Raw genomic sequence first — 57,671 nt, forward strand, 5'->3', positions numbered from 1 at the left:
CGCCAGCTTTTAATTCTTAAACACCCTCAACTAAAATGTTGGGGGTGTTTTTTTATGTGAAATGGAAATACATCTATCCTATTTATAAGCTTTCTATTAAAATTATTAAGAATAATTATTACAAATTAAGGGAAATCATATGGGATATTCTATTCATATTGAGCAGATTGATTCTGAACCACAAAATAAAATTACATTAGATAAATGGCTAGAATATATAGAAAATGATCCTGAAATGGATCGTAACGACCAAATTGAAATTATTGGTCCTGAAAATGAGGTTTTAAGTTTTAAAATTGAAGGATTATGTATATGGAAGGGCTATTCTAAATATCCAGAGGGGGTAAATGTTTATTTTTCTCCGTCTAAAAATAGTATTAGCGTGAAAAATCCAGATCGTGAAATTCTAATAAAAATGTATAAAATTGCACAGTATTTTAAAGCAAGTGTTCGTGGTGATGGCGATGAGATATATAATGAAAAGGGCGAAGAAATTCAAAATACAGCACCACAAATACATCAAAATTTAAACACACAAAAGTGGTGGAAATTTTGGTAATCCTTTCAGAATAATTTAAATTTGATGTTGTCATTTAAAATTTTGCGGGTAATAATTCAGTCAAATAGGATCTTTTTATGAAACTTAACTCATTCTCTCCCATTCCTAATGATGATGAAGAACTTTATCTTCCTGAACTGGTGTATGCTGCTTCACTTGGCGATATTGAACAAGTCGAACAGCTTTTATCACAAGGGATTGATGCCAATCAAATGGATGAAGAAGGTTATAGTGCATTACAAGCCGCAGCCGAAAATAATCATTTAGACATTTTGAAGTTATTAGTGAGTCAGGGTGCTGATGTCCACTATAAAGCACAATTTACAGCCTTGGAACTGGCAGAAATGGCGAATAATAAAGAAATAGTCGAATATTTAAAGAAACTATAAATCAAAAAAATGGTATGGCTATAAAAAGAAAACCCCATCATCCTGATGGGGTTTTCTTCATATTGGTGAGTTAGATCTGACTCCTGTCGAATCTCACGTTCCTGATGCTCAGACACTTGGTTATTGTTGTTTTGTCTGGGAAACTTCCTGTTCCCGATAACAATAGAATATAAAATTGATCACTAATCGTATAGATGACAATCGCTGTGATTGTTGTAAGTAATTTCCTACAACAATCAAATTTCCATTAATTGACCTCAATATTATTTGCCATGAGACCTTTACCTTGTGCTTCTGCAATTAAGCGTTCAGCAGATTCACGGTTTTTACGTAGTCCAGGCATTCGGAATTCAGTATGGCCATAGTCATGAATTCTTGTCCAGCGACCACCCCAGGTTAAACCTACAGATTCAGCGACAACACCATATAGTTGATAACCTTTCCAAGCCCATGGATCGCGTTCAGAAATCACTACCTTACCATCACGTTTAAAGGCTACATCAGCAGCTAATCCAAATTGATGATAGCTTTGATAAGCCTTGGCTAAAGTGGTTGCCGTATTTCCTGATAGACGTGTTTGACGTTCAGGGCTACGATAACCTTCTAAAAGAACCATTTCATAACCGTGACGTTCTTTCATGATTTTAAAGACCATCAGCAAACGTTGCTTATAACTTGGATGCATTTTGTCCCATTTACGGTCAACCATTGCCGTATCAAAACTGCTTCTCTGGTCCCCAACTCCTTCGTTATCAATCGCTGATGGATTCACACTTGGGAATTGATGATTTGGAAGTGGATTTTCTCTCTCTAGGATTTGAGCTTGCACAATTGCGGCATCAATTAAGCTGTCATCAACAGCAGGCGGAGGGCTTAAGACCTCACCATTAAGCAATGCATAGATTTGTGGATCTGTCTGTCTTAAGTATTCTGCTTCTACTTTTGTCGGGTCAATGGGGCGAGTAAAGGCAAAAACTAAAATACTGGAAAGCAGAAAAAAACCTGCGATCAAAATCCACCATTGTTGTAAATGCCAATGGGTCTGAGTTTGATGTGCAGAAGCTGCTTGGTTCATTTGCTCTGCGAAATGTTTTGCAGAGGCTAGTTTTTTCTTACCCTGTGGTAGCAGTGCTTTTAAATAGTCTAAAGTTTTGTTTCTGATCTCATAAGACATTAAAAAAGTAAGACCAATCACCAAAAAGAGAAAACAAATAACAACAAACAAAATCATGGTTTGTTTTCTATCTCTTTTCTTTCTATGGTCATTTTGACAGTCGCTTCAGGAGAGATCTCTTGAACTTCTTCCTTTTTCGCTGGAGCTTCTTTTTCAGCTGCTTTTGCCTCAACTTTCGGTTTGGCTGTTGCAGCGGCTACAGGTTTTGCAGGTACAACTGGTGGTTTAGATGCTACTGCAGGAGCAGGCTTCACTTCTGGTTTGAGCATTTGTTCAAATGGTGAGCCGCTCTTTGGAACTGGTTGAGGTGCAGGCTTATTTTCATGTTTGAAAATTTGATTAAAGTCTTTCTCATTAATATGTTGTTTATAAGCACCAGCGCTTTCATCATGTTGATTGTTTGTAGCTTCTTCAGTATGCGCTTGTACATCTTGTTCTTGTACAGCGGATGTTGTTTCAACTGAGTCAGTTACAGTTTCAGGCTGGTTAAAATTGATAAAAATAAAGAAAAAGATCGCTGAAAGGATGATCCCGGTTAATAAGCCAAGTAAAAAGATTGATGATTTTCCCCAAGTTTTTTTAACAGGCTTACTTTGTAATATACGAATAGATGTTTGCTTTTCTTGTGTCATAATTTTACCGTCAAGGCAATAGAATCGTGATATGCGCTTGTTCTGCTGGCGCTGCAATTACATTATTAAATTTTGCAAGCGAAGCATCTTCATTCTTATTCAACATAATTTTTAATCCTGCAAAAGCAAGCACTGCAAATAACAACAGGAAAATTAGAATCCAAACAAAAGGTAATTCTCGATGAATAATATTTTTGATCTGATCAGGTAGCGCAGCAAAAGGTGAAAAAGCAGCTTTTTTACCTTTTAAGTAATCAATTTCATCACCGACTCGTGCGACTAAGTGATTTAAACTCTCAATAGATTCAATACGATACTTACCTTGAAAACCGAGCAATAAGCAATAATGATAAACTTCGAGTGACGCGAGTCTTTCTTTACCGCGGGCACGAATCAGCTCTAAAAACTCAAAAAAACGATAACCCGCCAGTTGTGAACCGAACAGGGTCAACTGTAAGGGGCTGATTAACCAATGATTTTGTAGATTGAAAAAAGAAGGATCTTGTTGGGTAACAATCGTTTCATCAAGTAAAGCGCAATAGGCATACTTTGCGTCTTGAATATCTTCTGCTGAAAACTGTAGTTTCTTGGCTTGATGTTCGAAGCGATTGAGTAAATCTAAAATCTTCTCTTTAAAGCGATCAGCATTTTCAGGAACGTACTGATTTCTTAATAAAAAGACGATATAAAAACCGTCGTGCAAAAGATCAACCAAATTGGTTGCTTGTGCATTTTTAGTCGGTTGAGGTAAAGAACCTGCCCCAATTTGTCCATCATCAAACAGTGAAGGGGCGATATTATTGTTCTGACTCATTTGCTCATCCTCTTAACCGTTCATCACTGCGATCAGCTCAATACTGATATCTTGGAAACCTGCTGGTACATAAATACAAATGGTTTCAGAATCAAGCATACGCTGATACATCTCGTGGTGTGGCTCAATTTCAAAATAGCTCACCCCTGATCGTACTGGAATGGCCGTTGGAATTTGTACCAAATGATGAATTGGAATTGCAGGAAGTGCTGCAACAACACGTTGTTCTACATCTACCGTATTACCAACTTTGAAACGTAAAGGTACGATTTGAATCAATTCGTGTGTCTGCATCATACCACTTGAGACTGCGATATAAAGTCTTGATTCTTTAGTAATTTTATCGGTTTCTAAGCTACCGACCCAATACGAAGGACGAATTTCTTTCAATGCGATACTGATATAACGACTTGAAATAATCGTATCTAACAGTTCACGTAAGATTTTATCTAATTGAGTAAAACTATCTTGCAAGTTGTGATGTTGATATTGTGGTAAATGCTCAACTTCATATGCGGTAGAGAAGGTGAGTAATGAACCTGTTAAACGTAACAACTCAAAGAACAATTTCTCAGGATGAATCTGAGGATTTTGCAAAAGATGGTTTAATGTTGCATGAGCAGTATTGAGCGCATTCACCAACCAGAAAGACACAATATCTCCCGATCTAAATTCGATCAGTTTCTGTTCGTTTTCACGGTTATTGGTTTGAATCATTTTGATTTTGGCACGAACAACATTTAAAGTTCGTTTCAAATTCGCCAACAGGGTTTCATTCGACTGAATATGTAAAATTGGCGGAATATATTTTGAATCAATTTCAAAATTACCTGAACTATGACGTTTGATTTTTCCAATCGCTAAATACAAAAAACCATCTAAATCCTGATTCGGATCAGCTTGAATATCAAAAAGTTTGAATTCAGTACGACGTCTCAGAAAAGTAATTTCAGCAGGTGTTGCATCTGTAAACAGATCATGTGTTTCATTCAAATAAGAATGATAGCGCGCAGGTTGCTTATCCTGATCATCTGAAATGTTTTTCTTATTGGGTTGTAAGATCGGCAATGCTAAATAAATGAGCATTTCACCACGCAAATTCAATTCATCCAATAAGATCGGTTGTGGCAAAAGATCTTTAGCAGGTGCTTGATAAATCTCGCCATCCTGCCAAATCATATCAATGTGTTCTAAAGCCAGTACATGTGTACCCAATTGAGTTTCGTCAAAACGAAGATTTTTAATCCCATAAGGATAGGGAATAGTAGAACGAACGGTATGATTTAAACGTTGTTCTTGATAGGTATCTTGTAGTTGGAAATGCTGTGGTCTTAAAAATAAACCTTCACCCCAAAGAACTTTTTCAGCTTTAAACATATTGGATTACCACTCAGAAGATTCATTATTTTGGTTGACGCCCAGTAATTCTTGAATAGAATCAAGGGGATTATCATTTTTAATGACTTGAGTTAACCATTCGTGTAAAGGCATTTGACTCCATTTAATGGTTTTTTGCAGCATATAACTTACAGGGCTATGTGGTTCATTGGTTTGAAAATAATCAGCAATATCTTGTAAAACACGCATTGCCTGTTCACGGTTCTGTAAGTGACTTTGTGGTTGTGGCTGAAAACTTTGTGTTTGAACCACTGGAGCTGCATAGGACTCTGTAGCTGTTGCAATGGGTGTTTGAACTTGAGTATCTGTATTTTCCATAGGCGCTGTATTGGTGTTGCTGCCAAAAGATTCTGCTTTATAGATTTTCTTTAGATTCATTTGAATATTTTCAAGTTGAGAATCTACATTGGCAAAACTTGGCGCTTCCAACTCCATCAAAGAATCGAGCACTTGTTTAATGATATTCCAATGCTGCAAAATTTCCTGAAATTGCTGATAATTTTGATATTGAAATGTCCGAGATGTATTGAATAAAGCTTGGTTGAATTGGTCTAATTCTAGTGATGCTTCCACACTATCAGAATCTTCAGCTTGCTTACGACGCACATTTTGTAAATGTAAAAATTTTTCGTATTGGGCAAGTGAGTAGAATGGTTGAATGTTGATGAGTGGAACATTCTTGATCAAGCTGGGTAATTGTGTTGTGAAGCCTTGTAGCAACCCGAGACGTTGATCTAAATCATCATCTTCAATTTCAGGATGGAGCTTTAACCAGAATTGCTCTAAGACGCGATGGCTCAGCTCTAGTCCTTTAATTAAACCTTCAAAACCATATAGATTTGTCCAAGCTTCGGTCAGCCAAGTCAGTAAACGGATATCCTTAGTTTTATCTGTTAATAATTGAACAGACTTTTCAGCAACAAATGACCAATCCGCTTGCTTAGGTTCAGAGATCCAATCCCCCTGATCTAATAGTGGATCATCATGTGTTCGTGCTTTTTTTATTTCATGAAACTCATTGGAAAAAGATAAATCTTCTCCACATGGATGATCATCTGAAATAGGTTTTAGTAAGGTATCTAAATTAATATCCATTCTCTATACTCGTGAATTTAAGCTTCCACAACCTTTGGCTTCTTACTCGATTTCTTCTTTGCAGATTTGGCTTGTGGATCTAAAAGGTAAATAATTTCATCATCTTTGGTGTCGATATGAATCAATTTAGGAATTTTTTGTTCTGCTAGCGCAACCAGCATTTCTGTTGCTAATGCAGGTAAGACAGAAGCATTTAAAATATTGTCAACATTACGCGCACCACTATCCACCTCTGTGCAACGACTGAGAATTAACTCGATCAAATCGTCGCTATATGTCACTTTGGTTTCGTATTGTTTTTCGAGTCGTGCAGTAATTTTGCCAATTTTATGTTCAATAATTCTGACCAGAAGATCATCATGTAATGGGAAATACGGCACAATCCGCATACGACCCAAAAATGCAGGTTTAAATTGTTTATATAAACTTGGCTTAAGTTGCTCGGTCAGCTCTTCAGCGCTTGGCCACTCTTCTAAAGGCTGATTTAAACATGCCTGCATAATGGCGTTTGAACCTGTATTTGAAGTCAACAAAATCGTGGTATTTTTAAAATCAATAACTCGACCTTCACCGTCTTCAAGTGTTCCTTTGTCGAAAACTTGGTAGAACAATTCTTGAACATCGCTATGCGCTTTTTCAATCTCGTCCAGTAAAACAACACTATAAGGATTACGTCTAACAGCTTCGGTTAATACACCACCTTGACCATAACCTACATACCCTGGAGGTGCACCTTTGAGAGAGGAAACAGTATGTGCTTCTTGGTATTCAGACATATTGATGGTGATTAAATGCGATTCACCACCATAGAGCTCATTTGCAAGTGCTAAGGCGGTTTCCGTTTTACCGACACCACTTGGACCGACTAGCATGAAGACACCTTGTGGTTTATTCGGATCTTCTAAGCGAGCTTTCGATGTTTTAATCCCTTGAACCAGCTGATGTAATGCATAATCTTGTCCCATTACACGTTGTTCCAGTTTTTCTTCCAAGCTGAGAATTTGTTTAATTTCATCATTGACCATTTTCCCAACAGGAATACCGGTCCAATCTGAAATAATTTCATTGATGATTTGTGCATTTACACGTTCAAAAACCAGAGGTTCTTGACCTTGCAGTTCAGCTAAGTTGTTACGAAGTTTTAGGATTTCATCTTTATGTGATGCTTGTTCCGTATCGGTACCGCTTTCTAATACTTTGATTTGCTGAATTAAATCCAATTCGGCTTGCCATTGTTGTTCTGTTTCTTGAATTTCTTGCTCAAGTGTATCTAAAGATTGTTTAAGTTGTGCTAAGCGTTCTTCATGAATTGACTCATGCTTATGCTCATTTTCAATGATATTGAATTCTAAATTTAAATTATGTTGTTGAGCTTTGAGTTGATCCAATTTCACAGGTTGGGCATTTTGTGTGAGTGCAACACGTGCAGCCGCTGTATCTAATACACTAATGGCTTTATCTGGGAGTTGGCGCCCACTGATATAACGGTGTGATGAATGTACAGCCGTAACAATGGCTTCATCATCAATACGTAAGTTAAAGTGATTTGCCATCACAGGAATCATGGCACGTAACATATCAATAGCCACTTCTTCGGTTGGTTCTTCAACTTTAACCACTTGGAAGCGACGACTCAAAGCGGCATCTTTTTCAAAATACTGCTTATATTCCGCCCATGTTGTTGCTGCAATTGTTCTTAATTCACCACGCGCCAATGCAGGTTTTAACAAGTTTGCTGCATCATTTTGACCTGCTTGACCACCAGCACCAATCATGGTGTGAGCTTCATCAATAAACAGGATAATAGGGTGAGCTGATTGTTGCACTTCTTGGATGACTTGTTTTAATCGGTTTTCAAACTCACCTTTGACGCTTGCACCAGCTTGTAACAAGCCCATATCTAAAGAATGCAGTTGAACATTTTTAAGCGCATCGGGAACTTGGTTTTGTGAAATTTTAAGTGCTAGACCTTCAACTACAGCAGTTTTACCGACACCAGGCTCACCTGTTAAGATGGGATTGTTTTGACGACGACGCATCAAAATATCCAGCATCAAACGGATTTCGTATTCACGACCAATAACAGGGTCTATTCCACCTTTTTGAGCCTTTTCAGTGAGGTTAATAGTGAACTGATCCAGTGCTGGCGTTTTTTTAAGTGAGGCTGAATGATCACCTGAATCTACTTCAGATTTGGCTTCTTTTTCTGTGGTATTCACGGGAACATTTTCGTTACTGTTCACGCAAATTTCCAAGAATTTATGCTTCATCATATCAATCGGGAAAAGATCAAATAAGCTTGAAGCTCGAATTGCAATTTGATAGAGGTCCGAGGCAGTAAGTAACGCAACAAGTAAGTGTCCACTGCGAATCACTGAATCTTGTTCAGCTGAAGCAAGCAACCATGCTTGTTCCAGAAGTCGAACAATTGATTTTGAAAATATTGGCGTTCGGGTATTGCCTTTCGGAAGCTGAGAAATGCATTCTAACAAATCACTTAACAATGCATCTTTTGAAATTTTGCATTTGTTTAGTAATATTTCAAGATCATTGCCATGCTGTTCAAGTAATTTGACAAAAAAATGTTCAATTTCAATTTCAAAATTTTGATGATTTACACATAGATTGGCGGATTGTTCTAAAGCTGTACGTGAAGATGCAGATAACTTTTTAATCAAAACTTTTAAATCGGTCATTTTTGTCTCTCTCAAAAACTTTACTTTGGCACAAAGTCAGTTTTTAATTTTCTAGCCTATCAATTTGGCATTTAAATTAGTATATTAAAATCAAATGTTTAATATTTTTTTAAAAATCTCAAGAAATATTTTACAGAAAAAAAAACTTTTGTGAAGATAAGATATTATTGATATTATCCAAACGCTTTAAAAAACTTTTTTTATCAATCGTTTAAAATGTTGATACGAAATTTCACTTGACTAAAAGTGTTTTTTTTAGTTTTATTTCTAAGATTTTAAACGAAGTTGCTTTAATTATATATATTTATAAAACATCAAAAGTAAATCTATTGAATAACTGAATCAAGTGAATTGAGGTTAGATTTTGAAGAATTATATCCCGTACATTTTAGTTCTTGGAGCATCATTTGCGAGCACATTTGTTAGCGCAAACGATGAGATCAAACTAAAAAGATCATGTATCAAAGACTATCCAATGGTTGAAGGCGAGACGAATCCTGAGCTTCTGGGGATTTATGCGCAATTGTGTGATAAGAAGAACAAAGACTATAAAAACAAACTGTTGGTCTCAGCTGCGGAGAAATTCCAACAGCTTGGGAAAAATGAAAAAGCGCTTCAAATTGTCAGTTATTTAGAAACATTGAATATTCAAAGCAATGAGTTGACTGATGTTAAGTTCCTTGCTGGTCTTGGTTTGGCTTCCGATGCGCTAACCAAGATGCGTACCAGTGAAATGCGTTACTTGACAGAAGCCAAAACTTATCCAGTTGCGAAAAGTTTTACAGATGCTGTTCGACAAGCAATGCCTGCAGCAGTTTTGGTTGAAAAAAATCAGGAAACTGCACCGAGCGTAGAGCGTAGTTCTCGCCCTCAGAAAGTGAGCCGTCCTCAGAAAGTGAACCGTACTTCGCCGACACGTTCTGCACCTTCTTCATCTAAGCCTGCATCATCTAAACCCGCTGCTACTCCAGCAAAACCGAAGCCGACACCAGCAGCTAGACCGAATTTCCCAACATAATTTATTTGCTCAAATTAATGGATAAAAAAAATGTCAAAACGTGAAAGTGTACAGAAAAAATTACAGCGAATCAGACCACCACGTGTTCAGCTGACTTATGATGTTGAAGTGGGTGATGGCAAGGAAGTTAAAGAATTACCATTTGTTGTTGGTGTGCTCGGCGATTTCTCTGCTGCTTCTGAGTTAGAAAGAACCAAGTTAAAAGACAAGAAATTTATCAATGTTGACTTAGAAAACATTGATGAAGTGATGGAATCATTATCTCCACGTGCAGCCTTCCAAGTTGAAAATACTTTGACTGAAGAAGGTGGTCGCATGTCAGTTGATTTAACATTTAAGTCAATGGAAGATTTTCGCCCTGAACAAGTTGTACAGCAAGTTGAACCACTTAAAAAGTTGGTTGAAGCGCGTGAGCGTTTAACAGACTTGAGAAATAAGATTTCTAATAGTGAGCGTTTGGAAGACTTGCTTGATGAGGTTTTACAAAATACGGATCAGATTCGTAAATTAAGTGCTGAGGCGGGTCCAGAAAATGAGTAATTTACAAACCAATACTGTACAAGATACAGCTGTAGAAGAAGTAAGTTTACTTGATTCTATTGTGGAGCGTAGCCGAATTGCACGTAATGATGAAGAACATGATCGTGCGAAAAGCTTAATTAGCGAATTGGCGAAAGAAGTCATGGCAGGAACAATTACTGTTTCTGAAAACATGTCTTTGTCTATTGATAAGCGTATTGCTGAAATTGATGCACTTATTTCGACACAACTTAGCAAAATCATGCACAACGAGCAGTTTCAAAAAATTGAATCGACTTGGCGTGGTTTGTACTATTTTTGCCAAGAGTCACCGTCTAATCCGTTGATCAAAATTCGTATGTTAAACACGACGAAAAAAGAGTTGATCAAAGACTTCCAAGGTGCAACAGATTTCGATCAAAGTACATTGTTTAAAAAAGTGTATGAAGAAGAATATGGTTCATTTGGTGGCGCTCCTTATGCTACTTTGATTGGTGACTTTGAGTTCGATCGTACACCATCAGATATGTATCTGTTAGAACAAATTTCACATGTTGCAGCAGCATCACATGCACCATTCATTTCTGCTGCAAGCAGCAATATGTTAGGTCTTGAATCATTCACTGATATTGATCGTCCGCGTGATGTTTCAAAAGTGTTTGAAACAGCTGAATATGTGCAATGGCGTTCGTTCCGTGAAAGCGATGATGCGCGTTATGTTGCATTGACCATGCCACGTGTTTTAGGACGCTTGCCTTATGATCCTAAAGAGGGATGGGCAACTGAAGGCTTTAACTTCGTTGAAGAAGTTTCAGGTCAAAATCACGATGAATATTTATGGATGAATGCAGCTTATGCGTTCGGTACACGTTTGACCAATGCCTTTGACTTGCATGGTTGGTGTGCGGCTATTCGTGGTGTAGAAGGTGGTGGTATGGTCGAAGGCTTACCAGTGCATACCTTTAAAACCAATGATGGTGAAGTGGTATTTAAATGCCCAACAGAAATTGCTATCACTGATCGTCGTGAAAAAGAATTAAGTGATTTGGGCTTTATTCCACTGGTGCATTGTAAGAATACAGACTATGCAGCATTCTTTGGTGCACAGTCTACGCAGAAGCCGAAAAAATATGACAGTGATACTGCGAATGCAAACTCATCACTTTCTAGCCAAATCCAATACATCATGGCAGTTTCTCGAATTGCACATTATCTAAAAGCAATGATGCGAGATAAAGTCGGAAGTTTTGCATCGGCTGGAAACGTAGAAGCATTTTTAAATGAATGGCTATCACAATATGTATTGCTTGATGATGGCGCGTCTCAAGAAGCAAAAGCACAGTATCCACTGCGTGAAGCTTCTGTAAAAGTTGTAGAGAATCCTGCAGAGCCAGGGCACTACAAGTCTGTGGTCTTTTTAAGACCGCATTTCCAGCTAGATGAGTTGTCAGTTTCTCTGCGACTTGTCACTGAGTTACCTCAGTCCTCGAATTAAAATAGAGCGTGGCTAAATAATAACTTTAAAAAATAAGGGTAAATCCAATGAAAGACATATACGTTCAATTTCAAGGCAAGTACAAAGTTGATGGTGAGTCACGTGATTCTGAGCACAAGAACTGGCTAGAAGTTAATTCTTGGTCTCACAACATCCGTCAACCAAAATCTGCTACTTCTTCAAGCGTTGGTGGTCATACTGCTGAACGTGTAGAACATTCAGACATGCTTTTCGTTAAAGATTTGGATGCGACTAGTCCAAAACTTTGGGAAGCTTGTTCTGCTGGTTATACTTTTGACGAAGTTCAAATTGATTTTTACCGTGCAAACGGTGACAAACGTATCAAGTACCTCCAAATCAAATTGAAGCATGTTCTTGTTTCAAGTGTAACACCTACTGTAAATGAAGAAGGTGTTCCAACTGAAGCATTTGGTTTGAAATATGCTGCAGTTGAGTGGACTTATAATCAACAAGATATTAACGGTTCTGCTAAAGGTGCCGTTACTAAGAAATGGTCTCTTTCTAACAATACAGCATCTTACGCTGCTTAATTGTTGGTCGAGACAGATAGGGACTGCACAGTCCCTATCTGTTTCATATCATTAGAATATCAGTTATGAACTTAGATCAACTTTATCCCTATGGGTTTCGGTCTACACTCTTTGATCGTTTGATTGTTGAAGATGATTATGTAAAAGGGCTTTCCATACATGAGCTAAGAGAGTCTGTTGCTCATGATTTGGAAGATTTGTTAAATACCCGAATCGCTAAACTAGATGTGGATATTGATGATTATGCTTTAGCCAAAAAATCGATTGTACAGTTTGGAATTATTGATTTTGTCGGGCTTTCAACTGCAAATCCCACAGATCGAGATGTTATTTGCCAGTCCATTGAGCAGTCGATCGCTGCACATGAACCACGACTAAAACAGATTAAAGTAGAAATGCAGCTAGATGATCAGAATGTTGGTTCTTTATGCTTAAGCATTCAAGCCTATTTAAATATTCATCCGCTTTATGAACCAGTAATTTTTGATGCCTTACTCAAGCCAACAACACAGCAATATGTAATCTCTGCCAGATCTTAAAAATGTAGGTATGTCGTGATAGAAGAACTTTTACCGTATTATGAAAAGCAACTACAAGAATTTGGTCAGCAGTCACGTGCATTTGCAGATAAATATCCTAAAATTGCGCAAAGATTATCTTTAAACCAAGAACAAATTGATGATCCTCATATTGAGCGCCTGATTCAGGCTTTTTCTTTAATTGCAGCACGTATTGATAAAAAATTAGCAGATAGCTATGACATATTTACCCGCTCATTATTTGAAGTGATGTTTCCGCAGTATTTGCGACATTTTCCTGCCTGTTCTGTGGTGAGCTTTGAAGATTTAAATAAACAAAAACAATTAACAGATGTTCATATTATTCCTAAAGGAACAACTTTAAAATCAAGAAGTTTTAAAGGAGTCCAATGCGAATTTAATACCAGCACTGAAGTGAAATTACTTCCCATCCAGCTGGAAAGTTTAAGTTTTCAAACCACGCCAAGTGCGCATATTCATTTGAATCAAAATGCGACACTTAGTTTAAAATTTGAGCTATTAAATCCATGTAAAAATTGGTTGAAAAATGAAAAGCTTCCTATTTATTTAGATGCGATTTCTAACTTTCCATTGCAAGTTTTAGATCATATTTTTCATCAGGATACCAGCTTTAGTCTGCGTATCAATAAAAAAGTTACAGCAATAAATAATCCTTTTGAAGTGATGGGATTCCGTGAAGATGAAAGTCTATTACCTATAGATCAACATACTCATCATGCCTATCGTTTGTTGATTGAATACTTTTGTTTTCCAGAAAAATTTAGTTATCTGAATTTAAATTTAGATTTCTTAAAATTATTAAAAGATGAAAATTTAACTTTTGAAATTCAAATTCATTTGAAGCTGAATTTAAACGATCAAGCCATTATTCGAAATTATTCAGAATTGAATGTGGCGAATTTTAAATTATTTACCAGCCCAGTGGTCAACCTATTTGAAAAACAGGCTGAACCGCAAAAAATCAATCATAAAAACTTAGAATACCCACTCATCACAGATGCACACCATCCTGAATTTTATCAAGTGTATTCAATACTTGAAATGAATTTGATTCGTGAAAAAAGTAATCAGGATCAAGTGGTCTATCCAATTTTACCTTTCTTCGCAATGAGTCATTATCATGGTGAAGATATTCAGTTTTTTTATGCCTTAAATCCGACTGTTTTACAAAATCAATATGTGGAAACAGGCTATTCAATTATTTCAAAACAACTTGAGCCTCAGAGCATTAAGTCGGATTTTGTCAGTTGCAGATTACTTTGTTCAAACCGTGAATTGCCGTATGAAGCTTTAGGTCAATCGAATAATGTTTTGAATTTGAATGACAGTACAGTTGCTCGCCGTGCTTTGATATTAAAAAGACCAACTGAGCCTTATCAATTTGAAATGAATAAAAATGAACAATGGCGGATTATTTCACATCTTTCTTTAAATACGCTGGCGTTAATGAAAGGAGATGCGGTCAGTCATATCAAAGAGTTACTTGAACTTTATAACTTGCCAAAATCGAAAGAAAATCATTTGATTATTGATGCGATTAAACAGATCGAATTTGAAATTACCCATAAACTTGTTGAAGCAAAACCTTTCCCGATGTTTGTACGTGGCGTTAAAGTATTGATGGATGTGGATGTTCAAGTTTTCCGTGGACATAGTCTCTATATTTTCAGTGAATTGATTAGCCATATTTTCAATTTAAAAGTACAAATGAACAGCTTTGTTGATGTTTTTGTGAGAGATTTAAATACAAAACAGGAGTTATACCAATGCGTACAGAACGTTGGTGGCAAGAAGCTTCTGTAGTTGACGAGCTTTTCAAAACCCCTACAGCTTTTGAATTTGTGCAGTCAACCCGATTATTTAGACATGCACCCACCATCACCACTTTAAAAAGTTGGTCAGATGATTTTCTTTTTGAAAGTTCACTAAATCTAAATTTCCCCAAACATGAGATTGAATCCTTAGAACAAGTTGAGGATAAGATCCATATGACCAATTTGGTGGTAGGTTTAACGGGTATGCAGGGTGCAATGCCTTATACCTATACCAATAAAGTCAAGCAAGCACCTCGTAAACAACGTGTCGAGGTACAAAAGTTCTTAGGGCTATTTAACCATAAACTTACAGCCCAATTTGTCGATGCAAGTCTGAGTTATAACCTGCCTGTACGTTATGAAATTGAAAAAGAAAATAATTACTTAGAAATTTTACATGCGTTAAATGGATATATTCGAACACAGCATCAGCAAGATGATTTAGACGATTATTTTGCTGAGTTTTCAGGATTGATGCAGGGACAAAACAATACTGCACATGCGTTGAAAACGATGTTGACCTGTGTCTTTAATCATCCTGTTGAAGTCAAAGAATATATTACTGAGAAGTTTAAGCTAGGCGATGAGCAGAGAACCAAATTAGGGGGCAAACAACCCTTTCTTTTGGGGGTAAATACTTTTTGTGGGGAAACTATTCGACAAATAGATGGAAAAATAGAAATTCAAATTGGTCCATTAACTCATGCTCAATATTTAGAGTTTTTACCGAAGAAAAAGTTAAGTAAAAAATTAAAAAAAATACTTCAGAGTTGGTGTAGTCCAACCTTATTGGTTGATTTGCGGTTGGTGCTTGCTAAAGAAGAAGTTCAGCCTTTGCAGTTGAGTTCAACAGCACAAGTCGGTTTGGCACAAGGTGCTTTTGTGATGCCGAAGATGCAAAGTGATAATGATGAAACCTGTTATGCGCTGATTGGAGCTTCATAAATGATTAAAATAATTTTAGCAACATTGATCAGTGTCATTTTACTGGTCTCAGCAATTGTCGTATTTTATTGGCGTGATATTAAATACAATCCAAGTGGACAGGATTTTGTCATTTTCTTTGGACTAATCCCTGCTGCAATTACATTGTTGCTTGTGACACCGATGTTGTTGAAGAAGTTCTATCAAAGTCGTCAAGACAAGAAAGAGCAGCAAAAACTTGAACAAGAGCAACGCTCAGAACAGCAAAATATCGTTGAAACGCCAGATGCAGAAATTGAATGGGTAAATTTAAAGGTCTATTCAACAACCAGTTTAAGTGCAATGGGCGAAAATGAAGTTCATATTGAGCAGCTGCAAGATGTGGTCAGCCCCCAACTTGATCAAGCACTCATCAATAGTTATGGTTTACCCATCTTGTCATTGCGTATACAAACACTTGAAGAACAAGAAGAAGATTCATCAAGTTTATCAGGTCGTCAGAAACGGATCACAGCCTTAATTCAGCAACAGCTTGAACAGAATACCGACATGCTTCACCAAATTGCGGAGCATTTAAAGAATTCAGCACTGTTCTATGATGCTAAACTTGCACATGAATATCGTATGCATCCTGCATGGATTAACCCGCATCAAGAATATGAAGATGAACCTGTAGAACAACAGGTTGCAGAAGCTGTACCACAATTGAATCGCCTCAATATTCATCTTATTTTGCCTGAAAATTTATTTCACACATGGGATGAAAACTCAGGTGCAGAATTGATTCAACAGTATTTTACAGAGCTTGGTATCATTGATCAGCAGTTTCATACTGAATATCATTACTGGGGGGAAACAACGGCATATCATGATTGGATGAAATTGCTGAAAAGAACACAATCATTAGATGCAGAAGTTTCGTTATTTATTGTGGTTGATTCTGAAATTGATCAAGAAACCATTGATGATCGAACATGGATGACAGAAAAATATATTCCTTCTGAATATATCAGTACCTGTTGTATGACCAATGAAAAGGTTGAATTGCAAAATTTACAGCCAACAAAGTATATTCGAATTGCACTAAATTCTGATCAGGCATCTAGGTCCTTAAAAGAGTTGAATTTGGCTCAAGTAGAACAATTTGAACAAGAGCAACCTTTTGTTTTGGTTTTAGATGATCCTAAAGAGGTCAAACTGTTAAAAAGATTAGAACAGAATTTTGCAGAAACACCGATTGAAGCACATCACTATCTTTATTGTAAAAGTACTTTAGGTCATACCCAATCATTAGCCAAAGTTTTTGGTTTTATGTTGAGTCTGCACCTTAAAGATGAGTTGTATGGCTATGTTTATAGTGCTGAACATCAGCAAACCCAAGTAATTGTTGGGACTGAGTTTGCATAGAGATTACAGACAAATTTAGAAAGAAATCGAGAAAATGATACAAACAATTTTAAGCTATGCATGGCAATACATCACAAATCCAAAGCTTGTGATTGCGCTTTCAATCCTTGTTGCGATAATTTCTTCGTACAGTGTGGTACCACGTCAGTATTTCTTTATGATGCTCGCTGCCTATATCCTTGGGTTGGTGATTTACGGAATTTACTGGCTGATTCAACGCCGTAAGCATGCTGAACAAGGTGAAGCTTTGGCTGAAGCCATTGAGCAAGACAACACAGCTGAATACGGAAAACAAAAAGACAAAGAAGAATTAAACCTGATCAACCAACAGATGAAAGAATCGATCCAATTGATTCGTAAATCTAAATTGGGTGACAAAAGCGGAAACGCTGCTCTTTATGAATTACCGTGGTATATGGTGATTGGTAACCCTGCCGCGGGGAAAAGTTCAGCAATTTATCATTCTGGTTTGAAATTCCCATTCGAAGAAACCCATCAAAAAGTGGTGTCTTCAGGACTCAGTGGTACGCGAAACTGTGATTGGTTCTTCTCTACAGAAGGAGTGTTGCTCGATACCGCAGGGCGCTATTCTGTATATTCAGAAGATCATTCAGAATGGTTAGGTTTTTTAAATATTCTGAAAAAGAATCGCTCAAAAGCACCGATCAATGGATTGATTGTGATTGTAAGTGTGGCTGAATTGGTCAGTCAAAGCCCTGAAAAATCAATTAAATTAGCGAAAAGTTTAAGAGCGCGTATCCAAGACTTAACTGAACGCTTAGAGATCTTTGCGCCAGTGTATCTGGTTTTCTCTAAAATGGATTTGATCGCAGGTTTCACTGAGTTCTTTGAATGCTATGAGGCAGCAGAATTTGATCAAGTTTGGGGTGCAACTTTACCTTATGATCCAGAATCATCACAAAATGCAGCTGAACACTTCGAGAAACATTACAACATTTTATATGATGGCTTAAAAGGCGTAAGTACAACCCATTTAAGTCGCCGTCATGCACAAAATATTTCTCCAAGTGTGATGACTTTCCCGCTTGAATTTAAGACGTTAAAACCTGTATTAAAAACTTTTATCGGGACATTGTTTGAAGAAAATCCATACCAGTTTAAACCTGTATTCCGTGGTTTCTATTTCACCAGTGCTTTACAAGAAGGTGTGATTGAAAGTCCAATGACAGAACAAATCGTTGATGATTTTCAACTGGCTAAGATCCCCAACAGTGAACATGGTATTCCACAAAATTCAATCTCTCAGAATCATGGTTATTTCTTAAAGGGCTTATTCTCAGAAGTTATTCTGAAAGATAAGAATTTAGTTAAACAACATATTAATCCAAACACAAAACGTAAGCGCTACTTGGCATTTATCGCATCATTATTGGGTGTGTCGATTATTTTAGGCTTATGGGTTTGGTCTTATCGTAATAACCAGCAATTAATTGCAGATGTACAAGCAGATCTCAATAAAGTTGTTCAAATGGAACAAACCACAGGTCAAGAGCTTTCAACCCAAATTGATGCTTTACTGATCTTGCAACAACGGTTAGAGCAGCTAGATGACTTTGATCAGCATCGCCCTTTAAAGTTCTCGTTTGGTTTATATCAAGGCAATGAGTTAAAAGAAAAATTAAAAGCGGAGTATTTAAAAGGGGTGAGACAGATTGTCTTAGCGCCGAGTCAGCAAAACATTGCGCAGTATTTGCAACGTGTTAAAGGCAATGAGCAAACACTCAAGCAAAATCATGTTAATGTGGAAATTAAACAAACCTCTTCTACACAGATTGCATCAGAGCCTTCAGACACAAATCCGCAAGATGCTTATAATGCATTGAAAGCTTATCTTATGATGAGTAATCCACAATATATGGATGCAAGTCATTTAAGTGATCAAGTTACCCGTTTCTGGCGTTCATGGTTAGATGCCAACCGTGGACAAATGCCGCGTGGAGAAATGATTCAAAAAGCTGAAAAAATCTTGAGCTATTCAATGACATTAGCCAATGATAAAAAGTTCCCAGTTTTAGAGTCAGATGCTCAGCTCGTCGATCAAACTCGTCAAGTATTGCTCTCAGTGGTTCGAGGAATGCCAGCACGTGATCGTGTTTATAACGAAATCAAAATGCGTGCAGCCGTACGTTACCCTGCTGTCACTGTGGCACAAATTGTGGGTGAAACCAATCGTAACGTGATGTTGGGTGGTTATGCTTTACCAGGAATATTCACCCAGAAAGCTTGGGATGAATATGTTGACAAAGCCATTGAAGAAGCTGCAAACAAACCAACAGATACCAAAGATTGGGTATTGAATAGTACGCAGTCTGACGATTTAACATTTAGTGGTAGTCCAGATCAAATTCGTAAACAGCTGACGCAACTGTATAAACAAGAATATATTGCAGAATGGAAAAAGTTTATTAACGCTACCCATTATGCAAAAGGTCCTGATTTTGTTCAGCAAGCGAAGATCATGGATGTGTTGGGTGAACCACAAAACTCTCCAATCCGAACTTATATTGATCGTGTTGCGAAAGAAACCAGCTGGGATAACCCTGTGGTTCAAGCAGAGCTTACCGCACCACAAACAGGTTTTGTTGCTTGGTTCAAACGTAAAGTACTCGGTCAGGGTAAATCGGATGAAATCCAACGCGCGTCTAACCAGACACAAGGACAAATTTCTCAACAGTTCCAAGTGTTCTATCAATTGGTACGTAAGCGTGATGATTTACAAGACAAATCATTGCTCGACGACTATTTACAGAACATGGCTCAAGTGAGAAGTAAATTGAATGACCTTCGTAGCGCGGGTGATTTTGGTCCAAGTGCTTTGGCTTTAGCAAAACAAACAATCAATGATCAAAGTTCAGTCTTTAATGCGACCCAAAAAGTTGTCGATGAAAAACTCACAGTAGGCTTGGGCGAGCTAGATCAGCAAATGGTTCAAAAGCTTTTGGTTAGCCCATTGACGCAATCGTTCGATAGCTTATTGACCCCAGCACAAGATGAGATCAACAAACTTTGGACCTTACAAGCGTACCAACCATTTAGTCAAACACTTTCGCAAAAAGTTCCGTTTAATTCATCAGGAACAATTCAGGCGACCAGTAATGAAATTAGTCAAATTTTTGGTGATAACGGAAGCATTTCCAAGTTTGTTAAAGAGACGCTAGACCCATTCGTGATTCGTCGTGGTTATACCTTATCTTCAAAAACTTGGAAGAATATGGGTGTGGGGCTGAACCCAGAATTTGTGATGAATTTTGAGCAATATACTACACCGATCAATGGTGCATCAGCTGGTGCGGCAGGCGGTGGTGCCCCAGCAGCCAACCAATCAAACTTCCAGTTCTATCCAATTCCAAATAACAAATTGTTGTCTTATAGCATTGATATTGATGGACAGCGTTTAGTTTATGAAAATGGTATTCAACAATGGGTGAACTTTATGTGGCCAAATCCTGGAGCAATTCCGGGTGCGCGCATCACAGCAATTGATTTAGATGGTCAAACTCATACGATCTTTGAGGAACCAGGCGAGTATGGTATCAACAAATTAATTGATAGTGCACAACGTAAGCCACTCAATGGTAGTTTTGAAATGACATGGACCAGCAAACAAAACAGTGATTTGTTTGTGAAACTTCAGTTCCGTTTGATTAGTGGTAATGCTTCTAACCCAATTGGTTCAAATCGTGGTTATGTGGGCTTAAAACTGGTAGATCGAGTCACTAGCCCTAAAGCGGCATTGGTGGTTGCAGCACAGCAAGCACCTGCAACAGCATCTAATCCACAAGCTTCATCGCCATTTGGTGGCGCAGCATCATCGGCAGCAGCGCCTAAACCGCAGGCGCCTGCAGCAAATGCAGCACCGCAGCCTGCAACAAATGGGGGAGCTCAATGATCTTAGGGAACGATTTAGTGCGAGGGATGAAAGTATGCAAACATTAAAGTCTACACCATTGTATTATGGAAAATGCCCTGCGCGCGGTGACTTTTTAAAAACCAAAGGGCAATATGCATTGATCCAAGTGATTGATCAATGGATTACTGAAGCACTAGAAATGGCGATGCGGGAAGAAAATTTTAATGAAGCCTATCAATCTTTAGCACCATTAGATTTCTTTATTGCCAATCCGAAAGAAAAAATGTTTCTTGCCGCCAATATGGTGACCAGTGAAGACAGTTCAGGGCGCCAGTTTCCAATGGTTTTGAGCCAATTATTGGAAATTGAAAATCCTTTTCAAAACTTATTGTATGCGCCGTTTAAATATAAACCTGTACTGATTGATCTTTTTCAAAAGAATCGCATGTTTAGAACCATAACTGATCCTGAGTTATTGGTGAATAAACTTGGTTTGATTGATCGCGAGGTTCAGGTACTGTCTGAGCTAAAAACACAAGACTTCTTCGAACATCATACAATGCATTCATTTGCGCAAATGATGAAGATCACGCCTTATGAATTGGCGCAAAGTATGCTGGGCTTGGGTTTATTGCTGCAACCTGTACTGAAACATGGCACCAGTAAATTATCAAAAGTATTAATTTTACCCATCAATAACCAAAGTTATTGTTATGAAATTGCTGCATTTTGGGTCAATTTAATTGGACGTTTCTTGGAAAAAAACAATACAGAGATTTTGATCGGTATTTTGCACCAAGAGTCACCGATTTTATTGTTTGGATTCCAAGGTGCTGACATTACTGCATTAAGTAATATTTTTACTCAAAATATGCAAAATGATCATTGGGTGTCTTTGGTACAACCATTATGGATTGATGCTTATCTTGAACAGAATGCAGGTCTTGCAGCGCTTGAGCAATCGCTCTGCCAGCGTCAATTAAGTTTAACGCAAGGTATGAAAATTTTTCGGCAAACCTTTATAGATGAATAATGATATGAAGAATCAAAAAGTAAAAATATTGAAAAAATTTGCGATTATTTCGAGCTTATTTTATTCACTACAGGTATTTGCTGCACCGATCGTAGTTGAGGGTGTTGTACCCAATGATATGACCAAACAAGCGATTTTAGCCAAGTTAAAAGCGGTATATGGTAATGATCAGGTGGTTGATAAAATTCAAATCCGTCCTGTATCCGCGCCGAATGGCTGGAGCGATTCAGTGACCCGAGTCATCACGCCGGATCTAAAAAAAATTAGCCAAGGTAAGCTTTCGGTACGAGGTACGCAAGTTGAACTGATGGGGAAAATGGGTGTTCAAACTGATATTCAACCTACCACCACATTATTTCAGTCATTGGTTCAACCGCCTTACCGACTCAATGCACAAATTACCGTGAATGCTGCGGAGCAATCGGTTATTGATAATGCATTAAAAAATCGAATTATTGAATTTGAATCTGGTAAAGCAGTTTTGACTCCAGCAGGTACACAAATCTTAGACGAGATGGTGGTTGCATTAAATAAGGTTCAGGGTAAGAATGTTAAGATTGTTGGGCATACTGATAGTCAGGGTGATCCACAAAAAAACCAAACATTAAGCTTGCAACGTGCTGAAGCTGTAAAACAATATTTAACCACTAAAGGTATTGCACCAACTCGCCTAAGTACTGCAGGATTAGGTTCGACTAAACCTGTTGCTGACAATGCAACGGATGAGGGGCGTAGAAAGAACCGCCGTATTGAGTTTGATGTTTTATAATATGCTTTCTGAATAACAAAACAATAAAAGGTAAAAATTATGGCACTTCCATATATTACATTAGGATCTCCAACCACAGGTGGTGGAAAAATCATTTCTGCCCAATCATCTTTTTTGATTGATGGAAAGGCAATTGCCTGTGTCGGAGACAAAGCAACATGCCCTAAGCATAAGTGTGTAGCTACGATTGTGGCAGGTGATAATCATATGTTGGTGATGGGCAAGGCTGCGGCACAACATAATTCACCTTTATCATGTGGTTGTAAATGTATTGGCGATCAATCATTAACAGTTGGGCAGAATTAACGATTCATCAGGGATAAAAAAAGCCCCATCATCCTGACGGGGCTTTTTCGTATTGGTTCGTTAGGTAAACTCCTGTTCTACCTCACTTCCTGATGCTCAGACCGATTATTGTTGTTTTGTGTCTGGGAAACTTCCTGTTCCCTATGACTATAGAATAGATAAATTCTTTAGATCGTCCAAGTCGTAAAATCAAACAATCATTGTAAGCTAAAGCGTACATTAATCACTTTAAACATTGGCATATTGAATCAATTTATTGACTACAGATTTTACAGCTTTCTGATCAAATTCATTACCTTCAAAAATATCAGCTTTACCACGTTGACCAATATCACGAATTTCGATGACAGCATTGGAGTCGACCATACCAATAAAGGCACATACCTGTTTAATTTGATCAATAGAACGAGAGCCGTTGGTTCCACCATAACTCACAAACGCTGCAGGTTTGCTTTGCCATTCCTTATATACATAGTCAATTGCATTTTTCAGTACAGGGCTGTATCCATGATTATATTCTGGGGTAATGAAAATGAAGGCATCTCCCGAAGCGACTTTTTTTGCCCATTCCTGCTGCTTAGGTTGGTCATAAATACCAGATGCAGGTGAGTTTTTCCCTGCAAAGAAAGGCAAATCCCATTCTTTTAAATCTACGATTTCAACATTTAAAGTACTAAATTCAAGTTTGTTAATTTCTTTGAGTAGCCATTCTGCAACTTTGATTGCAACACGACCTTCTCGAATACTGCCCACAATGATTTGGATATTCATTTATTTTCATCTCTATTTATGTATTTCATCATTATGAACAATCAAAATGTAGAGTATCGTAGTGATTTGTATATGATTTTAAATTAAATGTGGTGGGCAGATTGTTTTAAAAAAGAATTAAATTGATCTAGAATAAAATTTCAATTTTAATAAGTAAAATTTTAATTTTGATCAGTGATGAAAGATAATTTAGCATTAATCATGGCTTTACCCAATGAATCTAAAGGTTTGTTTGAACAAGCAGGAATTCCCATTCACTATAGTGGAATTGGCAAAATCAATGCAGCATTCACAGCTTATGATGTAATTCAAAAAACAGGTTGCAAAACCATATTGAACCTCGGAAGTGCAGGAAGCTCAACTTTTAATGCCCATGAATTGATCGAAGTAAAAACCTTTGTACAGCGAGATATGGATGTTTCTCCACTCGGCTTTGAAGTGGGTGTGACGCCAATGGATCAGCATTTTCCTCAAGAAATTCATTTAGACTGTTATTTTCCTCATTTATCAAAAGGCATTTGTGGTACAGGGGATAGTTTTGAAACAGGGCAGCCAAAGGTCAATTGTAATTTAGTTGATATGGAAGGTTATGCATTGGCGAAAGTATGTAAAAAGCTCAACGTGCAATTAATTTCCGTGAAGTATATTACCGATGGTGCCAACGATACTGCGCATTTAGATTGGGAAGAAAATTTATTATTAGGCGCACAGAAATTATTAAAACTTTATCAGTCTTTAGATTAGAAAAACAACAAATTGTATATCTTTAGAATTTCAATTTAAGTTCAGGCGACCATAGGGAACTATGGTCGTTTGCCAAAATAACCAATATTGTTATATTGGATGATTAATTACGCGGTAAAACACCATATAAAGTCATGTGAATCGTATGTTCGATTGCACGTAGACACATACTTTTATTGCGTAAAGTTTTACCTGTAACCATTTCGATTTGAGTACTGAAATCAGCATAGTTTTGAGTCAATGCCCAAATATTGATAATCAGTAATTCAGCATCAATCTGATCTGAGATTTTACCTTGAGTTTGCCAATTCAAAATGACCTTCGCTTTGCGTTTAAATAACTTTTTAAGCGGACCTTTGAGGATGGATAAAATATGTGGCGCACCTTGAATTACTTCTAAGGCAAAAAGCTTAGAGGCTTTGGGCTGAGTTCTTGAGATTTCGATCTTTGTCATAATGTAATGTGACAAAGCCTCAGCTGGTTCCAATTCCGATTCAAGCGATTGTAATGGTGCTAACCATTTCTGCATCACGGTAGTCAGGACTTCAACGTATAAAGCTTCTTTATTTTCATAGTAATAGAAAATATTCGACTTATGCATATCTGCTAACTGCGCAATTTCGTCTAGGCTTGCACCGTTGAAACCATAGACAGAAAACACATCAAGTGCAGCACTAAGTAACTGCTGCCGTTTTTGAGCACTCTTTTTTTGTTCCATCGCATCTTTAAATCAAATAAATGATTATTAAATTGTACGGTAAAATGTTTGATTTGTGCACAGAAAGCAACATTATTTTGGTATATTTCTGATAAATAATTATGAAGTTTTATTATTAAATCAATCGTAATTCACTATTATCTAAAATTGCACTAAACTAGAGCAAAATTAATATAAAAATTATGTCAGTTATAGCTTATTATTTAAATTTTGTGACATTTTTTAGTATAAGGCTATTTTTTGAGTCACTTACAAAATAATGAACCATGAATGCTGTTATTTAATTTTAATTTAAGAAAGTCATTTTGATTTAAAAGCACTCGATTATATTTGAATGAAGAATCTCTACGGATGATTTTATTTATTTAATAATGAAGTTTTCGCCGATAAAAATGGATAAAACTTCGGTATATTGATAAAAATATAGGATTCAATCTGGAATAAGGGCACGAACTTTTATGCCCTTATATTTTATAGATAAAATTTCAGCACGCTATTTTTAAGTCGCAAGCACCGCAGCAAGCACTTGTTGTTCAAGCTCAGCAAAGGCAACTCCTTTTTGACGTGGGCGGGCTAAATCAACTTGAAACTGTTGTGCGATATGCCCTTTATCCAAAAGAATAATACGGTCTGCCAATTGCACAGCCTCACTGACATCATGGGTGACCAGAATAGTAGTAAATCCTTGTTCTAACCACAGTTTTTCGATCAGGCTTTGCATTTCTAGGCGTGTTAATGCATCCAAAGCTCCCAAAGGTTCATCAAGAAGCAATACTCGTGGTGTGTGCGACAAGGCACGTGCAAGTGCTGTTCGTTGACGTTGTCCACCTGAAAGTTGAGAAGGCCATAATCCAGACTTTTCTTTTAACCCGACTTTTTCTAATAATTGCTCAGCTTTGGGAAATTGATCTTTGGTGAGACCCAATTGCACATTTTTTAAAATGTTTTTCCAAGGTAAAAGACGCGGGTCTTGAAACATCACTCGGATATCATCTGCAATAATACCTTCACGGAAATTCAACAACGACTTAAATTTAATTTCACCGTAACTCGGTTGTTCTAAATCAGCAATTAAACGCAAGAGTGTACTTTTACCACAGCCACTGCGTCCTACAATTGCAACAAACTCTCCTGCTTCAATATGTAAGTCTAAATCTTCAAGAACTTTAACTTCACCATAGTACTTATGCAGCTGTTCAATCGAAATTTCTGCGCCAATTTTTGTCTGATCTTGTTCAATAATGTCTGGGTTTGGAAGAAGATCATTGGCATATTGGCTTATACTTAAATCGGTCATTTTAAGCTCCTATTTCTGATAACCTGCGTGCCAACGCAATAGATATTTTTCTAAGAATTGTGCGAATACATCGGCAAGCTTGCCGAGAAGGGCATACAGTAAAATACCGACAAGGACGATGTCTGTTTGTAGAAACTCACGGGCATTCATGGTCATATAACCAATTCCAGATTGAGCAGAAATAGTTTCTGCAACAATAAGTAAGACCCAAACTAAGCCCAATGAAAAACGTAAGCCAACCAAAATGGATGGCATTGCGCCTGGTAAAATAATTTCTTTATACAATTGCCAGCGATTTAAACCATAGCTTTTCCCCATCTCAATTAACTGGGGATCGACTGAGCGAATGCCATGATAGGTATTGATATAAATAGGGAAAAATACGCCAACAGCCACTAGAAATAATTTTGCAGATTCATCAATACCGAACCATAAAATCACAAGCGGTATGAGTGCTAAAGCAGGAATATTTCGAATCATTTGCAAGGTCGTATCCAGTAGATTGGATGCAACTTTCGAAGAGCCATTGAGTAAGCCTAAAATCAGACCTAAGCCCCCCCCAACCAATAGCCCGAGTAAGGCACGTCCTGCACTCACTTTGACATGTTGCCAAAGTTCACCGCTGACCAATAATGTCCAAAATGCCGATACAACAGCTGTAGGTGCTGGAAGAACACGACTTTCAAGTAAGCCAGTTTTCGAGGCGATTTGCCAAATGACAATGAGTAAAATTGGAACAATCCAAGGCAGCAAGCGCTGCCCAAATTGCTTTGTTCCACGTGAAACGATATGACTTTCCTTGTTAGGGTTTCGCTTGACTATGGCATTCATGCGAGCTCCTTTAAAGGCTTTTTATTTTCCTCAGGTGTGTAGTTGTTGGCAACAATTTCCCCAAATGGTCCAGTTAAATTTGGTTGGGTGAGTTTTTTACGTGTTTCCAATGGAAGTAATGGGAATACCAACTCAGCAAAACGAATGGATTCTTCCAAATGCGGGTAGCCAGAAAAGATAAATGTGTTGATACCCAAGTCTGCATATTCTTGGATACGGTCTGCAACTGTTTGTGGATCGCCCACCAATGCTGTACCTGCACCACCACGAACCAATCCAACACCTGCCCAAAGGTTTGGAGAAACTTCAAGTTTGCTACGATCACCATTGTGTAGTTCTGCCATGCGGCGCTGACCGACAGAGTCCATTTGTTTAAATTTCTTTTGAGCCGCTGCGATGGTTGCATCATCGACATACTGAATCAGTTCATTGGCTGCTTGCCATGCTTGTTCATTGGTTTCACGAACAATCACATGTAAACGGATACCATAACTTAACTGGCGTCCTTTGGCTTCAGCACGTGCTTTAACCACTGCAATTTTTTCTTTTACCGCAGCAGGTGGTTCACCCCAAGTTAAATAAGTATCGACTTGCTCAGCTGCCAATTCGATGGCGTCTTCAGAAGAGCCACCAAACCAAAGCGGTGGATAAGGGGCTTGAATAGGGGGATAAAGCAGTTTGGCATCATCAACACTCAGGCGTTCACCATGAAATGTAAAAGATTCACCTGTATGTGAACGCTTTAAAATTTCACGCCAAATGGTGGTGTACTCCGCTGCTGTTTTATAGCGTGTAGCATGATCTTCATATAAACCATCCCCTTTTAATTCTTGTTCATCACCACCTGTAACGAGGTTAAGTAGAACACGACCATTGGATAAACGGTCAAAAGTAGCCGCCATACGTGCTGCGAGGGCAGGTGTGGTTACACCTGGGCGCAAAGCAACCAAGAATTTTAAATTTTTAGTGGCATCAATTAAGCTTGCTGCCGTGATCCACGGATCTTCACATGAACGACCTGTTGGAATAAGTACACCTTCATAACCCAAATTATCGACTGCAACAGCAATTTGTTTCATATAGGCATGATCGACTTGTCGTGCGCCTTTGCTGGTTCCTAAATAACGACTGTCACCGTGAGTGGGAATAAACCAGAAGATTTTCATATCATGCATCCTTAAAAAAGTTCAAATACTATTTCGCAGTCCAAACAGCTTGTTTAATCTCTATGCTATTTGGAATAATTTTGAGTTCGCTAAAGCGATTTGCGAGTTGTTGTTGGTCTGAAATCACTTTGGCTGAAAGTGGAGCAGCACCTGAGGGGCGAGGGCGTCGATCAATAAAAGTCTGACTGACTTGTGGTTTTAAGCCCGTGCTTTGACCAATTGATTGTGCGGTGGCAACACGGTTGGTCTGCACCCATTTATCTGCAACATTAATTTGTTGGATAATGCCTTTGACTGCTTGAGGATATTTTTTTAAAAATTCAGGTGACGCCAAGTAAAAAGTATAATTCGGACTTAAACCTTGCCCTGAAGCAAGTACACGGGCTTGATCTTCAATCTGCGCAGAAGCAAAGAATGGGTCCCAAATCGCCCAAGCATCGACGGCTCCTTTTTGGAAAGCGGCGCGTGCATCAGCAGGAGTGAGCCAAATGGGTTGAATATCCGACCATTGCAAGCCAGCTTTACGTACAGCTTGAACCAGTAAATAGTGAGCGCTCGAACCTTTTTGTAGTGCAATACGCTTACCTTTTAATTCGCCGAGTTTGGTTATTTTTGAGCTTTTCGGTACTAAAATTGCCGAAGCCAACGGTTTGGCCGCTTCATAGGCAATATAATACAAAGGCTTATTGGCTGCTTGTGCGTAGACTGGTGGCGTATCTCCTGTGACACCTACATCCAGTGAACCAACGGCAAGAGCTTCAAGAATCTGTGGTCCTGCTGGAAATTCACTCCAAGAAATCTTGGCATTGGGAAATTCCTTTTCATAGAGTTTCTGTTGTTTGGCAATTGCAAAGTTAATCGAACTTTTTTGAAAACCAATACGCAATTCTTTCACTGTTGGGTCGATTGCCCACACCGAAGTTGACCCAAGCATTGCACTACAGATCAACATTGTTGTCATTGCATGTGTAGGAGCATTGAACCATGATGATGTTTTGTGTTGTACAAAGTGTTGGGTCATTTTGATGTCCTCATTACATCGCATTGTGCGAAATTAGTGGGCTAATACAGCCGCTTGAATATTGATTTTGTTTGGAATAAGTTTTTGTTGATAAAAAGCATCAGCGACATCTTGTTGCTTTTTCACCACATCATTAGAAATCGGACTTACCCCAAAACCCATCCGTGAAATGGATGTATTGAGTACATCAAGCGGTAAGCCTGTTGGTTTTTCTAAAAGTTTTGCTGCATCAGTTTGATGTTGAGATACCCATTGTGTGGTGGTGTTCAATTCATTCACCACGACCTTTAAAACATCGGGGTGTTGTTCTGCAAATTTACGATCAGCCAAATAAAATTGATGGTTATTCACCACATTTTGACCAGTAGCAATCACTTTTGCATTGAGCTGTTTTTCAGCAGCAGCAAAGAACGGATCCCAAATAACCCACGCATCGACTGCACCTTTTTCAAAAGCAGCACGTGCATCGGCAGGCGGTAAGTAGACCACTTGGATATCATCCAATTTTAAGTGATTTGCCTCCAATACTTTGAGTAAAAGGTAATGTACGTTAGAGCCTTTGTTCAGGACCACACGTTTACCTTTGAGGTCTTGTACCGATTGAATAGGTGAATCTTTAGGGACAATCAGTGCCTCAGCCAAAGGTGCAGCAGGCTGATTGGCAACGTAGACCAGATTGGAATTTGCCGCTTGAGCAAAAATAGGAGGTGCTTCACCTGATTCGCCAAAAGATACGCTCCCCACATTTAAACCTTCTAGCAATTGTGGACCAGCAGGAAACTCAACCCATTTGACATTGACCCCTTTTTCTTTAAGTGCTTTATCTAGGTCACCACGAGCTTTGATAATCGGCAATACACCATATTTTTGAAAACCAATATTTAAAGTCGTGCTTTCTTGTGGTTTAGAACATCCAGTCAGCATCATGATGGTGGCAAGGCTTGCACTTAGAAAGGAGATTTTTTTCCATGAAGGTTGAAATAAGTGCGCCATGAGTCACGATGCCTGTGTAATGTAAAAAGAATGAGCATCAGCTTAAAAGGCTTTGTATTTTCAAAAAAATAAGTTTTTGATGATTGCTAATGAAAAAAAAAGATAAATGATTAAATGCTAAAGTTATCGTTAAATTAGAAATATAAAATTAATATTCTATAAAAATAGAAAGTTATAAGAATATGAAAAGTATAAATTTATTGTTTTTATTTAGATTAGGAATATAGATTCCATGATCATGCATAAGCAAAACATCTCAGTCATGGAATCTATTTAGATAAGTTTAGATGTAAATGTGATAATTCATAGAACTCAGTTTGTTTTGAGGATCAGGCAATCCGTTTTTTAAATACCATTGAATTACGTTGATAGTTATATAGGGCTTGCCGCGCTTCTGGTAAGTCATCCACATTCGCCAAGTCAAAACCATGCTCTAAGAACCAGTGTGCTGTTCGTGTAGTGAGAACAAACAGTTGTTGAATGCTTTGCTGGCGTGCATGTTCTTCTAGGAAATGGAGAATTTGACTGCCTCGATTCGATTTACGATAGCCAGGATGGACAGCAACGCAGGCGATTTCAGCGGAGCTTACTTCATCATTTGAAGCAGGAATTGGGTAGAGTGCGGCACACGCTAAAATTGTACCGTCTCGCTCGATGACAGCAAATTTATCAATTTCAGTTTCAAGTCGTTCGCGTGAACGATAGACCAAAATCCCTTCTTCTTCTAATGGGCGTAATAAATTGATTAAACCACCTACGTCACCGATATTTGCCATACGCACTTCTTCATAATGTGCATCTGTGATCATGGTGCCATGCCCATCTCGGGTAAAGAGTTCTTCAATTAAAGCGCCATCATATGCATATGAAAGGAGGTGCACGCGATTGACCCCTTTTAAGGATGCCTGTTTGGCATTGTGTAAATGCAATGCAATTTCAAAATTTGAATCTTGATATTTTTCAATGTGTCTATCAAGTTGGTGTGGGGTAATTTCACGTTTTAATTGACCGTACTCATCCATCAAGCCTTGTTGACTACCCAAGAAAATCAACTTATCCGCTTGCATGTGAATGGCGGTTTTTGTTGCCACTTCTTCTGCGAGTAAATTAAACACTTCACCAGTGGTTGAATAGCCTGTTGGACCTAATAGCACAATATTTTGATTGTCTAGATGACGTTGAATCGCCTCAGTATCAATGGTTCGAACCTCACCAGTGAGCTGAAAATCAATCCCATCTCGAATACCGTAAGGTTTTGCCGTCACGAAGTTACCCGATACAACATCAATGCGAGCACCAAACATCGGTGAGTTGGCGAGCCCCATAGACAATAAGGCTTCAATTTGTAGTCGAATCGAACCTACAGCACTCATCACACAGGGTAAAGAAGCACGTGTGGTAATGCGACGATTGATATGAATCGGACTCTGAATTTTATTTTGGAGCAAATTTGCATTGATTTGCGGGCGCGCGCCGTGGACCAAAATGAGTCGGATACCTAGTGAATGCAATAGTGCAATATCATGAATAATATGCTGAAAATTTGGATGTTCAACGGCTTCACCACCAAACATCAATACAAAGGTCTTGCCCCGATGGGCATTGATATAAGGTGCAGAATGACGAAACCAATGCACATATTCTTGCGCTGTGCTTTGCGTTGTTTCTGGATTGTCAGTTTGCATACCTATCTCAGTATTGTTGATTGCTATATGATGATTCTAAACAAAAATAACTGAGAAATAATAGTCAAAATAAAAAAAGCACTCGAACGTGGGAGGACGAGTGCAAAAGGGTTATTCATTTCACAATTAAATCTTGAATATAAGATGAAAGTTCACATATTAAAAAGGAAGTGATTGACATTGCATTTGAAGCTCCGGTATCAACACATTTCCTTTCGATCTATGGATAAACTTAATCCTGAAATATAGAGAAATAATGAAGATATCCATGAAAATATGTAGTTGAAAGCATTGTTAATTCAATAGAATTGTCATGTATTTCTCAAAATATTAAAAAAACCCAAGCACAGTTGGGTTTTAGTTTATGTTAAAAATATCAGCCGATGACACGAATAATGCGGTGATTTTTTTGGTTTACCAATACATAGTCGCCATTGATTCTATACCACTGTTGATACTTTCCTGGCTTGGATAAATGACGATAGTTTTTATAGTTGACATGATAGCGAGAAGAGCCAAATTGAGAAGGTAAATACTGACCTGAACGCCAATGGCGGCTTGGAATAACGGTATTGCCATAATGCTTGTTGTTGTTCCAACGATGATCATTTCGATGATCCCAACGCTGTTGTTCATAACGGTGCTGTTGATCTCGATGGTCTACATGTGGTGCAGCGATAGCTGAAGTGGTTATCAGTGCCGCCATCGAAAGTGTGATCGTGGTTAAAATGCTTTTCATTTGATTCACCTGAATTTAACTTGTGTCCTTTGATGCTTTCAAATTACGCAAAAATTAGAGATAAATGGTGAGGATGATTTAGTTGAATTGTGAAATGTATGAAGATTTGATGAAGGCAGCCAATATCCTTATTTTTCTCGGTCCTTAGAAATCTCAAAGTCGTATCTCTGCTGTGGAAATCGACAAAATGAGAGGCTTGATACGCAAAACGATCAATTGCTCAATGAGCTTGAAAATAAAACGAACAATCTGAAGTTAATTTTAATAAAAAAACCCTCCTTGGGAAAAGGAGGGTGAGGAAGGCGTTGAGTTTTAACGGATGGATAAAGCAAACAGAATAGGGACTGTGCTTTTGATCATTTTAATATTAACGGATGACTCGAATAATATGGTGGGTACGTTCGTTCACAAGTACATAACGACCATCAACTTTATACCAACGCTCAAATTTGGCTGGTTTGTGAAGGTTTTTATAAACACGATAATCATTCACATAGTAATGATTGTCATGGTAGCGTTCAGGTAAAATTACACCTTCTCGCCATTCAAATTTTTCATGACTAGCCATAGGGCGATGATCACGACCATGATCCCAATCTGCCATTGCTGAGGTTGCGATTAAGGCACTGAGAGAGAGCGTGATTGCGCTGATAACTTTTTTCATTTGAATTGACCTTATAAAACGGATGATCTATCCGATGATTAAAAATTACTCCCGAATTTTAGATAAAAAATGGAGAAATATCATTGAATTGTGAATTTGCATGCAAGTTCTATAAATTATTCTCATCGCTTGTAAAAGCAGAAATTGAGCAAAAAAAAAGCTCAAACGAAAAAGGTGTTTGAGCTTATGAAATTGAAATATTGATCAGTGTTACACAGACTACATGCCACGGATACTCACAATATTATTGTTATCAGAATCAACTAGGATATAGTCATTATTAATTTTATACCATTGTTGATTACGTGAGGGTTTTGGTAGATTCTCATCCTTATAATCAACTTTATAGCTGTTTCCTCTGTAATGTTGTGGCATTACATAACCCATTTGCCATTTATGTTGCTGTAAACGCTTTACACCACGTTCTTCTCGCTCCCGACGTTGCTCTTGAATATTATCATCGTCATTCCCACGAAAATTACGCCCACGCTCACCGCGATCACGCTTACCTTGGTCATAACCATGGTCATTGTCAAAATGAGGACCTGCAATGGTAATTTGAGTCGTCAGCAGTGTTGATAGAGAGACTGCGATGATCGCTAAAATCTTTTTCATAATCATCCTCGCTTATCCAGTGTGTTTATTTTGACCTCACTACTGTACTGCTAAATTGCAGAGAAACTGTGAAGAAAATTCAGTTTTTCATTAAAAAATACAGACATAATCAAAACATATTTCTGAAAAAGTGAAAAGGGTTATCGTAATGCTTTGAACCACAAACGCTCATGTACTTTTCTTTAGTGCACATTTTATGATTAAAAAAATGTAAATATTTATAAATATTGTTTTTAGCTGAGTTGAAGCGTAGCGTTAACTCAGCTTTGATCAAACGGTCTAGTACCATTGGTCATTCATATCCTTGAGACAATTGATCGCTTTGATAATATTTTCTGCTTGATAAGCATCATCCAGTGCTTGAATAAAATCATTTGGCAGTTGTAATTGTTCAATTGAACGGATGATCTCTACTTTATATTTTAAATCAGTCATGATTCATTCCTCTCTAGATCTGGTTTTGTTGAGGAAAACTATAAAGGACCTTATGTGATTTGAAAAACTGGATATAATTATATTTTTAATTGAATAAATCGATTTAAGTGACTTTCTAAATCTAAACTTTGATGATGTTTATAAAAAATTCACTCAACAATATTTTCCCCTCACTGATCACAAGCGCGGTGAGGGGAAAATCAATCAGTCTTGTGCGTCGATACTTTCGCCATTTAATGAAAGACTGTCATCACCCATCAAGTAAAGATATGCTGGCATAATTGATTCTGGTGACGGTAGCACTTTTGGATCTTCATCAGGATAGGCTTTGGCACGCATTGCCGTACGTGTACCACCGGGATTAATACAGTTATAGCGAATATTCGGATAAGTATTTTCTTTGGCAAAAATTTTACTCACCGCTTCAATCGCTATTTTTGATACCGAATAAGCACCCCATTGTGCGCGTGCTTCTCGTCCAACACCTGAGCTTGCAAAGACCACCGAGGCATGTTCAGATTTTTGCAATAAAGGCAGGAGTTCTTGGGTCAAAACAAAAGGAGCACGTAAATTCACTGCCATCACATCATCCCAAACTTCTTCGGGATAGTTTGCCAGTTCCACACGTTCGCCTAAGATACCCGCATTATGTAAAATACCGTCTAAACGTCCAAATTGCTGTTCAAGCGTATCAACCAAAAGTTCGTAATCTCGAGCGGAAGCAGTTGAGAGTTGTAAAGGTAAAATCGCCGGCTGCGGCGCACCTAATGATTCAATTTCATCATAAATGACTTCAAGTTTATTGAGCGTACGACCATGTAAAACGACAGTGGCACCGTGTAAGGCATAGCTGAGTGCTGCTGCACGCCCAATACCGTCTCCCGCACCCGTAATCAGGATAATTTTATCCTTCAATAAATCTGGGCGAGGTTGATATTCTGAATATTTCATGGGAGACCTCCTATAGTTGTTATGATGTGATTTGAGTTTCAATATAAAAACATTGAAACATCATATTCAAGATGTTTCAGTGTCTTTTTATTATCTTGTTAGAACAATTAAAGAATTTTTAACAATTCTAAATGTTGACAAGTTTCTTGATAACTTGATGTAATTCATCAACATTATCCACAATACAATCCGCTTGCCAAGCACCTAAATCATCTTTGTACTGTAATGGTAAATAACCATAAGCAGCAAGGATGGTATACATCTGCGCATTTCGTCCAGCATCAATATCACGAGGATGATCGCCTACATAAATGCATTGTTCTGGGGCAATATCAATCTGTTTTGCAGCTAAATACATTGGCTCAGGGTCAGGTTTAGTCTGTTTCACGTCTTCTGGGCAAACCAGTACAGCACAACGCTCAGTTAAATTGAGTGCTTGAAGTAACGACTCACTAAGCCAACGAGGCTTATTGGTCACAATACCCCAAGGAATCTCATTGCTTTCCAACTCCGCTAAAAGCGGATACATCCCTGCAAAGAGATCTGTATCAACGGCAATGTCTGCACCATATAAATCCAAAAAATGTTGGCGATGAGCGAGAAAAACTGGGTCATCAACTTCAAGTTCTGGATAAACCAGCTTGACCATCGCGCGCGCGCCTTCAGAGACTTGGGTACGGATCAAATCTGCATCGACAACAGCACGCCCTTCATTTCTGCACATATCTTGGATGATGCGAATAAAATCTGCGGCAGTATCAATCAAGGTGCCGTCTAAATCAAAAAGAACAGCTTGCATCAGACACCTTCATTCACGGTATATACCATATAGTTCACGTCTACATTTGCTGCGAGCCAATAGTGTTTGGTGAGCGGGTTGTAATGTAAACCTGTCATATCTTTAAGTGTTAAACCAGATTGACGAATGTCATGAGCCAGTTCTGAAGGCTTAATGAATTTGTGATAGTCATGCGTGCCTTTTTTCAATAGACGTAAGACATATTCTGCGCCAATAATCGCAAACAGATAGGATTTTGGATTACGGTTAATGGTGGAGAAAAACACATGACCATTTGGTTTTACTAACTTCTGACAAGCTTGGATAATTGAAGCAGGATCAGGCACATGCTCCAGCATTTCCATACAGGTCACAATATCGTACTGACCTGCTTGCTCTTCAGCCAGTTGTTCTACAGGGATTTGTCGATATTCAATATTATGAACATTTTCCTGTTCTGCATGTAAACGTGCCACATTGAGTGGCGCTGCACCCATATCGATACCCAAAACATCTGCACCACGACGAGCCATGCTTTCAGCCAAAATGCCGCCACCACAACCAACATCGAGGATCTTCTTGCCAGTAAGACCATTGGCATGTTCGTCAATCCAATTTAAACGTAATGGATTGATTTGATGTAAGGGTCTGAACTCAGAGTGCTGATCCCACCATAAAGCAGCTAATGCTTCAAATTTAGCAATTTCCTGTGGATCAACATTAAGTTGCGACATGTTCGTCACCTCTAAGTAAATTGTTTTAATCAAAAATTAAGTTCAGTTATGTTAGGGTCTGTTGAGATTTGATACCTTGGTTGTACTTTAGGCTAAAATTTATTCAAACAGATATGTAACCGAGTTAAGGGCTATTCCCTTACCGAGTTCCATAGCGAGGTTTGGGTGATCTTTGCCAAAAGTCTTGGAAACAATGGTATGTTTTGACATGACTCGGTGATGAATAATTTATTTAGCATAACTAAATTTCATTATGAATGCCTTGTATGACTAAAAAATACCGATTGTTGAAACCATAGATTCATTCTCGACAGACCCTAGTGTAACCATAAATCCGAAAAAAGCGATGAATCGTGTAAAAAACTTCACAGAAGGAAAACGATTTTCTCATATTTGTTTTATAGTGAATGCATAAGCTATACAAGACGACTTAGAGGACAATAAAGTCAATGAAAAAATTTATTTTAGGTGGCATGACCGCAATGGTGATGGCATTTTCTGCAAACATCATGGCCGCTGATTTTGTTGCAGGCAAAGATTATACCGTTGTTCAAAATCCTGGAAAGGTTGCAGTACCAGGTAAAATTGAAGTACGTGAATTTTTTTGGTACGGATGCCCACATTGCTTCAAATTAGAACCACATATGCAAACGTGGTTAAAGAAGATTCCTAAGGATGTTAACTTTATTCGTACACCTGCTGCGATGAATCCATTATGGGAACAAGGTGCGCGTGCATACTATGTCAGTGAAGCACTAGGTGTACGCAAACGTACACATTTGCCTTTGTTCCATACTAACTTTTCAGGTAATCAACAAGTTCTCCAAAAAGATGCCTTTGCTAAATTCTTTACGCAATATGGCGTACCTGAAGCAAAATTCAACAGCATGTATAGTTCATTTGCGATCACAGCAAAAATTGCTGAATCAAACCAGTTGGCACAACAATATCAACTTTCTGGTGTACCAGCAGTTGTGGTCAACGGTAAATATGTGGTTCAAGGTGAAGATGCTAAAGTGACACAAGTTGTTGACTATCTTGTAAATAAAGAACGTACAGGAAAATAAGCCTGATCAGTTCAGAAACCCGCAAATGTTTGCGGGTTTTTTTATATCTAAAGTGTTTAGACGATGTTTAAGCCAGTTTTCGTTGACCACTTTTAAAAGCATGTTGATGACTCAAACTCACAATCAACAGCGCGACAATAAGCAAACCCAACATATAATGTGGAAAGCTTGAAGCCCCTGTGTGATTCAAGATCATGCTACCGAGCCATCCACCAGCTGCGACTGCTAAATTAAAAACAGTGACCAACATCGATTGTGCAACATCGGCATCTTCCTGAGCAGCATCGGCAAGTGCTGTCTGTAAGAGGGTAGGCGCTCCACCAAAGGTCATTCCCCAAATTGCGATACAGGCAAGAACGATCAGATCGTTATGAATAAAAATCAGTAATACGCAACTCAATGCAAAAACAATTAGGCTGATTAAGGTGAGTATTCTTAGATAACGATCTACCCACAAACCCACCAGCCAAATACCAAGAATGGAGGAGAAACCAAACAACATCAGCACAAGATCAAGATGCTGACCTAATTCAATATGAGTTAAATAAGGTGCAATATAGGTATAGAGCATATTGTGTGCCAAGATCCAAAATAGTAAGACAGCCAGAATCGGTAAAATGCCAGCGCTCGAAACTACCCGTGTAATAGACTTATTGTGTTGCTGGGGCTGACTTCGAAAGTCTGGAATCATGGCACGTACCCAAATGATCAGGATCAGTGCGAGTACAGACATTGCCCAAAAGACCTGATTCCAGCCAAACAAATGACCAAACCATGTTGCTAAGGGTACTCCCAGAGATAGAGCCAAAGGTTGACCAACACTGGCAATCGCCAAAGCTTTGCCTTGCAGATGAAACGAAACTAAGCGTCGTGCATAACCTGCCAGTAATCCCCAAATCACACCTGCTGACATACCTGCAAAAAAGCGCGCAACCAAGATAAAATAATAGTGCGTTGAAATTGCGGTGAGACTATTAAAGATCAATAAACCTGTAATTGCATATAAAAATAAAGGGCGCCTGTTCCAGTCTCGTGTCAAGGTGATGACAGGGATTGCGGCAATCACAGACCCTAAGGCATAAAGCGTAATAAATTGACCTGCTTGAGCTTCTGTGATTGCCAGTCCCTGACTGATTTGTGGTAGTAATCCAGCAGGTAAGGTTTCTGTCATGATGGCGAGAAAGCCTGCTAAGGTAAAAGCAAGCAATTGCAATACAGGTAACTTTTCAACAGTTTTGTTGGGTGATGGCTGCTTTTGAGATTTTTGATGATCAGACATGGGGGATTTCCTGTGCTGTGATAAGGTGGCATGCCTGTCTAGTCCATTGAGCTTGTAATGGGTTTGTTGTGATCTCCCTTGCATGATCAATAGAGATTGATAAATTAAATTTATTCATATGGTTGGGTGTGAAAATTTTCATCATATTTAATCCTTGTTATAGCAAGATCACTGTGTTGTTGTGTTCTTATTGGAATGATTGTTCCAAAATGGTTGAAATAAAAAGCCAAAATCTTGAAAGCATTTTGACTTGTCGAATTAGAGAGATAACATTGTTATATCAATGACATGTTGTAAAATTTTTTGTCTTTCTGCTAAATCACTACCTTTACCCAGTATTCGCATTCCCTGAATGGTATTGACCAAAAAATAAGCCAATGCTTCTGGATTTTTATCAATTGAAATCTCACCGCTATGTTGCCCATCAACAATGATCTGTGCTAAAGCTTGCTGAAGACGTTGAAAATTATGTTGTACTTGCTGAGCAACATCTGAGTCATGTGCAGCAAGTTCTAAAGCAGCATTGGCAACCAAACAGCCTTTCTGTTGTGGATCTTTTAATTCATCCTCAAGAATTGAAAGCAATAATTGATGTATGCGTTCTTGAACAGACGTATCCCCAGTCAGTTTTTGAATATTTGCAGTAGTGATTGCCTGATAACGTTTTAATGCTTCCTGATAGAGCTTGTGTTTATTTTCAAAAGTATTATATAAGCTGCTACGTGAAAGCCCTGTACCATCTACAAGGTCTTGTACAGAAGTTGCAGCATAGCCTTTTTGCCAAAAGACTTGCATGGCAGCATCGGCAATTTCATCTGGTTCAAATTCTTTGTTACGCATAGAATGTTTTTATTGGAACGATTGTTCCAATAAGTTTTGCACTAACTTAAGCCAGTGTCAACCTTCGTCTAGAAATTTAAGTGAGGGTGTTTAAGATGCTTTGACTTCCCAATTTTCAATCCCTTTGAAAATTAAGTGAATTTGAGTCACAGCTTGCTTTTTTAACACCATTTTCTGTAATTCAAGTTCGATACCTGAATACTGGCGAGACAGGCTAATCCAAGACATTGCCCAAGTAAAAGATAGATTAATCAGAATGTTGGTGATGACTTTTAAATCACTCTCATCACGAAAATTATCAATCACTTCAAATTTTTTTAAATCACTGGCAAGATCATCATTCAAAAAGTCGATTTCGCGTGAAATGGCACGACGAACAATTTCTGAACCACCCCAACGTTCCGAAATCATAAAAATCCACTGTTGGGGACTACTGTCTACAGCTTCAAAGAATAGTTCCATACTGGTTTTGGTCTTGGCTTCTGGATGAGCAAGTCCTTTGCCCAATTGATGCAACACGTTTTTAAGGTATAAGGACACTTGATCGACCAACTCTTTACCTAACTCATCCATATCTTGAAAATGGCGGTAAAACGCTGTTGGTACCAAACCTACCTCACGGGCAACTTCTCTTAAACTGATACTCGAAAATGAACGACCCGATGTGCTTAAGGTTAAAGCAGCATCAAGTAAAGCCTGACGGCTCTGTTGTTTACGTTCATCGCGTATCGACATTTGGATATCCAAAGATTTTTGTTGTGATGAGTCTATCAAAAATAAAAACAAATTAAACGACGAATGTCAGTGTACAGGTGTTGACTGAATTAAAAAAATGATTATAGTGTACATATGTTCACTAAAAGAACGTTTGTTCACTCAATAAATAGCAAGCACAAAGAGGAACGTCACATGAGTAGCTATATGCAGTATCAGCCAGAATGGGTTCGTGAGGATTTCGTCGATTTTATCGCAGAAAAAATCAATCCTATTTGGGCTTGGAAAAAGGTTAAAGCCACAGTAGTTAAAACACGTGCGTTGAGCACTGACTTTTATCAAATTCAATTACGACCAAATCGTAATTTTAAACATCAGCAATTTAAAGCAGGTCAAAGTGTTTTAATCACTGTAGAAATTGCAGGTGTACGTCAACAACGCAGTTATTCTGTCGTGAAATTTTTGAATAATGGCGACATTATTATCGCTGTTAAGCAACAAGGTAAGGTTTCTACTGCATTAAGCCAGTTGGCTTTTGGACGTGTGGTTGAACTGTCTCAACCTCAAGGTGATTTTGTTTTAGACCAAGATCATACCCCATTATTATTGGTGGCTTCTGGGAGTGGAATCACCGCAATTTACTCGCTGTTGCTTGAAGCATTGACTGATTCAGATCGTCCTGTAGATTTAATTTATTTTAGTCGGGATGAAGCATATCATGCAGATTTGGAACAGCTTTTTCAGCAATACCCACAGTTTAATTATCATTACATCAATACAGTTCAGCAAAAACAGCATTTAAACATCAAGCTATTGCAAAGTTTAGTTACTGATTTTCAGCAACGTCAAACTTATGCCTGCGGTGCGAATGCCATGATGCAAAGCATCAATCAAATTTATCAGGATTTGAATATTACAGTGCGCTTAAAACAGGAATATTTCCAGATTGCAGTAGACGAAAGCCTAGAAGCACAACCAATCGTTTTTTTACGCTCACAACAAGAGTTTGAAGCGCGTTCTAACCTTCTTGAGAGTGCTGAACATGCAGGGTTAAAACCAACACATGGTTGTCGTATGGGGATTTGCAATACCTGTACATGTACTAAAGTGAGTGGTTCAACCAAGAATATACTCACGGGTGAAATTGACCATGACAGCAACACTCAAATTAAATTGTGTATCAGTCAGGCCGTTAGTCCTGTGGTCATTAATCTGTAAATTAAAGTAATCATTTAAATAAATTTAAGCAACTTCTTGCTCTGTTGAAGCTAGACGTAGGAAGTTGTACCTAAAATTCAGCGAAAGCTTCTAAAAATGAAGCGCTGAGGAGTAAAACAATGAATATGTCAGTCAATTTTCCAAACAGTAAATCAAAACATTTAAACCCTGAACAAACAGCAGAGTTTGGTCGTCGGGTGGATGAAATACGCCGTGAAGTGATGGACAGCTTGGGAGAACAAGATGCCAAGTACATTTATAAAATCCGAAATTTTGTGCGTTATAGTGAAATAGCATCCCGTGGAATGTTGATGTTCGGGGGATGGATTCCACCAGTTTGGGTCATTGGCACAGGGTTGTTGGGTATTTCCAAGATCGTTGAAAACATGGAACTTGGACATAATGTCATGCACGGACAATTCGACTGGTTAAATGATCCAAGTTTGAATGGGGCAAACTATGACTGGGATACCATGGCAACAGGTGATGATTGGAAATATACCCATAATTATGTGCATCATACCTATACCAATATTGTCGGGAAAGACCATGATGTTGGCTATGGGTTACTTCGAGTCAGTGAGTCACAAAAGTGGGAACCGCGCTTTTTATTCAATATCCCATTGGCGATTCAATTGATGGTATTTTTTGAATGGTATGTCGGTGTACAGAATCTGCATTTAGAAGATGCTTTGGTTTACAAAACCAAAACGTGGAAACAAGTTTGGGCAGATGCTACAAAATTTCGTAAAAAAGCGCGCCGTCAGATTTTAAAAGATTACGTGTTTTTTCCATTGATCGCAGGACCAAATGCTTTACCTGTTTTGGCAGGGAATGCGATTGCCAATGTGATTCGTAGCCTATGGTCTTCAGCAGTGATCTTCAATGGTCATTTCACTGAGGATGCCGAAACCTTTGAAGCGGATAATGTTGAAAATGAAACACGTGCAGAATGGTATTTACGCCAGATTCGTGGTTCGAGCAATTTTACCGGAACCGATTGGTTGCATATTTTAAGTGGTAATTTAAGTCATCAGATTGAACATCATCTATTTCCAGATATGCCTGCGAACCGTTATGCGGAAGTTGCTCCTAAAATTAAGGCGTTATGTGCAGAATATGACATCAATTATAATGAAGCGAATTTCTTTAAACAGTTTGGTAGTGTGTGGGTACGTTTAGCGAAATGTTCTTTACCTAATCACTGGACCACAAGCATTACTCAATCAGTGCAGAAAGTGAAAGGGATTTTTGCTTAGATTTTATCTTACAAAGCCCTTTTATGGTGGCGAAAGTCTGAAAGAACCTTGTTGAGAGCGACAAGGTTCTTTTGTTTAAAATATAAAAACTCAATTTTAAAATTCAGCTTCGGGTCCAATCATGATTGATCTTTTTTAATCAGCATCCTTGGTGATTTCCCCGACATTCTTTTAAAAAAGGAGATAAAGGCACTCTCACAGGAAAAACCTAAGTGATGGCTGATCACGGATATTTTTTCATTTTTAGATAATAATTCTATCGCTTTCAGAAAACGCCATTGTTGTCGCCACTGCTGATAATTCAAACCTGTTTCGCGTAAAAAAATTCTGCCAATGGTTTTTTCACTGAGTCCAACCAGATCTGCAAATACATTTAAATGCGGTAATAGCTCAGTACCTAAAAATTTTCTTAATCGACGATCAGTTGGAAATTGTAGAATAACCGATACTGATGGTGCAGTTTCAATTTCATTCAATCCAACATTAAATAAATCCAAAAAAGGTCGTTTGCTCCAGTCCGTATCAAAATCAGCGAAAGCGATTCTCTCCAATATTTCTTTTAATAAAGCACTAACTTGCAAGACTTTGACTTCTTTAGGAAGTACTGGGTATTGAACGGTATTAATATATACCGAGCGATAGCCAGTCACTTGGCTCATTTCAGCACGATGAGTTGTGTCTGGTGGAATCCATGCGATATGTGCAGGGGGCAGGATACATAGCTGACCAGATAAGGTAATTCTAATACTGCCACTGCTGGTAAATAGCAGTTGTCCCATTTTGTGGGCATGTTCTCCCGAATCATGTCGAGCAATTTCCGAAGCAATACCGATCACATTTAATCCGAGTTGATCTGGATTAAAATCAGCATCCGCTGCTAACCATGCCATTGTTTGTCCGATTTTATAAATAATATGTCTTTTATGATTATATCTCTCAAAATTTGATTTTGTTATTTTTCTCGATGGTTCAATTCAACGTATTCAAAAGAAAATGTTAAAGAAATCTATATTTTATTTACTGGCTGTTTTGATGATGTTTCCCCAAGTTGTTGAGACGATCTACAGCCCAGCACTGCCTCATATTGCACATGGATTCCATATAAGTTCTGAAAAAGCGAGTCAAACGATCTCTTTATATTTCATTGCCTTTGCGCTGGGTATCGTCTTTTGGGGGCAGATGTGTGACATTTTGGGAAGACGAAAATCGATATTGGGTGGATTATTGATTTATGCGATTGCCTCGATTGCTGCGATTTTATGTCGTACTTTTGATGATTTAATCATCGCCAGAATGTTCTCGGCATTTGGTGCTGCTGTGGGTTCCATCGGAACACAAACTATTATTCGAGATACTTTCAAAGACAAGGAGCTGGTCAAGATTTTTTCCATCATTGGTATTCTGCTTGCGCTTAGCCCAGCTCTAGGTATGGTATTTGGCGCATTCATCACAACATGGTGGGGATATCAAGGTGTATTTCTAGGTTTAGCGCTATTTTCAATCCTGCTTATGTGTTGGTGTGTGTTTGAGCTCCCTGAGACGCTTGTTAAAAACAATAAAAAAGTTCCTATTCTTCATATTTTTATTGCCATGCTTAAAGATAATGAGATTTGGAAAACCGCATTTTTGGTTGCACTTTTTAATATCAATCTTTTTGCTTACTATCAGTTGTCTCCTTTCTATTTTCAAATATTAGAAGCCTCATCATGGGTGTTTGGATTGAGCGGTCTGTGTTTGACCTTAGGCGCCATTTTTGGCGCATTACTGAATAAATCTTTGCTTAATAAAAACGTCAATCCCCATACTTTGGTGTCTATTGCGGCATTGATTGCTATTTTGGGGAGTGTTTTGATCTGTATCACTCTAGCCATCAAGAGTTGGTTATTTATTTTTCCTGTACTGTTGATCATGGTTGCATATGGGCTTGCCATCCCTAATCTTCTTGCGACAGCACTTAAACACTATGCTGAATGTTTAGGTACAGCAGGCGCACTGTTGGGCTTGATGTATTATTTATTATTAGGTGGGGGATTAGTTTTGGCTGGTTGGGGACAAAATTTGGCAGCAGTATTATTGATTTGTAGTGTGGCGACTTTATGCATAAATTTATTTCGGCATCGTGATGTATGAAAACTTTCACATTGATCCAATTATTTTTAAGATGATGCTCCGTCGCATGCAAGTGGTTTGGACCGGTCTGTCAGTCAGCGACGTATACTCAGCAATTTCAAAAACCACCATCTTGTAACAAAACCAACACTAGAGTATCTGTTATACTTAGCCGCATTATTTCTGAATCCAATAAGGACACACTATGCGTATCGACCAACGTGCATTAGATCAATTACGTGAAGTTAAAATTACTCGTAACTACACACGTTATGCGGAAGGTTCTGTATTGGTTGAATTTGGTCATACAAAAGTGCTGTGTACTGCAAGTATTGACAATTCAGTACCTCGTTTCTTAAAAGGACAAGGACAAGGTTGGGTAACTGCTGAATATGGCATGTTGCCACGTTCTACCCATACCCGTAGTGATCGTGAAGCGGCTCGTGGAAAGCAATCAGGGCGTACTCAAGAAATTCAACGTTTGATTGGTCGTAGCTTACGTGCAATGGTTGACTTGAAAAAGTTGGGTGAGAATACAATTACAATTGACTGTGATGTGATTCAAGCGGATGGTGGGACACGTACTGCTTCTATTACTGGTGCTGCGGTTGCATTGATTGATGCGATGAATGTGTTGTTAGAAAAGAAAAAAATCAAACAAGACCCACTAAAAGGCTTGGTCGCTGCAATTTCAGTCGGGATTTATCAAGATGAAGTGTTACTTGATCTTTGTTATGAAGAAGATTCTAACTGTCAAACTGACTTGAATGTAGTGATGACTCAAGCGGGTGAATTTATTGAAATTCAAGGTACAGCAGAAGATAAACCTTTTACCCGTGCTCAATCCAATGCAATGTTAGAAATGGCTGAAAAAGGAATCCAAGAGTTGGTCAAAAAGCAGCAAGAAGCCTTGGGTTGGTAATTCCTTCATCATCTAAATTGCTATAAATCTAACGCATCTTCGGATGCGTTTTTTTATGTGAAAAATATAGTGGTGTATTTTGATCGTCATTAAATTGCCATTAAAACTTCACCCTATTGTCATTGGGATCATATTGACTATGGCTACATTTATTTCATGGACAGGACAATGCGAAATTTCCTCTTGATTGCAGTGACGAGTCTGAGTGTACTGCTCAGTGCTTGTAATGATGATAACAACGAAACATCAACCACGAATCCGCCAGCACCCACTTGTAAAGTACATTGCGCACCATAATAAAAATATAAGGAAATAGACATGAAACGTCGTGATTTTTTAATCAATTCTACAAAAACAATCTTTGGTACAGCCGCTTTAGCTAGCTTTCCAGCCAGCATTCAAAAAGCCTTAGCGATTGATGCCAAAGTCGAAACAGGCACAATTAAAGATGTAAAGCATGTCATCATTTTGACTCAAGAAAACCGCTCATTTGATAATTATTTTGGAACATTCAAAGGCGTTCGAGGCTTTGGTGATCGTTTTACGATTCCACTATCAGACAACCGCAAAGTTTGGGAACAATACGACAAAGATAAAAATAAAATTTTTCCTTACCATTTAGACAGTACTCGTGGCAATGCACAACGTGTCAGTGGTACACCACACTCATGGACTGATGGTCAATTTGCTTGGAACCATGGGCGTATGGGCAACTGGGTGCAATATAAGCAGCCTCAATCAATGGGATATTACAAACAGAAAGAAGTTGAATTTCAGTTTTCACTTGCCAATGCCTTTACCTTATGTGATGCATACCATTGCGCCATGCACACAGGTACGAACTCTAACCGTATGTTCTTATGGACGGGCTCGAATGGTCCTAAAGCTGCGGGTGTGGCAAGTGTGGTGAATGATTTGGATAGTATTGGTCCATCAACCACGGGCTACGATTGGACGACCTATCCTGAGCGTTTACAACAAGCAGGTATAACTTGGAAAGTTTATCAAAATATGCCAGATAACTTTACCGACAATCCTTTGGCTGGATTTAAGCAATATCGTCGTGCCAATGAGTTGTCAGGTAAACCCGTCAATAATAGTACCGTTTGTCCAGCCTACGATCCTGCAATTGATTCAACACAGCCTTTGTATAAAGGGATTGCCAATACGATGCCTGATGGTGGATTTCTGGGTTCCTTTAAAGAAGATATTGCCAAAGGTCAATTGCCACAAGTGAGTTGGATGGTCGCTCCTGCAACCTATAGTGAACATCCTGGACCATCAAGCCCTGTTCAAGGTGCTTGGTATATTCAAGAAGTGCTAAATGCGTTGACCGAAAATCCTGCAATTTGGAGTCAAACCGTTTTATTGGTGAATTTTGATGAAAATGATGGTTTCTTTGATCATGTTCCTTCACCAAGTGCGCCATCTAAGGACAGTTCAGGTCAAATGCAAGGTAAAACCACATTGACCGATGAACAAATTTCTTATGAATATGCAACACATGCAAAAGCTTCAGCTGGGCAACCAAACTTTACTGACCCAAAAGTCAGTAATGGTGTAGGGGTATATGGTCCGGGAATTCGTGTGCCGATGTATGTCATATCACCATGGAGCCGAGGAGGATGGGTGAATTCACAGGTTTTTGATCACTCTTCGGTGATCCGATTCTTGGAACAGCGTTTTGGGGTAGAAGAACCCAATATTAGTCCATATCGCAGGGCAGTATGTGGAGATTTGACAACAGCATTTGATTTTAAGAATCCAAATACACTTGCGATTGAAGAATTGATGGGTAAGAAAACCAAAAGTGAAGCGGATGCAATTCGAAATGCACAGGCCTTATTGCCTCAAGTTTCACGCCCTTTGAGTCAGGTTTACCCAGTTCAAGAGATCGGAACACGTTTATCCCGTGCATTACCTTACATTTTACATAGCAGTGCGAAAGTCGATTTGGCGGCAAAAACAGTCAAATTAATGTTTTCTAATACGGGAACACACGCAGCAGTATTCCATGTTTATGATAAGTTGAATCTTGAAGCAATCCCTCGCCGTTATATGGTTGAAGCAGGAAAGCAGTTGGATGACGTATGGAACACCAGCACTGGAAAATATGATTTATGGGTATTGGGACCTAACGGTTTTCACCGTGGTTTTGCTGGAGATTTGACTAAATCTGCACAGGTTGAGTCGTTGGCAGAAGTGCGGGTGTGTGTTGAAGAGTGTGATCCAAAGATCTATCTAAAAGTTCGTCATGATGCAAGTAAACCTGCAAAACTGATGGTAAAAGCCAATGCCTATCTGCCGAATAAAACGTGGAATATTGAAACAGCATCAACGGAAAAGGAATTGAACTGGAATATGTCTGATTTTGGTGGTTGGTATGATTTTACCGTCACGATCGAGGGCGACAGTTCCTTTAAACGCCGTTTTGCTGGACGTATTGAAACGGGTAAAGACTCTTTCTCAGATCCATATATGGGATTTATTGAGTCTTAATCTTTCAGTATTTGATTGTTCAGCTTGAAATAAGGTGCGTTTTGCACCTTATTTTTTGAGTTGATCAAAGACCGCATCATTTGCGTAAAATTACATGTTTAAGCTTCCAATCATCTATTTACTTCAATAGATACATAAATCAGCACAATGTCCTATGTTTTATCTACAGAGTCTTCAAGGGTTTTGAAACAAGTCTTTTTAGAATAGGTGAAATTTTATTGAGTTGTTGGGGCATTTTATGAAAATTCTGATTTTTCTATTTGCAGTGATTACTTTTATGTTGATGGCAGGAGATCCTCGCCGTGAGGATTTTGAAAGCAAAGAATTTGAAGTCAAAAACAATGATCAACAACAGCAGATTGAACAAAAAGTTGATCAGAAAGATTCAGCAGAATCTTCCTGAACCAACCGTTAGCTTTCAGCTTTCGATTTTAAAATCTGGTAAGTAAAGTTCTTGCCATTCAAGACATCCATATTCATGTCTTTGTACTGCTGTAAAATCTCAGCTTGATTAAATTCACAAGATTTTTGTGTCTGTATACCTGTTTGATGAACAGTGCGATAACAAGAGCTGACATTGTTCACAAAGCGATAATAGGGTGAAAGGGGAACATGTGCTGCTTCAAGCACTTTAGGTGCAAGGAAGTGTGCAGCAACAAAAGGTCCTTTAAATTGCTTTCGGTCAATAGGAAAGTTTGCCCATACAGCAAGTGGTGTTTCAAAGAAACGCACATCTTTCTTTTCAGCTTTTTCTTGCTCGGATTTAAAAAAGCCATATTCATCATATACTTTTTGTAAATTTGGCAAATGATCACCAAAGAATATGACAATCGTAGGACGCTCAAGCTGTTTGACATTTTCAATCAGCATTTTCAATTTATCATCCGCACGCTGCATCCCTGTTAAATAGGTATTCAGTGCACGTTTACTGTTATCGCTGATGCCGTCTTTGGTGATTTTAAAATGGTCTTTACCAAAACGATCATCGCTATACATCGGATGGTTTTCAACACTGATCGCATAGATAAATTGCGGTTTATCTGTATTCTTCAGTTGATTTTCAATACTTCTATAAATCAAATCATCTGTTGCCCAACCTGCAGCATTGATATATTTGGCACGGTCAGCCATGTTGATCATATTTTCAATCGAGGTAAAACGGTTGAAACCTAGATTTTGATAAACAGCGCTACGGTTATAAAAATATTTACCATTGTTATGCATAGCTGTTGTTTCATAACCTAAGCTATTTAAATACATCGGCAATGAGTAGGTTGGGCGTTTGAGTTTTGATACATAAGCCAATTCATTGTGATTCAAATAGGTATTTAAACTGGTCAATACTTCAAATTCAACATTGGCAGTACCGCCCCCAAAGCTTGGGGAAAGTACAGTAGAGACCTGATTTTTATTGATTGTTGGGGTGATATTTCGAGGAATGCTCTTGTCTAATTTTGTGGCATCCCAATGCGACTCACTCATGACAAAAATAATATTGGGCAGTTGTTGTTGTGGCTGATCCTCGGATTCTAGATTCGATGTTGTCGCTTGTTGGTTTTCATCTATCATCGGTTGATAAAGCGTCGCCACTTTTTCTTCAGGAATCACTTCAGTTTGGAAGATTTTATTGTTTAAGCCGTCCACAGTCTTAGAAAAGAAGAATGTTGGAAATCCCAAATATCGAATAGTCAAATGATCACCAATCCAATCACCACGTGTATTGGGTAAGTATTGTGCATACTGACAAATCGAATTTTTTGCAGCATTGGCGCAGGATTCACTAAAATTATTTTTAAAATTAGCAGTAATAAAAAATCCAAGAATCGCAAAAGATAGAATGCTATTGGTTAAGAGTAAGGGTTTACTACCTAATTTTTCTTTGCGGTATAAAAATACAAACAATGCAATAAACACCGCGATAGCAGCAAAAACAGCAATTTTTAATAAGATGGGGGAAGCAATAAAGGTTTCTTTAAATAATAAAAAATCACTAGGGACTAAGCTGGCTGAAAGATATTGCTCTTTTTTAATGTTGATAAAACTGAGTAAAAAAATAATAAATTGGCTCAGTAAAATCGTTGCAAAGGTTTTTCTTAAAATTAAATAGAATAAGCTGATGAAAGCATAATTCAGTAAGATAGAAAAAGCATATTTATACAGGCGTGGCTTTAGATAGATGTCACGTAATTGAAAGAAACGCGTGATATCTTCTTGGTATAAGAAAAAAGCAAATACTGATAAAAAAGCGACAAGTAAAAACAAAACTTGTTGTTTCAACGTCTTCATCGGCCTAATTTTAGCAAAGTCTTGGAGAGCCAAAAATTATAGGCTGATTCAGGCAATTATTCTATGTAAAAACTGTCTATTTTGTAAGCAAATTAAACTTTTTAACTAAAATTTTGACTGAGTTAACCAAGATAAAAGCCCAAAGAAATGACTCATTCTTTGGGCTTAAGATTTAACGGCTTACTCGTTGTATTGCTTCATTATAAGTCTCACTTGGCTTGTATTGATTTGCCAATTGATAATGATGTTTGGCTTGGGCAAGATCTTGGTTATTTTCATAGATTTTACCCATATTATAATGAGAATACGCTTTGGTATTGTCATTGGTCGCCAAAGCAATCGCTTTTTGATTTGCCCATAATGCTTCTGAGGCACGATTGAGTTTTTGATAGGCTACGGCAAGATTACTATAGGTTTGACCAACATTCGGATTGTAGTCAATTGATTGTTGATAGAGCATGGCTGCTTGTTCAATCTGATTATTTTTATAAGCTTTATCTGCATTTAGGTTGAGCGTTTTAGCTCGCTTCTGTGCATCAGTAGAAACAGGAACTATATTTACCCGTGTAGTTTGATTTTGATAATTTGAGACACTTGAACCAACTTGACTGGCATTTACGGTGGTTCCAGAAATACGGTTGATGTCTTGAATTTCACCTTCTGGGCTAATTCGGAAGACAGTCCATAAATTCCCAGTTTGACCTGTCGGGATATAATAGGAACGAATCAGCGACTCTCCTGCATAGACCATGACTTTGGCTTGGCTATTGGATAAATTGTTTGTGTTGGGTCGATCACGATCTGAAAAATCATGCACTGAATAAACGTAATATTGACCTTCAAGACGTTGATCAATGGTGACGGTTTCTGGACCATAAGAGTCGGTATCATCGACATCTAAATTTGCTGATAAGCCTTGTTTACTGTCCCAGTAAACATGCTGATTTTTATAACTTAAATGTGAATCAAGATCCAAAGGATTTTTGCCCCAGTTCAGGACAATACGCATACTGTTTAAATCTTTAAGCACAGGGCTGAGTGCATAGGTCATACCATCACATGGGCATTTTGCCACAAGTGTTGAATAACCTGATTTTTTGATAATCAGTAAATTATCAGCGCCGTCTGCACCATTGCTATTGACTGTACTTCGTCCATCGGCATTGGTAGAGCTCGAGGCAGAGTGTTCACCGTTCTTTTGTAAAATCACTTCGGCATTGGCAATATTTTGATCTTTGACGGTTGCACTTAACACATGAACATTGACGGTGTCTGCATGGCTGAAAATCGGAATCGCTAAAGTAAGGAGTGATGAAAATAGAATATGTTTTTTCATTGTTTATCTCTTATCTATACAGATGATTTATTGATTATTTACAGTATATTGAGCATAAAAGTAGCTGATTATTTATTCACTGATCGTTATATTTTGTAATAAAAAAGCAGTACCGTGGTACTGCTTGATCAAGGCATATTCCGAGTGTTTAACCATTAAAACGCATTGATAAATCAATGGCTTTGACATCTTTGGTTAAGACGCCCATCGAAATATAATCCACACCTGTTTGCGCCACTTCAGTTAAAGTCTCTAAGGTGATATTGCCTGAAGCCTCTAATTTACAACGTCCCGCAACATGCTTAACTGCATCGATCATTTGCTGTTGGCTAAAGTTATCTAACATCACAATGTCAGCTTGAGCTTCAAGGGCTTGATTCAGTTCATCCCATGTTTCAACTTCTACTTCAACGGGCTTGTTCGGCGCGATTTGACGTGCTTTGGCGATCGCTTGTGCAATTCCACCTGCTGCCATGATGTGATTTTCTTTAATTAAGAATGCATCAAATAAACCCAAACGATGATTTTGCCCGCCACCTACACCCACCGCATATTTTTGTGCAATGCGTAAACCGGGTAGGGTTTTGCGTGTGTCCAACAGTTTGGTTGGCGTACCTTCCAGATATTTTACATATGCTGCAGTTTTGGTTGCGACAGCAGATAAAGTCTGAACAAAATTCAATGCTGGACGTTCCACTGTCAGTAAACTACGTGCAGAACCTGCCAATTGATAGATCGTTTCATTGGCTTTGACAACATCGCCATCATTTTTCAACCAAGTGATTTTTACTGTTGGATCGTAGGCTTTAATCAAGGCATTCACCCAAGGTTGCCCAGCAAGAACCATGTCTTCACGTGAAATAATCGTTGCTGTTGCTTGCTCATCTTCTGGCGTGAGTAGGGCGGTGATATCCGCATCGCCAATATCTTCTTGGAGTGCTTGTTGAATATTAATTTGAATCGATTGTTCAAGCAAAGCTTCAGGTATGCTCATGGATATCCCTATTGTTGTCGCCCTTAAAAACTGAGCGATATATTAGCATTGTCATTGCAAGTTTGAAGAAGTTTTTATTTTATATGGATGAGAGTACACTAAAATATTGAAATTCGCTTTGTTGAAAATAAACAAGCCCTGTAGGAATAAGATATGCAATCGGCATCAAGGTTTCAGGTCGTAAATGGTCAATTGATTGGCGCAAGACAAGTTCCATCTCCAAATTATAATCAACGTCCCGAAAATACTGAGATTCAGCTGATTGTCATTCATAATATCAGTTTGCCGCCATCACAGTTCGGTGGTGGATATATCGAACAATTTTTTCAAAATCAATTAGATTGGTCAATTCATCCTTATTTTCAAACCATTCAAGGGATGCAAGTTTCTACCCACTTATTGATATTAAGAACAGGCGAGATTATCCAGTTTGTTAATTTTAATGATCGTGCTTGGCATGCAGGACGTTCATCATATTTGGGGAAAGTGGAGTGTAATGACTATTCCATTGGCATTGAATTGGAAGGCAGTGACGATCTCGACTTTGAAGAAGTGCAATATCAACAACTCGTTGATGTGGTTGTTGCTTTGCAACTAGCTTATCCGAAGACTGATCATCATTTAGCAGGGCATTCAGATATTGCCCCAGGTCGAAAAACTGATCCAGGAACACACTTTGAATGGCAACGTTTTCGGGAAGATTTGACACAGAAAAAATTCAGTATTGAAAAATAGGGCTAAAATAGATTTCTGTTTATGATTTAACAACGCAATTTTGAGAATATTTAATTACAATAGCGACTTTATTTTAACTAGGTGAATACGATGGCGCTGTGGCGATCCACCTTTATTGTTAGTGCAATGACTATGCTGTCTCGAGTCTTGGGTTTGGTACGAGACATGGTCCTACTCAATGTCTTTGGTGCAGGTAAAGATTTTGACACATTCGTTGTTGCCTTTCGTATTCCCAATTTTTTCAGGCGATTATTTGCTGAAGGGGCTTTTTCTCAAGCATTTATTCCAGTTCTCACTGAATATAAAACTACAAAACTGCATGCTGAAGTGCAAATTTTGATTAGTCGGGTGTTTGGTTGTTTGTTAATGGTGATGTCACTATTAACCTTAATCAGTATGATTATTGCACCTGTCATTTTGTATGTTTATGCGCCTGGCTTCCACAGTGACCCTGCTAAATTTGACCTTGCTGTCGATATGTTTCGTTTGACGATTCCATATCTGATGTTTATGTCATTGACCGCTTTTGCCAGCAGTATTTTAAACAGTTACGGTTCTTTTGCTTCACCTGCGTTCTCACCTGTGCTGCTCAACGTTGCGATGATTGCAGGGGCTTGGTGGTTAACACCTTATATAGCAGAGCCGATTATGGCCTTAGGTTGGGCTGTGGTTGCAGCAGGGGTTTTACAACTTGCGATACAAATTCCTGAACTTTGGAAGAAAAAATTACTGATTCCACCTAAAGTTGATTTTAAACATGAGGGTGTGGACCGAATCTTAAAGCTGATGTTACCTGCTTTATTTGGGGTGTCGGTGACGCAGATTAACTTGTTACTGAATACAATCTGGGCATCGTTTATGCAAGATGGTTCTGTATCTTGGTTATATAGTGCAGAGCGTATGACGGAATTGCCTCTAGGGCTGATCGGTGTGGCAATTGGTACCGTGATTCTTCCTTCGCTTTCGGTGAGTAAAGCTGAACAAGATCAAGCCAAGTTCCGTAGAATGTTGGATTGGGCTGCACGTGTGATTGTTCTGGTGGGTGTTCCTGCCAGTATTGCATTATTTATGCTGTCTACCCCAATTATTCAAGCACTTTTCCAGCATGGTGCTTTCGATGCACGTGATACACAGATGACTGCATTGGCTTTGCAATGTATGAGTGGCGGTGTATTGGCATTTATGTTGATTAAAGTTTTTGCGCCAGGTTTCTATGCCATTCAGGATACCAAAACACCTGTCCGTGTTGGACTAATGGCCGTTGCTGCCAACGCCATTTTAAATATTATCTTTATTGGTATTTTTAAATTAATTAATTGGCAAGCAGAGCACATGGCTTTAGCGATTGCATCATCTGGTTCAGCTTTGGTGAATGCGGGGATGTTGTATTTTTATTTGCATAAAAAAGACATTTTCCGTTTTGGCGCACATTGGAAAAAACTTTTCATTCAGTTTGCGATTGCCAATATCGCCATGATCGCAGCGTTATGGTGTGCTTTAACTTGGTATGATGGTAGCGTTTCTCAATGGATCCGGATTCTTGAGGTAGTTGGCTTATGTCTGGTCGGTGTGATTGCTTATGCTGTTGCTTTACTTGCATCGGGGTTTAGACCAAGACATTTAAAGCATTAACGATAAGATTGATGCTTATTAGAAATAAAAAACATCGCACATTAAGCGATGTTTTTTAATATTTATGCTGAAGAAACTAAGGTAACACTTTCAACAGTTCTACATCAAAGATTAAGGTACTGTCTGGTCCAATCGCATCACCTGCACCCATGTCTCCATAGGCGAGTTTTGCTGGAATAAAGAAGCGATATTTAGCGCCTTCTTTCATCAGTTGTAACCCCTCAGTCCAGCCTTGAATGACTTGGCTGACTTGGAATTCAACAGCTTCGTTGCGTGCAAAAGAACTATCAAAAACGGTACCATCCAGTAAGCGACCTTCATAATTGACAGATACTTTGGACTTTGCTGAAGGTGATTTTCCAGTTCCTTGTTGCAAGATACTGTACTGTAAACCACTTGGGCGTGTAATCACACCTGCTTTTTTTGCATTTTCAGCAAGAAATTTTTCACCGAGTTGTGCATTTTCATCAGCCGCTTTTTTAAATTCTAGCAACTGTTTAGCTTCAGTCTGTTGCTTATATTGCGCTAATGCTTTGGCCATTTCTTCATCGGTCAATGCAGCTTTTTGACCTGTAGATCCTTCTTTAATCCCTTGAATAAAGGCATCTAAATTGATCTGTTTAAGTGTATCAGCATTGCTACGCCCCATGACATAACCATAGCTGTAGCCAAGTTGATCTTGCTGAGCGCTTTTATTGTTAATGGGTGCAGCAAAAGCAATGCTACTTAGTAAACCCATACTGAGTGCAATCAGTGTCTTTTTCATAATTAAAAATCCAAAAAAGGAGAGTAAACCTCTCCTTTTTTTAAACGTTATTTCACTTGAATCAGTTCAACATCAAAAATGAGTGTACTGTTTGGAGGAATCGTTCCAGGCACACCTTGCTCACCATATGCCAATTTTGCAGGAATATACAAGGTCGCTTTACCGCCTTCTTTCATTAGTTGTAAACCTTCGGTCCACCCTGGAATCACTTGGTTTAAAGGAAACTCAACGGGTTGACCACGGTCATAAGAGCTATCAAACACTTTACCGTCTAAAAGTTGACCTTTGTAATGCACTGTGACTTGTGAAGTCGCAGATGGCTGTTTGCCTGTGCCTGCTTTGGTGATTTTATATTGCAATCCTGAAGCAGTTGTTTTAACACCTTCTTTCTTTGCATTTTCTGCTAAGAAAGCATCACTTGATGCATTAGACTGTTTTGTTTGTTGCAATTGCTTTTGTTGCATTTCTTTTTGAAACTCAACATAAGCCTTTTGTAGTTCTTCATCGGTATAGGCTCGTTGCTTTTTCGCATGACCATCACGAATACCATTGATAAAGGTATTGACATCAACTTCTGGAGGAGTTTGGCTGGCAACTTCATAACCAAGCGCATAACTGATTTTTTCTACAGGTTTTGCGTCTTTTGACATTGAATGACTACTGTTTACATCAGCAGGGTGTTGAGATGCATAATAAACAGGAACAAGTGCAGCACCACCTAAGATTACAGCGATTGCGATGGGTAAGGCTTTACTCATAAAAATTTCCAAATTTTAATCTTTTAACAAGTTCATTTGCGGATGAACAGAAACTGCTCAAGCATATAACTTCTTTAGTCTAAACGATATA

55 protein-coding genes are annotated in these 57,671 nt (G+C 38.3%); 25 read left to right on the forward strand and 30 right to left on the reverse strand.

The window, feature by feature from the left end:
- The first annotated feature begins 139 nt into the window (after window positions 1-139).
- Window positions 140-559, forward strand: coding sequence for a hypothetical protein (locus tag AAV97_RS09810; RefSeq protein WP_005034800.1), 420 nt, complete (start codon window positions 140-142; stop codon window positions 557-559).
- Window positions 560-636: 77 nt separating this feature from the next.
- Window positions 637-948, forward strand: coding sequence for an ankyrin repeat domain-containing protein (locus AAV97_RS09815; RefSeq protein WP_005034797.1), 312 nt, complete (start codon window positions 637-639; stop codon window positions 946-948).
- A gap of 247 nt (window positions 949-1,195) precedes the next feature.
- Here the strand turns inward: AAV97_RS09815 and AAV97_RS09820 are convergent, their stop codons facing one another.
- The 6 genes from AAV97_RS09820 to tssH are packed head-to-tail and all read right to left on the reverse strand — an operon-like array spanning window position 1,196 to window position 8,757.
- On the reverse strand, window positions 1,196-2,179 hold the full coding sequence (locus AAV97_RS09820; RefSeq protein WP_004832269.1) for a M15 family metallopeptidase: 984 nt from the start codon (window positions 2,177-2,179) through the stop codon (window positions 1,196-1,198).
- Window positions 2,176-2,754 (reverse strand): hypothetical protein, encoded by a 579-nt coding sequence (locus tag AAV97_RS09825; RefSeq protein WP_009584306.1) that lies wholly within the window; start codon window positions 2,752-2,754, stop codon window positions 2,176-2,178. The genes AAV97_RS09820 and AAV97_RS09825 overlap by 4 nt, the downstream gene beginning before the upstream one ends.
- 10 nt (window positions 2,755-2,764) lie before the next feature.
- The gene (gene icmH, locus AAV97_RS09830; protein WP_046760446.1) at window positions 2,765-3,568 is read right to left on the reverse strand and encodes a type IVB secretion system protein IcmH/DotU; all 804 of its coding nucleotides are present in this window, start codon (window positions 3,566-3,568) and stop codon (window positions 2,765-2,767) included.
- Window positions 3,569-3,580: 12 nt separating this feature from the next.
- Window positions 3,581-4,945 carry a type VI secretion system baseplate subunit TssK gene (tssK, locus tag AAV97_RS09835; protein WP_004832262.1) on the reverse strand — a complete coding sequence of 455 codons (1,365 nt, stop codon included), beginning with the start codon at window positions 4,943-4,945 and terminating at the stop codon, window positions 3,581-3,583.
- 6 nt (window positions 4,946-4,951) lie between these two features.
- Complete coding sequence (tssA, locus tag AAV97_RS09840; protein WP_046760447.1) at window positions 4,952-6,061, reverse strand: type VI secretion system protein TssA; 1,110 nt, start codon at window positions 6,059-6,061, stop codon at window positions 4,952-4,954.
- 17 nt (window positions 6,062-6,078) lie between these two features.
- A complete protein-coding gene (gene tssH, locus AAV97_RS09845; protein ID WP_046760448.1) occupies window positions 6,079-8,757 on the reverse strand; it encodes a type VI secretion system ATPase TssH in 2,679 nt (892 codons plus the stop codon).
- Between the two features lie 475 nt (window positions 8,758-9,232).
- Here tssH and AAV97_RS09850 point away from each other — a divergent pair, with 475 nt between their 5' ends.
- From AAV97_RS09850 to AAV97_RS09905, 12 genes are all read left to right on the forward strand, one after another.
- Entirely contained in the window at window positions 9,233-9,775 is a 543-nt protein-coding gene (locus tag AAV97_RS09850; RefSeq protein ID WP_227549028.1) for a hypothetical protein, read from the forward strand.
- 30 nt (window positions 9,776-9,805) lie between these two features.
- Window positions 9,806-10,315, forward strand: a complete 510-nt coding sequence (gene tssB, locus AAV97_RS09855) for a type VI secretion system contractile sheath small subunit (RefSeq protein WP_004832255.1) — start codon at window positions 9,806-9,808, stop codon at window positions 10,313-10,315.
- A complete protein-coding gene (tssC, locus tag AAV97_RS09860) occupies window positions 10,308-11,789 on the forward strand; it encodes a type VI secretion system contractile sheath large subunit (RefSeq protein ID WP_004832253.1) in 1,482 nt (493 codons plus the stop codon). The genes tssB and tssC overlap by 8 nt, the downstream gene beginning before the upstream one ends.
- 47 nt (window positions 11,790-11,836) lie before the next feature.
- On the forward strand, window positions 11,837-12,340 hold the full coding sequence (locus tag AAV97_RS09865) for an Hcp family type VI secretion system effector (RefSeq protein ID WP_004723558.1): 504 nt from the start codon (window positions 11,837-11,839) through the stop codon (window positions 12,338-12,340).
- A 65-nt stretch (window positions 12,341-12,405) separates the two neighbouring features.
- The gene (gene tssE, locus AAV97_RS09870; RefSeq protein ID WP_004832251.1) at window positions 12,406-12,879 is read left to right on the forward strand and encodes a type VI secretion system baseplate subunit TssE; all 474 of its coding nucleotides are present in this window, start codon (window positions 12,406-12,408) and stop codon (window positions 12,877-12,879) included.
- A 15-nt stretch (window positions 12,880-12,894) separates the two neighbouring features.
- Window positions 12,895-14,703, forward strand: a complete 1,809-nt coding sequence (gene tssF / locus AAV97_RS09875) for a type VI secretion system baseplate subunit TssF (protein WP_004832249.1) — start codon at window positions 12,895-12,897, stop codon at window positions 14,701-14,703.
- Window positions 14,667-15,659, forward strand: coding sequence for a type VI secretion system baseplate subunit TssG (gene tssG, locus AAV97_RS09880; RefSeq protein ID WP_004832247.1), 993 nt, complete (start codon window positions 14,667-14,669; stop codon window positions 15,657-15,659). Before tssF ends, tssG begins: the two co-directional genes overlap by 37 nt.
- A complete protein-coding gene (locus tag AAV97_RS09885) occupies window positions 15,660-17,045 on the forward strand; it encodes a hypothetical protein (protein ID WP_046760449.1) in 1,386 nt (461 codons plus the stop codon).
- A 37-nt stretch (window positions 17,046-17,082) separates the two neighbouring features.
- Window positions 17,083-20,955 carry a type VI secretion system membrane subunit TssM gene (gene tssM, locus AAV97_RS09890; protein ID WP_171249367.1) on the forward strand — a complete coding sequence of 1,291 codons (3,873 nt, stop codon included), beginning with the start codon at window positions 17,083-17,085 and terminating at the stop codon, window positions 20,953-20,955.
- A gap of 34 nt (window positions 20,956-20,989) precedes the next feature.
- Window positions 20,990-21,949 carry a type VI secretion system-associated protein TagF gene (gene tagF / locus AAV97_RS09895; RefSeq protein WP_004832239.1) on the forward strand — a complete coding sequence of 320 codons (960 nt, stop codon included), beginning with the start codon at window positions 20,990-20,992 and terminating at the stop codon, window positions 21,947-21,949.
- Between the two features lie 4 nt (window positions 21,950-21,953).
- Window positions 21,954-22,718, forward strand: coding sequence for an OmpA family protein (locus tag AAV97_RS09900; protein WP_046760508.1), 765 nt, complete (start codon window positions 21,954-21,956; stop codon window positions 22,716-22,718).
- Between the two features lie 39 nt (window positions 22,719-22,757).
- The gene (locus AAV97_RS09905) at window positions 22,758-23,024 is read left to right on the forward strand and encodes a PAAR domain-containing protein (protein WP_004832234.1); all 267 of its coding nucleotides are present in this window, start codon (window positions 22,758-22,760) and stop codon (window positions 23,022-23,024) included.
- 228 nt (window positions 23,025-23,252) lie between these two features.
- On the opposite strand, the gene AAV97_RS09910 is transcribed toward AAV97_RS09905, so the two are convergent.
- Window positions 23,253-23,795, reverse strand: a complete 543-nt coding sequence (locus tag AAV97_RS09910) for an NADPH-dependent FMN reductase (protein WP_046760451.1) — start codon at window positions 23,793-23,795, stop codon at window positions 23,253-23,255.
- A 177-nt stretch (window positions 23,796-23,972) separates the two neighbouring features.
- Between AAV97_RS09910 and AAV97_RS09915 the strand changes: the two genes are divergently transcribed.
- Window positions 23,973-24,539 (forward strand): 5'-nucleosidase, encoded by a 567-nt coding sequence (locus AAV97_RS09915; RefSeq protein ID WP_042089200.1) that lies wholly within the window; start codon window positions 23,973-23,975, stop codon window positions 24,537-24,539.
- Between the two features lie 103 nt (window positions 24,540-24,642).
- Here AAV97_RS09915 and AAV97_RS09920 read toward each other — a convergent pair whose 3' ends face one another.
- The 14 genes from AAV97_RS09920 to ubiG all read right to left on the reverse strand — a co-directional run bounded on the left by AAV97_RS09920 (window position 24,643) and on the right by ubiG (window position 37,166).
- Complete coding sequence (locus AAV97_RS09920) at window positions 24,643-25,257, reverse strand: TetR/AcrR family transcriptional regulator (RefSeq protein WP_046760452.1); 615 nt, start codon at window positions 25,255-25,257, stop codon at window positions 24,643-24,645.
- A 499-nt stretch (window positions 25,258-25,756) separates the two neighbouring features.
- Complete coding sequence (locus AAV97_RS09925; RefSeq protein ID WP_009584298.1) at window positions 25,757-26,554, reverse strand: ATP-binding cassette domain-containing protein; 798 nt, start codon at window positions 26,552-26,554, stop codon at window positions 25,757-25,759.
- A gap of 9 nt (window positions 26,555-26,563) precedes the next feature.
- Window positions 26,564-27,385 (reverse strand): aliphatic sulfonate ABC transporter permease SsuC, encoded by an 822-nt coding sequence (gene ssuC / locus AAV97_RS09930; RefSeq protein WP_004832223.1) that lies wholly within the window; start codon window positions 27,383-27,385, stop codon window positions 26,564-26,566.
- On the reverse strand, window positions 27,382-28,551 hold the full coding sequence (gene ssuD / locus AAV97_RS09935) for an FMNH2-dependent alkanesulfonate monooxygenase (RefSeq protein ID WP_046760453.1): 1,170 nt from the start codon (window positions 28,549-28,551) through the stop codon (window positions 27,382-27,384). Before ssuD ends, ssuC begins: the two co-directional genes overlap by 4 nt.
- A gap of 28 nt (window positions 28,552-28,579) precedes the next feature.
- Window positions 28,580-29,512 carry a sulfonate ABC transporter substrate-binding protein gene (locus AAV97_RS09940; protein ID WP_227561129.1) on the reverse strand — a complete coding sequence of 311 codons (933 nt, stop codon included), beginning with the start codon at window positions 29,510-29,512 and terminating at the stop codon, window positions 28,580-28,582.
- 93 nt (window positions 29,513-29,605) lie between these two features.
- Window positions 29,606-30,565 carry a sulfonate ABC transporter substrate-binding protein gene (locus tag AAV97_RS09945; protein WP_005034761.1) on the reverse strand — a complete coding sequence of 320 codons (960 nt, stop codon included), beginning with the start codon at window positions 30,563-30,565 and terminating at the stop codon, window positions 29,606-29,608.
- A gap of 329 nt (window positions 30,566-30,894) precedes the next feature.
- Window positions 30,895-32,250: an amino-acid N-acetyltransferase gene (gene argA, locus AAV97_RS09950; protein ID WP_046760454.1), complete on the reverse strand. Its 1,356-nt coding sequence runs from the start codon at window positions 32,248-32,250 to the stop codon at window positions 30,895-30,897.
- A gap of 376 nt (window positions 32,251-32,626) precedes the next feature.
- On the reverse strand, window positions 32,627-32,989 hold the full coding sequence (locus tag AAV97_RS09955) for an RcnB family protein (protein WP_009584329.1): 363 nt from the start codon (window positions 32,987-32,989) through the stop codon (window positions 32,627-32,629).
- Window positions 32,990-33,356: 367 nt separating this feature from the next.
- Window positions 33,357-33,653, reverse strand: a complete 297-nt coding sequence (locus tag AAV97_RS09960) for an RcnB family protein (protein ID WP_005034756.1) — start codon at window positions 33,651-33,653, stop codon at window positions 33,357-33,359.
- 219 nt (window positions 33,654-33,872) lie between these two features.
- The gene (locus tag AAV97_RS09965) at window positions 33,873-34,268 is read right to left on the reverse strand and encodes an RcnB family protein (RefSeq protein ID WP_004832208.1); all 396 of its coding nucleotides are present in this window, start codon (window positions 34,266-34,268) and stop codon (window positions 33,873-33,875) included.
- 279 nt (window positions 34,269-34,547) lie between these two features.
- Entirely contained in the window at window positions 34,548-34,703 is a 156-nt protein-coding gene (locus tag AAV97_RS21210) for a hypothetical protein (protein WP_004832203.1), read from the reverse strand.
- 204 nt (window positions 34,704-34,907) lie between these two features.
- Window positions 34,908-35,654, reverse strand: coding sequence for a YciK family oxidoreductase (locus AAV97_RS09970; protein ID WP_004832201.1), 747 nt, complete (start codon window positions 35,652-35,654; stop codon window positions 34,908-34,910).
- Between the two features lie 127 nt (window positions 35,655-35,781).
- The gene (locus tag AAV97_RS09975) at window positions 35,782-36,456 is read right to left on the reverse strand and encodes an HAD family hydrolase (RefSeq protein WP_167387379.1); all 675 of its coding nucleotides are present in this window, start codon (window positions 36,454-36,456) and stop codon (window positions 35,782-35,784) included.
- On the reverse strand, window positions 36,453-37,166 hold the full coding sequence (gene ubiG, locus AAV97_RS09980) for a bifunctional 2-polyprenyl-6-hydroxyphenol methylase/3-demethylubiquinol 3-O-methyltransferase UbiG (protein WP_046760456.1): 714 nt from the start codon (window positions 37,164-37,166) through the stop codon (window positions 36,453-36,455). Before ubiG ends, AAV97_RS09975 begins: the two co-directional genes overlap by 4 nt.
- A 449-nt stretch (window positions 37,167-37,615) precedes the next feature.
- On the opposite strand from ubiG, the gene AAV97_RS09985 reads away from it, so the two are divergent.
- Window positions 37,616-38,233: a thiol:disulfide interchange protein DsbA/DsbL gene (locus tag AAV97_RS09985; RefSeq protein ID WP_046760457.1), complete on the forward strand. Its 618-nt coding sequence runs from the start codon at window positions 37,616-37,618 to the stop codon at window positions 38,231-38,233.
- A 67-nt stretch (window positions 38,234-38,300) separates the two neighbouring features.
- On the opposite strand, the gene AAV97_RS09990 is transcribed toward AAV97_RS09985, so the two are convergent.
- From AAV97_RS09990 to AAV97_RS10000, 3 genes are all read right to left on the reverse strand, one after another.
- Window positions 38,301-39,512, reverse strand: a complete 1,212-nt coding sequence (locus tag AAV97_RS09990; protein ID WP_046760458.1) for an MFS transporter — start codon at window positions 39,510-39,512, stop codon at window positions 38,301-38,303.
- 258 nt (window positions 39,513-39,770) lie between these two features.
- A complete protein-coding gene (locus AAV97_RS09995; protein WP_046760459.1) occupies window positions 39,771-40,352 on the reverse strand; it encodes a TetR/AcrR family transcriptional regulator in 582 nt (193 codons plus the stop codon).
- A 90-nt stretch (window positions 40,353-40,442) separates the two neighbouring features.
- Complete coding sequence (locus AAV97_RS10000) at window positions 40,443-41,087, reverse strand: TetR family transcriptional regulator (protein ID WP_004832185.1); 645 nt, start codon at window positions 41,085-41,087, stop codon at window positions 40,443-40,445.
- Window positions 41,088-41,261: 174 nt separating this feature from the next.
- Here AAV97_RS10000 and AAV97_RS10005 point away from each other — a divergent pair, with 174 nt between their 5' ends.
- The gene (locus AAV97_RS10005; RefSeq protein WP_046760460.1) at window positions 41,262-42,284 is read left to right on the forward strand and encodes a flavin reductase family protein; all 1,023 of its coding nucleotides are present in this window, start codon (window positions 41,262-41,264) and stop codon (window positions 42,282-42,284) included.
- A 119-nt stretch (window positions 42,285-42,403) separates the two neighbouring features.
- A complete protein-coding gene (locus tag AAV97_RS10010; protein ID WP_009584314.1) occupies window positions 42,404-43,543 on the forward strand; it encodes a fatty acid desaturase family protein in 1,140 nt (379 codons plus the stop codon).
- Between the two features lie 119 nt (window positions 43,544-43,662).
- Here the strand turns inward: AAV97_RS10010 and AAV97_RS10015 are convergent, their stop codons facing one another.
- Window positions 43,663-44,433: an AraC family transcriptional regulator gene (locus AAV97_RS10015; protein WP_046760461.1), complete on the reverse strand. Its 771-nt coding sequence runs from the start codon at window positions 44,431-44,433 to the stop codon at window positions 43,663-43,665.
- A gap of 103 nt (window positions 44,434-44,536) precedes the next feature.
- Here AAV97_RS10015 and AAV97_RS10020 point away from each other — a divergent pair, with 103 nt between their 5' ends.
- The 5 genes from AAV97_RS10020 (at window position 44,537) to AAV97_RS21215 (ending at window position 49,476) form a co-directional block, all read left to right on the forward strand.
- Window positions 44,537-45,673, forward strand: a complete 1,137-nt coding sequence (locus tag AAV97_RS10020) for a Bcr/CflA family efflux MFS transporter (RefSeq protein ID WP_046760462.1) — start codon at window positions 44,537-44,539, stop codon at window positions 45,671-45,673.
- Between the two features lie 184 nt (window positions 45,674-45,857).
- Window positions 45,858-46,574 (forward strand): ribonuclease PH, encoded by a 717-nt coding sequence (gene rph, locus AAV97_RS10025; protein WP_005034744.1) that lies wholly within the window; start codon window positions 45,858-45,860, stop codon window positions 46,572-46,574.
- Window positions 46,575-46,742: 168 nt separating this feature from the next.
- The gene (locus tag AAV97_RS21545) at window positions 46,743-46,871 is read left to right on the forward strand and encodes a hypothetical protein (protein WP_257790579.1); all 129 of its coding nucleotides are present in this window, start codon (window positions 46,743-46,745) and stop codon (window positions 46,869-46,871) included.
- 21 nt (window positions 46,872-46,892) lie between these two features.
- Window positions 46,893-49,073 (forward strand): phosphocholine-specific phospholipase C, encoded by a 2,181-nt coding sequence (locus tag AAV97_RS10030; RefSeq protein WP_046760463.1) that lies wholly within the window; start codon window positions 46,893-46,895, stop codon window positions 49,071-49,073.
- 238 nt (window positions 49,074-49,311) lie between these two features.
- Complete coding sequence (locus AAV97_RS21215; RefSeq protein WP_005034741.1) at window positions 49,312-49,476, forward strand: hypothetical protein; 165 nt, start codon at window positions 49,312-49,314, stop codon at window positions 49,474-49,476.
- 8 nt (window positions 49,477-49,484) lie between these two features.
- Here the strand turns inward: AAV97_RS21215 and AAV97_RS10035 are convergent, their stop codons facing one another.
- The 3 genes from AAV97_RS10035 to nadC form a co-directional block, all read right to left on the reverse strand.
- Window positions 49,485-51,359, reverse strand: coding sequence for an LTA synthase family protein (locus tag AAV97_RS10035; protein WP_046760464.1), 1,875 nt, complete (start codon window positions 51,357-51,359; stop codon window positions 49,485-49,487).
- 172 nt (window positions 51,360-51,531) lie between these two features.
- Window positions 51,532-52,695: a tetratricopeptide repeat protein gene (locus AAV97_RS10040; protein ID WP_046760465.1), complete on the reverse strand. Its 1,164-nt coding sequence runs from the start codon at window positions 52,693-52,695 to the stop codon at window positions 51,532-51,534.
- A gap of 148 nt (window positions 52,696-52,843) precedes the next feature.
- Window positions 52,844-53,689 carry a carboxylating nicotinate-nucleotide diphosphorylase gene (gene nadC, locus AAV97_RS10045; protein ID WP_046760466.1) on the reverse strand — a complete coding sequence of 282 codons (846 nt, stop codon included), beginning with the start codon at window positions 53,687-53,689 and terminating at the stop codon, window positions 52,844-52,846.
- Window positions 53,690-53,842: 153 nt separating this feature from the next.
- Between nadC and ampD the strand changes: the two genes are divergently transcribed.
- Together ampD and murJ are read left to right on the forward strand one after the other, a co-directional pair.
- Entirely contained in the window at window positions 53,843-54,424 is a 582-nt protein-coding gene (gene ampD, locus AAV97_RS10050) for a 1,6-anhydro-N-acetylmuramyl-L-alanine amidase AmpD (protein WP_046760467.1), read from the forward strand.
- An 81-nt stretch (window positions 54,425-54,505) separates the two neighbouring features.
- Window positions 54,506-56,056 carry a murein biosynthesis integral membrane protein MurJ gene (gene murJ / locus AAV97_RS10055; RefSeq protein WP_171249366.1) on the forward strand — a complete coding sequence of 517 codons (1,551 nt, stop codon included), beginning with the start codon at window positions 54,506-54,508 and terminating at the stop codon, window positions 56,054-56,056.
- A 76-nt stretch (window positions 56,057-56,132) separates the two neighbouring features.
- On the opposite strand, the gene AAV97_RS10060 is transcribed toward murJ, so the two are convergent.
- Together AAV97_RS10060 and AAV97_RS10065 are read right to left on the reverse strand one after the other, a co-directional pair.
- Window positions 56,133-56,822, reverse strand: a complete 690-nt coding sequence (locus tag AAV97_RS10060; RefSeq protein ID WP_046760469.1) for an FKBP-type peptidyl-prolyl cis-trans isomerase — start codon at window positions 56,820-56,822, stop codon at window positions 56,133-56,135.
- A gap of 47 nt (window positions 56,823-56,869) precedes the next feature.
- On the reverse strand, window positions 56,870-57,580 hold the full coding sequence (locus AAV97_RS10065) for an FKBP-type peptidyl-prolyl cis-trans isomerase (RefSeq protein ID WP_046760470.1): 711 nt from the start codon (window positions 57,578-57,580) through the stop codon (window positions 56,870-56,872).
- Window positions 57,581-57,671 lie beyond the last annotated feature (91 nt).

The sequence above is a fragment of the Acinetobacter sp. Ag2 genome (assembly GCF_001005515.1).
Classification (GTDB): Bacteria; Pseudomonadota; Gammaproteobacteria; order Pseudomonadales; family Moraxellaceae; genus Acinetobacter; species Acinetobacter bereziniae.

Coding starts and splice junctions, on each gene's coding strand:
- AAV97_RS09810 (WP_005034800.1), top strand. CDS start 140: ATGGGATATTCTATTCATATTGAGCAGATTGATTCTGAACCACAAAAT.
- AAV97_RS09815 (WP_005034797.1), top strand. CDS start 637: ATGAAACTTAACTCATTCTCTCCCATTCCTAATGATGATGAAGAACTT.
- AAV97_RS09820 (WP_004832269.1), bottom strand. CDS start 2,179: ATGATTTTGTTTGTTGTTATTTGTTTTCTCTTTTTGGTGATTGGTCTT.
- AAV97_RS09825 (WP_009584306.1), bottom strand. CDS start 2,754: ATGACACAAGAAAAGCAAACATCTATTCGTATATTACAAAGTAAGCCT.
- icmH (WP_046760446.1), bottom strand. CDS start 3,568: ATGAGTCAGAACAATAATATCGCCCCTTCACTGTTTGATGATGGACAA.
- tssK (WP_004832262.1), bottom strand. CDS start 4,945: ATGTTTAAAGCTGAAAAAGTTCTTTGGGGTGAAGGTTTATTTTTAAGA.
- tssA (WP_046760447.1), bottom strand. CDS start 6,061: ATGGATATTAATTTAGATACCTTACTAAAACCTATTTCAGATGATCAT.
- tssH (WP_046760448.1), bottom strand. CDS start 8,757: ATGACCGATTTAAAAGTTTTGATTAAAAAGTTATCTGCATCTTCACGT.
- AAV97_RS09850 (WP_227549028.1), top strand. CDS start 9,233: ATGGTTGAAGGCGAGACGAATCCTGAGCTTCTGGGGATTTATGCGCAA.
- tssB (WP_004832255.1), top strand. CDS start 9,806: ATGTCAAAACGTGAAAGTGTACAGAAAAAATTACAGCGAATCAGACCA.
- tssC (WP_004832253.1), top strand. CDS start 10,308: ATGAGTAATTTACAAACCAATACTGTACAAGATACAGCTGTAGAAGAA.
- AAV97_RS09865 (WP_004723558.1), top strand. CDS start 11,837: ATGAAAGACATATACGTTCAATTTCAAGGCAAGTACAAAGTTGATGGT.
- tssE (WP_004832251.1), top strand. CDS start 12,406: ATGAACTTAGATCAACTTTATCCCTATGGGTTTCGGTCTACACTCTTT.
- tssG (WP_004832247.1), top strand. CDS start 14,667: ATGCGTACAGAACGTTGGTGGCAAGAAGCTTCTGTAGTTGACGAGCTT.
- AAV97_RS09885 (WP_046760449.1), top strand. CDS start 15,660: ATGATTAAAATAATTTTAGCAACATTGATCAGTGTCATTTTACTGGTC.
- tagF (WP_004832239.1), top strand. CDS start 20,990: ATGCAAACATTAAAGTCTACACCATTGTATTATGGAAAATGCCCTGCG.
- AAV97_RS09900 (WP_046760508.1), top strand. CDS start 21,954: ATGAAGAATCAAAAAGTAAAAATATTGAAAAAATTTGCGATTATTTCG.
- AAV97_RS09905 (WP_004832234.1), top strand. CDS start 22,758: ATGGCACTTCCATATATTACATTAGGATCTCCAACCACAGGTGGTGGA.
- AAV97_RS09910 (WP_046760451.1), bottom strand. CDS start 23,795: ATGAATATCCAAATCATTGTGGGCAGTATTCGAGAAGGTCGTGTTGCA.
- AAV97_RS09915 (WP_042089200.1), top strand. CDS start 23,973: ATGAAAGATAATTTAGCATTAATCATGGCTTTACCCAATGAATCTAAA.
- AAV97_RS09920 (WP_046760452.1), bottom strand. CDS start 25,257: ATGGAACAAAAAAAGAGTGCTCAAAAACGGCAGCAGTTACTTAGTGCT.
- AAV97_RS09925 (WP_009584298.1), bottom strand. CDS start 26,554: ATGACCGATTTAAGTATAAGCCAATATGCCAATGATCTTCTTCCAAAC.
- ssuC (WP_004832223.1), bottom strand. CDS start 27,385: ATGAATGCCATAGTCAAGCGAAACCCTAACAAGGAAAGTCATATCGTT.
- ssuD (WP_046760453.1), bottom strand. CDS start 28,551: ATGAAAATCTTCTGGTTTATTCCCACTCACGGTGACAGTCGTTATTTA.
- AAV97_RS09940 (WP_227561129.1), bottom strand. CDS start 29,512: ATGACAACAATGTTGATCTGTAGTGCAATGCTTGGGTCAACTTCGGTG.
- AAV97_RS09945 (WP_005034761.1), bottom strand. CDS start 30,565: ATGGCGCACTTATTTCAACCTTCATGGAAAAAAATCTCCTTTCTAAGT.
- argA (WP_046760454.1), bottom strand. CDS start 32,250: ATGCAAACTGACAATCCAGAAACAACGCAAAGCACAGCGCAAGAATAT.
- AAV97_RS09955 (WP_009584329.1), bottom strand. CDS start 32,989: ATGAAAAGCATTTTAACCACGATCACACTTTCGATGGCGGCACTGATA.
- AAV97_RS09960 (WP_005034756.1), bottom strand. CDS start 33,653: ATGAAAAAAGTTATCAGCGCAATCACGCTCTCTCTCAGTGCCTTAATC.
- AAV97_RS09965 (WP_004832208.1), bottom strand. CDS start 34,268: ATGAAAAAGATTTTAGCGATCATCGCAGTCTCTCTATCAACACTGCTG.
- AAV97_RS21210 (WP_004832203.1), bottom strand. CDS start 34,703: ATGACTGATTTAAAATATAAAGTAGAGATCATCCGTTCAATTGAACAA.
- AAV97_RS09970 (WP_004832201.1), bottom strand. CDS start 35,654: ATGAAATATTCAGAATATCAACCTCGCCCAGATTTATTGAAGGATAAA.
- ubiG (WP_046760456.1), bottom strand. CDS start 37,166: ATGTCGCAACTTAATGTTGATCCACAGGAAATTGCTAAATTTGAAGCA.
- AAV97_RS09985 (WP_046760457.1), top strand. CDS start 37,616: ATGAAAAAATTTATTTTAGGTGGCATGACCGCAATGGTGATGGCATTT.
- AAV97_RS09990 (WP_046760458.1), bottom strand. CDS start 39,512: ATGTCTGATCATCAAAAATCTCAAAAGCAGCCATCACCCAACAAAACT.
- AAV97_RS09995 (WP_046760459.1), bottom strand. CDS start 40,352: ATGCGTAACAAAGAATTTGAACCAGATGAAATTGCCGATGCTGCCATG.
- AAV97_RS10000 (WP_004832185.1), bottom strand. CDS start 41,087: ATGTCGATACGCGATGAACGTAAACAACAGAGCCGTCAGGCTTTACTT.
- AAV97_RS10005 (WP_046760460.1), top strand. CDS start 41,262: ATGAGTAGCTATATGCAGTATCAGCCAGAATGGGTTCGTGAGGATTTC.
- AAV97_RS10010 (WP_009584314.1), top strand. CDS start 42,404: ATGAATATGTCAGTCAATTTTCCAAACAGTAAATCAAAACATTTAAAC.
- AAV97_RS10015 (WP_046760461.1), bottom strand. CDS start 44,433: ATGGCATGGTTAGCAGCGGATGCTGATTTTAATCCAGATCAACTCGGA.
- AAV97_RS10020 (WP_046760462.1), top strand. CDS start 44,537: ATGTTAAAGAAATCTATATTTTATTTACTGGCTGTTTTGATGATGTTT.
- rph (WP_005034744.1), top strand. CDS start 45,858: ATGCGTATCGACCAACGTGCATTAGATCAATTACGTGAAGTTAAAATT.
- AAV97_RS21545 (WP_257790579.1), top strand. CDS start 46,743: ATGCGAAATTTCCTCTTGATTGCAGTGACGAGTCTGAGTGTACTGCTC.
- AAV97_RS10030 (WP_046760463.1), top strand. CDS start 46,893: ATGAAACGTCGTGATTTTTTAATCAATTCTACAAAAACAATCTTTGGT.
- AAV97_RS21215 (WP_005034741.1), top strand. CDS start 49,312: ATGAAAATTCTGATTTTTCTATTTGCAGTGATTACTTTTATGTTGATG.
- AAV97_RS10035 (WP_046760464.1), bottom strand. CDS start 51,359: ATGAAGACGTTGAAACAACAAGTTTTGTTTTTACTTGTCGCTTTTTTA.
- AAV97_RS10040 (WP_046760465.1), bottom strand. CDS start 52,695: ATGAAAAAACATATTCTATTTTCATCACTCCTTACTTTAGCGATTCCG.
- nadC (WP_046760466.1), bottom strand. CDS start 53,689: ATGAGCATACCTGAAGCTTTGCTTGAACAATCGATTCAAATTAATATT.
- ampD (WP_046760467.1), top strand. CDS start 53,843: ATGCAATCGGCATCAAGGTTTCAGGTCGTAAATGGTCAATTGATTGGC.
- AAV97_RS10060 (WP_046760469.1), bottom strand. CDS start 56,822: ATGAAAAAGACACTGATTGCACTCAGTATGGGTTTACTAAGTAGCATT.
- AAV97_RS10065 (WP_046760470.1), bottom strand. CDS start 57,580: ATGAGTAAAGCCTTACCCATCGCAATCGCTGTAATCTTAGGTGGTGCT.